Below are 49,801 nucleotides of genomic sequence, written 5' to 3'. Positions count from 1 at the left end.
ATGTGCTGGTAGGGAGTGCGGCCGGCGCGTTGGATGATCCAGCCGGCGACCAGGGGGACAGCCAGCAGCTTGGCGAGCAAGCGCCAGAAGAAATTGAGCACGGGGAATCCTCGGCGCCTGCTGGCGCGGGAAGTAGTTCTGGGAAGTTGCGGAAGGTCAGGCAGCAGCGGCTTGCTTCTGGGCCAGGATGGCGCGCGCAGCGTGGCGGATCATGTAGAGCTCGCGCATCAGGGACTCGGCCGGCGCGGTGGTTCTGATCTCCCACCAGTCAGGCCCGAGGCCCAGCGTCTCGCAGTGCTCGCTCATGAACACGGCGGCGTGGTGCTGGTCGCCAATGTCGGTAGCCTCGGCGAGCAGGTCGTCCCACTCCTCCCATCTCGCAGAGGCATCGTCGTACTTGCGAGCTTCTGCCCGAACGAGGGCTCGGAGGTCTCCCCAGCGGCTGCCATCAGACCAGCGCTTCCTTTCGTCGATCACCCAGGCGGGCAACTCCTCGTAGGCATCGTAGTCAGCCTCCCCGGCGATGCGCTCACAGACGCCATCGATAAGGGCCCGGCGGAAGGCTGTCTCGTCGAAGTCCTTGGTCTTGCACTTCTCGTCGAGCTTCGAATGGATGTAGTAGCCGACGTCGTCGCCGGCCAGGAAGTCGATGCCGTAGCCGAGCCCGACGCTGAAGGTCAGGTTGGCGATGTCACCCACGACCGCGATGCCGAAGCGGGTCATCATGATGTCGAAGGCGTAGGCGGTGGAGCCTGGCTGCTTGCAGCGCCAGACCTTCACGTCGTCATTGTCGACCAGCGCCAGGAACTGGTGATTCTTCAGGATGCTGGCGGCCTGGGCCGCGCGCTCGTCGCGCAGCTGTTCACGGGTATTCATGGGGTGTCCTCGCGCCGCCGCGGCGCAATGGCATGGAGTGGGGTAGGTCAGGAAGTTGCTTCGAGGTAGGCAGCTACGAACTGCGTCGCCGCTTCAGCATTGATGGCGTTTCCGTAGGCGCGCAGGCGTCCCACTCGGGCGGGAGCCCCATGAGCCAGCGGGAATGTGCCGGGTTCAACTGGCCGCCAGACGCCTCCTCGATCGGCGCAGTAGATCCACTCGGCGTCGGACCATATGCCGCTGACCGCGCCTGCAGGTCCAAATGAGCATTCCCGCCGCCTTTGGTCTTCGTCGTTCGTCCGCCACTCCCGTCGCTTGCTTTCGGCGTTGCCCATGCCGCGAATAGCGCTGCGTCGCAGAGCGTCGTCCCGTCGTGATGCTTGCTGTGAGGATTCGACCGCCCGGACGTCTTGTTTCTTCCGCCTCTGCTGTCGTTGACGGTCGGCGTCGGCCACGAAGTAAAGCCGTCCGCGCCAGTGCGGTGCGCCGTAGCCCGCAGAAGGGGTAATGACCGCCCCGCAGGCGTACGCCAATCCTTCCAGGTCAGCTTGTACAAGGTCGAGCCAGCCAAGGCCGTCACTGCTTTCAACCTGCTCTCCAAAGACGATTGCAGGGCGGCGCTCCTTGATGAGATGGAACCAGTCGGGCCACAGATGCCGCTCATCATCAAACCCAGATTTTTTGCCTGCCGCGGAGAAAGGTTGGCAAGGACAGGAACCGGTCCAAACAGGTCGGTCATCTGGCCAGCCGGCGCGCCGAAGGGCGAGTGACCAGGCGCCGATGCCGGCGAAGAAATGGCACTGGGTGTAGGGCTTGAGGTCATCTGGGTGAACGTCCTCTATAGATCGTTCGTCGACGTCGCCTGGCGCGATGTGGCCGGCGGCGATCAGGTTGCGGAGCCACTGGGCGGCGTAGGGATCAATCTCGTTGTAGTAGGCCGCCATGATTTCTCCAGGTAGAGCGCCGCCGAGCCGCGGTGCAGCGGAGGGCGTGTGGTTGGTTAGCGTTTCCGGAAGGTCTTGGTGATGGCGCCGTTGATCGAGCGCCCTCTGCGCAGAAGCACGTTCGCTAGTGCAGCGCGATCGGATTGGCTGTGAGATGCCTGTCGGAACAGGCCGAAGTAGGAGTTGGCCACTTCCAGAAGGTCGTCTTCTGGCGCTGCGCCGACGCGGCGCAAGGCTTCCTTCACCGTTCGCTTCCGTGTGGTGCGCCGCCAGGGCTTGATGACGTGGCCCACGAAGTCGATTCCGCGGTCTACCGGCTGCAAGATCGTCTTCGACGGGTTGAGCCTGGCGCCAAGGCTAGGCAGGAAGTCCTCGATCGCCTCGCGCCACTCGTTCAGCTGCTGCGGTGACTCGTGCAGCAGCAGGAAATCGTCGACGTAGCGGACGTAGTACCGGGCGCGTAGCTGGTGCTTCACGAACTGGTCCAGATCGTTCAGGTACACGTTCGCGAAGAACTGGCTGCTCAGGTTGCCGATGGGCAGTCCAAGGTGCGCCGGCTGTGAAGTCAGGCGCTTGTGCTGCGACACCTGGTTGAACAGATGGCGAGGGCTGCGGGTCTCGAAGTTCTCGCGCGGGTCGTGCCAGAGGATCTGCAGCGCCAGAGAGCGCCACCAGGGCTCATGGATCAGACGCACCAGCTGGTTGCTGAGCACGCGCTTGTCGATCGAGACGAAGAAGTTCGCCAGGTCCATCTTCAGGTAGTGGGCCGGGCGGCTCCAGTTCTGAGTCGCGCTGCGTACCTTCGCCTCCAGGCGCTCGGCGGCGTATAGAGTGCCGCGGCCTGGAATGCAGGCGCAGCTATCGGCGATGAACTGCGCTTCGATGCCGGCGCCGATGTGGTTGTAGAGAAGGTGGTGGACGATCCGGTCCCGGAAAGCGGCGGCCCAGACTTCCCTGGCCTTCGGTCGGGTGACCACGAAGCAGATGGAGCGACCTGGGCGGTAGGTTCCCGATGCCAGGTCCTCGTGCAGGTTGATGAGATTCCGCTCCAGGTCCATTTCGAAAGCCAGCGCACTGGCGCTGTTGCGCTTGGTGCGCCGGCAGTCGTAGTAGGCCTGGACAAGATCGCGGAACGGGTAGGGCGCAACAGTTGAATCTGCGGACTGGGCGGACGCGGAGCTCGTTGTTCTTGTCGTTGTTGTTCTGGTTGCCATCGTTGAAGTTCATGTTGAAGGCGTTGTTGGCGGAGCGCTGCGACCAATCGTGCTATCTACGTCGCCCGGCCGATTGCTCAGCAGGGAAACTGCGCGGGACCTGCTCGACCGTTCCGTCGATGGTTTCCCTGATGCGCATGGCGGTGGCCCGAAGGCCAGCGGCACGACCAGATACAAATCGCACAGACCTGATCGCCGTGACGGTCAGGTAGCGGGCGCGGTTGCGGTGTTGCGTTTCCAGGCGTTGGCTTGTTTGCCGATGGATGCGGTGAGCTGAATCGCCTGGGCGTGCTGCGAGACGCTGATGAAGCGTTTCTCCTTGAACAACCGGAGCAGGAACTCGATCACCTGAACGCGCTCAACAAGCGTTCCCAGGTGCTGCTGTTTGTCCCTCGCCGCATTGGCCCTGGCGATCAGCACCATCACTTCAATGCACTCATCCCTGACCTTGGCGCCAAGCCCTGCCTTGAAGTCGCGCGGGATGTTCCGCGTAATGTCAGTGGCTAGGCTGAGCAGGTCAAAGGCGACCTTGTGGATCGGCAAATCCGTGTGCATGGCCATCGGTAAAGCTTCCTGAAATCACCGGCCGCAAGCGGCCGGATTAAATGAACGAATCAATCAATTAGCTGGCTGCGGACTGGGCGGACGCGGAGCTCGGTGAGCTTGCCGTAGCCGTCCTGGCCGCCACCGTAGAAGACCATGGTGAAGGCGTAGCCGGCGGAGCGCTGCGTGCTCGACCAGTACGCACGCGGCTGGAAGGCTTCCGCGCCGCCAGCCTTGAAGGCCTCGACGGAGGTCTGCGCCGGGGATTCCTCGCTGTACAGCTCCCCGGGCGGGATGCTGGAGTTGTTCTCGCCATCGCGGCCCCAGCAGTAGTTCTCGTCGGTGGTCGGCTTGAGGTTGCGGTACTGCTGCTCCTGAACGTCGCGAGCGGGGATCGCCCAGTCGGCGTGCCCACCGATCTTCAGCGCGAGAACCTGCTGCGCCAGTTCGCTGCCAGCGGCGGCCATGGCCTCGGTGTTCGCACGGCTGTCGGTCAAGCTGTCCGCGCCTTCGATCTTGACGCCGTACTCGCCCCACTCGCCGACCAGCTCGTGCTCGGCGCCGGATGTGATCGACACGTGACGCTTGCCGTCCTGCATGTAGTAGCCGGAGACGAATCCGCCGCCGTAGGGCTGGCCGATTTCCGGGATGGTGGTTGCTGCCTGTGCTGCTGCTTGCATGGGTGATTCCTCTTTTTCGGGCAACAAAAAGGCGCTTCTGCGCCCTGGGAAGGTGATGGCCTGGCGACCAAATGAATTACTGAAGGATCAAATGAATACTCTGCGGACTGGGCGGACGCGGAGCTCGAGGATCTTGTCGTTGAGGCTCTGGTAGCCACCGTTGAAGACCACGCAGAAGGCGAAGTCGGCGGAGCGCTGCGAGCTGGACCAGTAGTAGCAGTCCTTCGCGAACAGGTCGGGGACGTTCAACCAGCCCTGGTACAGCTCAGCGGCGGCCGGCAGGTAGAAGTCACCGTGCCCATCTGCCTGATATTCGGCGCAGGCCTTCGCAGCTGGATGACCGCCGTCGTTGAGCAGGCATTCAGTGTTGGCCAACCCATCGGTCTTGCTTGTCGCTCCGGACTCTTCGCCACGGCCTCCCCATTGGTGGCTGCCAACGTCCTTAGCGGCGAATACCAAGTAGTGGGCGGGAACTCCGTCGCGGGCCGGCACGAAGCCGCCGTTGTGGCCACCTTGCCCGGGCCAGTATTCGCCGAGTGCAGGGATGGCCAGGTCGCTGGCGAGCACTTCGTTGGAAGCCGGCATCGGAGGCGTTTGCGGGAGTCCGACATGGGCCAGCGCCGCAGCGATGAAGGTGGTGGCAACAACATGCGCCGGGACCTTTACAACCCAGCCTTCCGGTGCCTTCACGGTGATCATTTCTTGTTTCATGGGGGTTCCTTGATCCTGGGGGAGTGGTGGTTCAGGCGGCTTTCTGCTGATTCCAGGCGCCGACGGAATCGAACACCCGGGCGGCCTGGTCTTCATCGAGCGAGACGTCGGTTGGTATGGCGATCCAGCCGGAGCCGATCAGGTGGTTGGGGTTGCACTCGCCGCGGAGCGATGTGTAGGTCGATTCGATGGCGTCGGTCAGGTGCTCGGCCAAGTAGATGCCTTGCGGAGCGATCTCCACGGCCTTGATGTAGCGCTTGCCGAACTGGTCGGTGCACAGGGCGCCGAGGTAGATCGTCCAGTGGTGCGGGATGTCGCAAACCGCATCAACCAACTGCTGGCCGGATCGGATCGGCTTGCAGCTCTTCCAGTTGACTAGGGACTGCCAGCCGCTCGGGTCGATGTTCACCACGGCGACGTAGTTGGTCCGGAGTAGGGCGCGGCAGGATCGCTCCAAGCGTGCCCGGGCGTTGTTCGGCTTGCGCTTCTTCACAGGGCCTCCGCGAGCTTCCGCAGCAGCCGGCGCTCGGCCTGGGTGATGCCGGGCCGCTTGCGCCAGAGGATGGTGGATGGGTCGATGCGCTTGGAGCGTGGTGGCATTGGCTTCACGTCGGTGAAACCGGTCACCTGCTGGGGCTGGATGCCGGAAGCCTCGACCAGGGCGGCCAGGTGCGCAGCATCCTCCGCTCGGCGCGAGGGGGTGATCTTGCATTCCATGGGGACGGCTCGTGGTACTGGGCGCCATTGCGGCGCCCGTGTTGAGGGTCAGGCGGAGGCCTGGTGCTCGTGCTCGGCGATGTGACCGGCTTCGATCCAGACCGCCTGCAGCCATTCCGGCGTCTTCGCCATCGGCTCTTTCATGGTGCCGGCGACGATCACCGAATCGACATCCCGGTCGAAGGTCACGGTGCGCATCAGCACCATGGCTTGGCTGCGGCTCGGCAGATCGAGCACGTCGAGGCGATCCAGCAGCGCCACGCGCATCCCCGAGATCGTCGCGATGGCAATGGCCAGCGTGGCGTCGCACCGCCAGCGTTCCGACTCGGACAGCAGGCCATAGAGCCGGCCACCAAAGGTCACGTCGATGTCGGCGCTGATCTGCACCGGCGACCAGCCGGCGGTGCCGGACAGGCGCTTCAGGGTGTCGTTCACCGGGCCGATGGCATCGGCGAGGATTTCTGCCGGGATGCCGGTCGGCGACAGGGCGTCGGCCATGCCGGACCACGCCACCACTTCCTGGTGCGCGGCCCGCGCTTTCGCGGTAGACACCTCGCGCTGGGTGGCGGCTTCCAGGGCTTCCTGAAGGGCCGCCAGCTTGGCGCGGCTCGCGTCGCGGGTCTGGCGCAGCTCGTTGATGGCCTGCTCGCCGTTGGCGATCGCTTCGGCGCTCGGCGTGCTGGCGGACTCGGCTTCCAAGGCCTTGATCTGCTCGGCGGCGCCCAGGCTCTCGTCCAGGTCGCGCTGGCTGTTTGCCACGGCACGCTGGGCGCTGGCCAGATACTCGCGGTACTCCGGAAGGCGGCGGGCGGCCTCTGCGTCGGAAACCTGCTCGGGCGGCTGGTGGATCACCAGGGCGCCGGCCTGCAAGTCCACCGCGCCTTGGCAGTGGGGGCAGGTCAGCGGCTGATGCGGCACGCTGCCGGCCGAGGCAAGCTCGGCGGCCATGACCTTCTCGGACCACTCGTCCTGATTCTGCTCGTCCGTGGTCAGCTTGTTGCGGCGGCGTGGCTCCAGTTCGGCGAGTTCGCGCAGCTTGACGATGCGCTGGGCACGGTCGTCTGCCGACTGGCGGGCCTGCTTGCTGGCGCCGAGGGCCTGTTGCGCCTCGGACAGGTCGTTCTCCAGCAGCTGCAGGGCGTCGCGGGCTTCGGCGACCTGGTCGTCGGTCACTACGGTAGCCGCCAGTTCCGGCGCCCAGTCGATGGCCTTCTCGCTGCCGTAGTTCTCGCCGGTGATCGCCTTCCAGGCGCCTCGGGCCTCGCTGGCGTAGGCCTTGGCCTGGTCGACCGCCGCAGGGAAGCCGGAACGGAGGAGAGGCTTCACCTTCTCGAACAGCTTCAGGTCCAGGCCTTTGCCCTCCACGCGCTTGGCGACTTCCGCCGGGCTGGCGCTGGCGCCGCTGAGGTCGAACAGCACCCGGCGGCGGTCCTTGGCGTCCAGGCCGGCGAAGCGACTGGCGTCGAGCACGTAGGGCAGGAACGGCGAGTCGCCGAGAGGAGCGTTCTTCCCGGTGGGCAGCATCACCCAGGCGGCCTGCTCATCGCCGCCGGCATCGATGTAGGTGACGTGGGCCTCACCCTTCTTGGCGCCCTCGGTGACCAGCTTGTCGATCTCCTTCTTCAGTGAGACGCGGCGCGGTTGGCCGTTGAAGGCCATGGCGATGGCGTCCAGCAGGGAGCTCTTGCCGGCGCCGTTGTGGCCGGCCACCAGAAGCACCGGCGCAGAAACATCAAGGGCCGCATGATGCAGCCCTTGGAAGTTGGTGATTTCGAGTTTCGTGATGCGCATGGCTCACTCCAGGTCGAGGGCGATGTCCCCCGGCTTCTTGATGACGCGATAGGTGTTCAGCTCGCGGGATTCCTCGTTCTCCTGTTCCAGCTCGATGACGCCCTGGTCCAGCAGCTGGAGAACGACGCGCTCGGCTTCCTCAGTGGTGAGGGCGAAACGCGATTGCAGCCACGCGGCGTCGAAGATGTCCTTCTTGGTGGCAACGCCGATGGCGATCTCGCCGAGGGTATGGCCGGCGAAGCGCTCGACGGTGAGCTTCGGCAGGTCCTCGAACTGGGCGTCTTCTGCATCTTCGTGCTCACCGTCGCCCCAGGCGCCCGGGTCTTCCATGTCGTGGTCACCGCCATTGAGGTCGAGCGGTGCCTGGTCGGGATCGGCTTGGACGTCCTTCATGCCGCCCAAGAACTCCGCGGCGCCGCCGATGATCAGCAGGCAGTCCTCGTTCACGGCATCCAGCAGGTCGTGCTTGTTCGGGCTGGAGTGGTTCACCACGATCACGGCCTTCATCTTGTCCTTGGCCGCGATGGATTCGAGCTTGCCGTAGACCGTTTCGCGCTCGGCGCCGGCGATGGTGTGCACCGCGATGGTGGCGGCGTTGCGTACCTGCTGCTCCAGGCGGTTGATCACGTCGGTCTGCTTGGCTTCGGAGAGCTTCTGCCAAACGTCGGGCATGATCCGGATTTCCTGAATCAGTCCCTGCAGCAGGCTCTTGCCGAGCGTGTCGGCGGTCATTTGGAGAAAGGCGGCGTTGTTCTGGCTCATGGGCTGGCATTCCTACTGGTTGGCGATGCGGTCGAGGATTTCGTGCTGGGAGTCGCTGAGGAACATGCGCGCGCCGTAGCGCTGGAAGTTGGCGCGCATGTCGGCGGCGAACTGCTCTTCCCAGTCATTTCGGGTGTTGAGCTCAGCAGCACCGAGGAGCGTGGTGAACTCCTCGATGCGGTCGAATTGCTCTTCGAGGGTTTGGCTGGGCATGGCCGGTTACTCGAAGTTGAGGCCTTCGTCGTCACCTGCGGGCTGCTGCTTGGTGGCGGGCTCCCGCTCGGCGGCTTTCTTGATCTCGCCGCTGACGGTGTCGATTACCTCAGTCGGTTCATGCTCTAGCGCGGCCTGCGCGGGAGGGTCGCCGGCCTCTTGCTCTTGCTGCCGGCGCAGGGCGTCGAGATCAACCGAGAAAGAGCCGTCGACGTCGCGCCGGGCGTCGATGACGTCCTGCAGCTCCTCGGAGGTTTGCAGGCCCATGCCCAGGTCCGGCGCGTAGGCGCGCTGCCAGAAGGCGGCGGATCGGTAGATGAACATCTGGTCTTCCATGGTCTTCCACTTACTGCCGGCCTTGGAGGCCCAGCCTTCGGCGTTGACCATCTTCCAGGTGACCCAGACGCCGTCGAGGCGCTCGCCCGTGGCCTTCTCGATCGCCCAGGCCCGGCAGCCGTAGTCCGGCTCCCCCGGCTTGCCCTTCCACTCGTAGCGGAGCGAGGTGTAGCGGCCGCAGGTGTTCACCGTGGCGATCAGGAACTTGCTCGACCAGCCCGGCGTGCCGTGCACGACGTACAGGTTCTGCATGACCATCAGCGGGTTGGCGCCGATGCGCTGGGCCATGTCGAGCGCGATCATGCAGTTCGGCAGGTTGCCCTGATACTGCTTGGGCACCAGGTCGGACTGGCTGAAGGCCTTGGCGATGCGCTGCATCAGCTCGAAGCCCTCCATGTTGAAGAAGGACATGGCGACGGGCGCCTGTTCGCGCTGGCGCGGCGCCGCGGCGCTGGTCTGCAGCTTGTCGAGGGTGGTGGTCTGGCTCATGGTTTCCTCATTCGTGGTAGGGGCACGTCCGCCAGCGGGGGCAGTACTTCGCGCTGCAGAGCGGGCTTTGGGGGTTCGGGGGGAAAAGGCCGGTGCGGAACATGTCCGCCGCGAAATCGATCAGACCGCGGTGCTCAGCAGTTCCGACCATCACGTCGCGAGCGCCGACGATCTCGCCGACGGCCGCCTCGGGCTTGCCCTTGGTCTTCAGGCCGATGATCTCGGCCGGTGCGGTGATGGGGTCGCCGATGGTGTGCTCGTAGAGCAGCTCGTAGGTGCCGATCTGCGGCTTGTGGCCCTTGGTCTTGGCCACGCCCTGGCTCACCGCCGCGCCGCCGGTCTTCACGTCGGCGATGCCGATGCCGTGGGAGTCGCGCTTGATGCGGGCCCGGTCGAGCTGTCCGGTCAGGCGCACGATGATTCCGCCGCCGCAGTCGATCTCTAGCGGCTTGGTCGTCAGCTCGACGGCCACGAAGTCGTAATGCGGGCTGATGTCGTTGCAGTACTTCGTGTGCAGGGCCAGGCCGGTGGCTTCGGCCTCCCGCATGGAGAGATCGGCGCCGCGCCAGTCCACCTCGAACTCCGGCTGCTGCAGCGTGTGCACCAGCAATTCCGAGGCATCGTAGGCACTGATCGGCTCGCCATTCACCCGGGCGGCGTCGAAGGCGGCCGTGCTGGCGTGGATTGCGGTACCCAGCAGCGCGCGGGGCGAGGAAGGGCTGCGGATGTCCAGCAGGTGAATGCCCTGCCACTTGAAGGCGCAGTCGAAAAGGGCGCCCCAGGACGAGGCGCGCACCGTGGTGACGGAGGTCATGGGGCCTCACTTGGCGGCTACGGCCGCCGCGCGGGAGCCATTGCGCCGGAAGCGCAGCACGCAGAGCTCGCCGCAGATGTTGGTGAAGATGGGGTTGCGGTAGCCATGACGTTCGGCGAGTTCGATGGCCTGGCGGATGCTCCGGCCGGCGAACTCCTCGATCTCGGCGACCTGGTCGTCAATGAGTGACGCGACGGGGCGGGTGGTCATGCTCGACTCCTCCAATGCACTTCTCGATGTTGGCCTGGCGCAGCTCGGCGTGGCGCTGGCGGACGGCATCCGCCCCTTCACGGGTCAGCTGCAGCTCTTGGTCGGTGGTGATGTCGCCTTGGGCGTAGGCCATCTGGATCATTCCGATGAGCACTTCATCGTTCGGGTAGATCGACCTCGACTGCCGGTCTATCTCGTGCCTGATCAGCTTCCAGGCGCGCTCCGTCCTGCTCGTCATCGCTGCAGTCCTCGTCGTCGTGGTCGGGGCCGCCCCAGAGAGGGTCGGTGGCGTTGTCCCAGGCGGCCTGGGCGTTGGCGAACGCCCGGCGGTTCCGGCGTTCGCGATGGTTCGTGAACATGGCTGGTCCTCGGTGTCGCCGGCATGCGGCAGCACACGGCCGCCACGGGTGTCTGCCGGTGGGCGCCGTGGGCATGTGCTGTCGGATGCGGGCGGAAAAAGAACCCGGGCGAAGCCGGGCGAAGGATGGGGGTCTGATGCTTTCGCATCCCGCTGCCGCCTAGACGAAGCGGCAGAAGTGATGCTTTGAAATGAATGAATTACTGAATAAGCACTCTGCGGACTGGGCGGACGCGGAGCTCGAGGATCTTGACGCCGCTGAGCTGGTTGCCATCGGTGAAGTACACGAGGAAGGCGAGGTCGGCGGAGCGCTGCGTGCTGGTCCAATACCACTCGCTTTCGTCCAGGTCGGTCAGGTAGTCCTGCTGCTTGGCGAACATCATCTGGTGCGATTCGAGCGCGGAGGGGATGAAGGCATCCAGCGCCAGAACCTTGGCAGCCAGTTCGCCGCCCGCTTCAGCCATGGCGCGAGTGTTCGCCTCGCCGTCGCCGTGGTTGGTCTCGATGCTCTTTCCGTACTTGCCCCATTCGCCTTCGATTTCCGCATCGGCGCCGAGAGCTACCAGGGCGTATTCGGAATCGCCGTACCACTGACGGGCGAAGAAGGTGCCGCCGGCCAGAGGTTGGCCGATGGCCGGGAGGTCGGCGGCGAGGATGGTTTGTTGGGCGTTGCTCATGATCGGTGCTCCGGTGTGGGGTGACTTCCCAATGCGCCCTGTCGCCAAGGCGCATCAGTGAAATCGGTGTTGCTCCGCGTTCGCCTACTGGGCTTCTACAACCCGCGGGTGGTGCGTCTGGTGTCGGCGCCGGGTTACTCGCCACCCGGCCGGGCATTCCTGCTCACTGTTCCTGCTGTGCCGGTGGAGCACCTTCGTCTCAGGCAATCCGGCAGGGAGCGTTGCAGCGCGCCTCGGTGGTTGCTGGCTCCAGTCGCACCAGCAGGTCGAGACGGCCCGGTATCCAGAGCCAGGCGTGGGCGGGTTCTCCCGCGATAGCAGTCGGTTTTGCCTCCGTCGCTCAGGCCGGTGTCGACGCCTGTCGGGACTGCGGAGGGATCGGCGTTGTTAAAGAGCGCGGCTCGGTGGCCTGGCCAGCGGTGTGTTGCTCGGCGTAATTCAAAAATACAAAACGTATTCGTCATGGTCAATACGAATCGTATTTTATTTTTCTGCAAGCATGAAAAAGCCCGCTCAAGGCGGGCTCTGTTTGTTGAGGTGTGGCTACCAGTCGGCGCTGTGGTGGGGCCAGGTGAGCTCAATGGTTCCGTCAGGCAGCTTGACGATCGTCAGCGTGGACTCCGACTCCAGGTCATCGAGGAGCTGCCGCCAGGCGTCTTCGGATTCCTCGGGGAGACGCTCAATGACTGCCCGGCGCTCGAGCTGGACGCGCGGACTCTGCATCTGCCGCTGGATGCGGCGAGCCAGGATTTCGTAGGGAGTGGTGACGGGGACGGACTGCGATTTGCGGGCCATACGGCTCTCCTTTGCTGTATGGATATACAGTATTTCGAGAGCTGGCCATTTGCAAGCGGGCAAAGAAAAGCCCGGCGCTTGGCCGGGCTTCATGGGCGTCTCATCTGCGTCTAGAGCACGCCGCGCGGCGCCTTCGAGTCGATGACGCGCCCGATCACGTCCCAGGCTTCATCCATCTCCACCTGGCGGAAGTCCTTGTTCAGCGGTACTAGGTACTCGCGGCCGCCGTCGTAGATGTACTGCTTGAAGGTGGTCTCGCCGTCTCGGTGACGGGCGATGTAGAACTTGCCGCTGACCAGGTCGAAGCCCTCGGGCCTTATCAGGATCGGTGTTCCTTCTGGGAAGCTCGGCGACGTGGTCGACGTCATGGACGGGCCTTTCACGATCAGCCAGTAACCGTGCGGGCCGGCGTTCTCTGTCGACGGCAGCCATTCCTCTGCAACACCAGGCACGAAGTTGTCGGGTGAGTCGGCGCGCTCGCCGGCTGCTACCCAGCTGATCACCGGGTAGGTCATCGGCGCGCGGGAGGGCTGCAGCGCCATCTCAACGTTTTGCAGGCGCTCGGACTGTGCCTGTATTCCCATCTCAGAAAGCCCAACTGCGACGAGCATTGAGTTGATCTCGTCTAAGCCTGGTTTTCGCCTTCCGTTTAGCCAATGAGCTATGGCGCCTTGGGTAACCCCAATGCGCTCACCTAGTTGTGCCTGCGAAAGGCCCTGCTGCGCCATGGCACTGCGCACGGCCTGAATCCAATCCGTCATGGGCGAAATCGTACAGCCCGTATTAATCCGCGCAACGCACGCCATGTATTAATCCTTGCAAGCTTCAAATACGAAATGTATTTTTAAAAAAGACATCAACCGGAGGACCGCCATGAGCGCCTTGAAAGCCATCCGCAAGCAGGCGGGTGTAACCCAGACCCAGCTCGCCGAGCGCGTTGGCCTGACTCAGGCCGCAATCGGCCATTACGAGACAGGCCGCCGCAAGCCAGGCTTGAGCGAATGCCGTCGAATCGTGGCAGCGCTGAACGACCTTGGCGCCAAATGCACATTGGCTGAGGCGTTTCCCGAACCTGAAACACTGCAGGCGACCATGCCTGTTCAGCTGGCGTCCTGATCATGTCCACGACTCAATTGGACCAGGACCAGACGGTAAGAGCCCGCAAGAACTTCGCCGTTTTCATGCAGCGCCTTGCTTCGGTCGGCAACGCCCCGGTCGCAGTTGCGGTCGGTTGCGACGAGGCCACGATCAGCCGGATGAAGCCGGAGAAGTTCCAGCAGCTGTGCGAAATCCTCGCCGTGCTGGATCTGAAGGTTGTGCCCAAGGGCATGCGGTGCTTCGACGAACGCGACATCGAGGCGATTCTCTACCAGGCCAAGCGCTGGATGGATCACGTCCAGGGTGTTGACCAGCTCGTGGCCGACTGACGAATGCCGTCGTTCCTGATCTGCGACGCCGAGTGGGAGGCGCTCTTCGATGAGCCGCATCACCTGCTGAAGGTGTACTGCGCGATCCGCATGCACATGGACTACCGCACCGCCATTGCCGGCGAAGAGCGGCGCCTGAGCGAGCAGATGCTGATCGAGGTTCTGAGCATCCCGGCATCACCCGGGAGACCAGCACACAAGGCCACCCGCAAGGAAATCCGCTACGCCGTCGACGCCCTGGTGCGCCGCGGTCTCCTTGAGCCGATGGGCAGCATCGGCCCCTTCGTTTTCCACCTTCCGAAGGCAGAACGGGATAGCTCCGTCTCGGGGAGGTGGGGCCAGAGGTTCGTCCTAGGTGGGGCCAGACCTGGGGCCTTAGGTGGGGCCAACGAATTTCAGCCTGAAGCCGCGCAAATTCAGGCTTTCAGCGATGAAGGTGGCGTAGCTGTGGCCTTAGGTGGGGCCGGAGGTGTTCCCGAGGTGGGGCCAGAGGTGGGGCCTACATCCGGACTTCCTACCAAAGAACTTCCTACTCCTCTCCCGCGTGCGAGCCATGACCCGCCCGGACGCTTCCCGATGCACGACGGTTGGGTGCCGAGCCCCAGAGGCTGGCCGACGGCCCTCGCCAGGATCGGGATCGCGGACTACCGGCTGCAGAACGACGACCTACTCGAGTTCCGCAGTTACTGGGTCAACCGACCCGACAAAGCACAGTCGCAGGGCCAGTGGGAGCACCAGCTGGCCATGACCCTCAAGAAGAACCAACTCCGCGCAGCAGCAGGGAGAAGCCATGGAAACCAATCAGCCGAATACCCCCAAGGTGCCAGCGAGCGCCGGCGACCTGGCCAGCGTTCACTTTCTGCATGCGACCTCGTCGAACAAGCCATCGATGACCAGCGAGCAGAGCTCGCCACAGCCTGTCCAGCCCCTGGCTCTTCCGCTGCTGGAGAGCCTCTGGCGGACGATGGTGCAGACCTACGGCCACCGCTGGACGGCGAATTTTGGCGCAGTACCGAAGCCTGACCACGCTTGGGCGAAGCACCTAACCGGGCTGAACAGTCGTCAGCTGGCCAACGGCCTGGCGCTGCTGAGCACCCTGGAGAACGATGGTTGGCCACCGTCTGCGCCGGAGTTCCGATCGCTGTGCCTGCAGGTCCCCGGCCTGCCCAGCGACGACGAAGCCTGGGAGCAGGCCCTGCGGGGCAGCTACGCCCATGAGGCGGTCCGCATCGCCGCCAAGGCCACCGGAACCTGGGACCTGAAGCACGGCAAGCTGGGCGACAAGGCGCTGCGCAAGGTCTTCTCCCGGAACTACGCCATCGTGAAGGCCCGCGCCGCCATGGGTAAGCCGCTTGACGGGGAGATACCCAAGGCCATCGCCTTCGAGGAGAAGACCCCGATGCAGAGGCAGTTCGCCAAGGCCGACCAGGACGCACGCGATCTGATCGCCGCCCAGGGCCTGCCGACCGATGCCAAGCAGGCGCGCGAGCTGCTGCTGGCCAAGATGGGCCTGCTGCGCCGGAAAGCTCCGGAGGTGAGCCGTGACGCCTGACTTCACCGAAATCCTCGGTCTTGGCAGCCTCGGCCTGTACTTCATCCTGCGCGGCAATCCGTTCGGCGTGAGCCTGTGCCTGGTGCTGGCGGTGTTCCTGGGAGGCATCCATGGCTGATCTGCGCCCGGTGAGCTTCACGGTCCCCGGCGAGCCGGTGGGGAAGGGCAGGCCGAAGACCTCTGCCCGCGTTTCCGGTGGAAAGGTCTTCACGCGCCACTACACGCCGGAGAAGACCGTCAACTACGAGGCCGTCATCGCGCTGCATGCCGGGATGGCCATGGCCAGGCGCGCGCTGCTCGAAGGTCCGGTGCTGGTGGAAATGGACATCGCCCTGAGCATCCCTCAATCCATGTCGAAAAAGCGGAAGACCCAGGCGCTGGCCGGGCAGCTGTACCCCACCAAGAAGCCGGACATGGACAACGTGATCAAGGCGATCTACGACGGCCTGAACGGTGTCGTCTGGAAGGACGACGTCCAAGTCGTGAAGGCGATGGTGGGGAAACGCTACGGCGAAACGCCGGGCGTACGGGTGAAAGTCGTCCCTCTCATCGAGGGCGAGCAGTGACTACGGGAAACTACAGGGGAGGGGCGGTATGAAACTCATCAGCGCACGGCAGGCGTGGCACGACGCGTTCTACGAGAGCCGGAGCTCAGTGCTGGCGGTGGCGGCCGACAAGGCAGCGTTGGGCAAGAAGGGCCGGGTGGCCAACGAGACTCACCCCGACCGTAAGGACACCAACGGCAAGAGCGCCCACATGCTGGCCGCAGGCTTGGTGCAGGCAGCCATCCGCACGCTGGCGAAGCCTCTGCAGCACTTCGGGCACACGTTGTACTCGCCGTTGGCCACTGGCGACGACGTGGCGATCGCTCACGGCCTGGTGTGGATCGGCGCTGGCCTTGGCCAGCTCACGCAGCGCCAGGGCGAGCGCGCCTACTGGATGGCACTGGCGGCGATCAACTCCCACAAGCGGGCCGTGAATGGCCGTGACACGCTGGCGCCGGGTGAGGTCTGCCTGTTCATCGAGGAGCGGCTCGGCTGCCGGGTCGACCCCTGCAACTGGTCGCGCGACTATGCAGCCACCTGGGAGCGGCTGGCGCGGCACGTCGACCGGCTCGATGCCCAGGCGCTGAAGCCTGTCGCCGACGTGGTGGCGAATGAACAGGGCTGGCGCAAGGGGCCGGGCTGGCGCTGGTTGCAGGAGGATCGCGACGTTGTCGCCGAGCAGCGCGCCGAGCTGTATGCCCAGCGCCGCGACCAGTTGCAGGAGCGCCTGGCCGAGCGCCTGCGCGGGATGTCCAATCAGCAGCTGGCGGCCTGGGCTGCACGGATGAAGCGCTACGGCGACGCTTATCGTGCCGAGTGGGCCGACGACGTTTACGAGCAACCGGACGTGCACCAGCGCTACCACGACCGGGTGGCGGCCTACTGGAGCCAGAAGGAGCGTCTGAAACAGGTTGCTTGACGATTTGAAGAGCAATCCGATACTGTTTCGCCATCGTGCACAACTACACCCCGCACGAAACAATCATCGAAACCCGGCCATCGCGCCGGGTTTTTTGTTTTCAGCCGGAGGACCAGATGGAACCCACGACCTCCATCGGTATTGGCGCGCTGTTTGCCAAGTACAGCGTGACCATCGCCGGGTTCTGGGGCTCCATCCTCTCGCTCGGCTTTCTGAAGGACCTGACCCGTCTGCAGGCCGCCCTGGCGGTTTTCACTGGCCTCGGGTGCTCGACCTACTGGACCCAGCCTGTCGCTGGCTGGCTCTCCCGGACCTACGTCATCCCCCTGGATGACTCCTTCCTCGCCGGCGTCGCGTTCACCATCGGCCTGCTGGCCATGAACGTGATTCCCGGCATGAAAGCCTTTGCGGAGCGCTTCCTGACGCCCCGAGGTGCCTGACCATGATGAACTCGATCCTCATGGGCTTGGACGCCGTGCTGTGCATTCTGGTGGTACTGGCCGCGCTGGAGTTCCTGCGCTCGGTCCACCTGTTCGAGCATCCAATCCTGAGCCTGTCGTTCTACCTGGTCGCCATCGGGGCGTTCGGCTTGCTGCTGGAGCTGGCAAAAGGCTACTGGGGCAGCCCTTGGGCTGTGGTGCTTCACCTGGGCGTCGTCACCTACGCCTGGTCGCGCCGGAAGCAGATATTCCGGCAGGACTGGCGATGGGATGGCGTCGACCGGCGCCACCAGCACCGATAAGAGAGATTCCCCATGGCGCTCACCAACAAGCAGCGCCGCTTCGTCGAGGAGTACCTCGTCGACCTCAACGCGACGCAAGCAGCGATCCGCGCAGGGTACAGCGAGCGGCGCGCCTCCGAGATTGGCTCGCAGAACTTGCGCAAGCCTGAAATCGCTGCCGCTATCCAGGAGGCGATGCAAGCGCGTGCAAGCCGTACCGAGATCGACGCGGACTACGTGCTGCGCCGGATGGTCGAGATCGACCAGATGGACGTTCTGGACATCATGTCGGACGAGATGCAGCTGAAGCCCGTCAGCCAGTGGCCCAAGGTCTGGCGCCAGTACCTGAGCGGCTTCGACCTGGCTGAGATGTTCGAGGGCCGCGGCGACGACCGCGAAATGGTCGGTCTGCTGAAGAAGATCAAGTGGCCGGACAAGGTGAAGAACCTGGAACTGCTGGGCCGGCACTTCGGCATGTTCACGGATAACGTGGCGGTAAGCGGCAAGGGCGGCGGCCCCATCCAAACAGTGACCACGGTCACCGATCCGCAGGAGGCCGCGAAGATCTACCAGCAGCTGATGAGTTCCTGATGCCTATCCCGTTCCCCTTCGACTTCCGCCAGCCGGACTACGTCGAGGTGTTCGAGTGGAGGGCGGAGCGTCTGCTGCGGATTCGGCGCGACCCCAGCGTATTGCCGGCGCTGAAGCTGTTCTATCGGGACAACCCAGCCCAGTTCATCATCGACTGGGGCATGACCTTCGATCCGCGCAACGTCGAGCGCGGGCTGCCGGCGATGATCCCCTTCCTGCTGTTCCCCAAGCAGGAGGAGTGGGTCGAATGGTTCATGGCGCGCTGGAAGGCGCAGGAGCCAGGGATCACCGAGAAGACCCGTGACATGGGCATGTCCTGGCTCACCGTCGGCCTGGCCGATACGGTTTGCCTGTTTCACCACGGCGTGGTGGTCGGCTTCGGCTCCCGCAAAGAGGAATACGTCGACAAGATCGGCTCACCCAAGAGCCTGTTCTGGAAGGCGCGCGAGTTCATGCGCCTGCTGCCGACGGAGTTCCGCGGGGGCTGGGAAGCCGGCAAGCACGCCCCTCACATGCGCATCATGTTCCCGGGTACCGACTCGGTAATCACCGGCGAGTCCGGCGACGGCATCGGCCGGGGCGACCGCTCAAGCTTCTACATCGTGGACGAGTCGGCATTCCTTGAACGCCCGCAGCTCGTCGACGCATCGCTGTCGGCCACCACCAACTGCCGGCAGGACATCTCCACGCCGAACGGCATGGGCAACTCCTTCGCCCAGCGCCGGCACAGCGGCAAGATCAAGGTCTTCACGTTCCACTGGCGGGATGACCCGCGCAAGGACGAGGCCTGGTACGCCAAGCAGGTGAACGACCTGGACCCCGTCGTCGTGGCCCAGGAGATCGACATCAACTACTCGGCGTCTGTCGAGGGTGTCGTGATCCCTTCCGCCTGGGTACAGGCAGCTATCGGCGCCCACATCAAGCTCGGCGTAGAGCCGACCGGCATGCGTCGGGGCGCCATGGACGTCGCGGACGAGGGCGCGGACAAGAACGCCTTCGCTGGACGCCACGGGTTCCTGCTGGACTTCCTCGAATCGTGGTCCGGCAAGGGCGGGGACATCTACGGCTCGGTGGTTCGTGGCTTCGCTATCTGCGAGGCGCGGGACTACGAGGGCTTCGACTACGACGCCGACGGCCTTGGCGCCGGCGTGCGCGGCGATGCCAGGGTGATCAACGAAGCCCGGCACGAGGAAGGCAAGCGCCGCATCGACGACTCGCCCTTCCGCGGCTCCGGCCCCGTCTTCGACCCAGAGGGCGAGATGGTGAAGGAGCGGAAGAACAAGGACTTCTTCGCGAACGCCAAGGCCCAGGCCTGGTGGGCGCTCCGCATGCGGTTCCAGGCGACCTATCGAGCCGTGGTCGAGGGCATGGACTTCGACCCCGACGACATCATCAGTATCGATCCGGACCTGTCGGAGCTGGCGCCGCTGACGATGGAGCTCTCCCAGCCGACCTACACGATCAACCAGGTGGGCAAGATCGTGATCGACAAGGCCCCCGAGGGCACGAAATCGCCGAACCTCGCTGACGCAGTGATGATCTGCTACCAGCCGGCAACCCGAGCATTGGACATCTGGAACAGGCTGGCAGGCTGATGAGCAAGAAGAACGCACGGCAACAGCAGCGCCTGGCAGCCAGGGTGACCCACGACACCGACCGGGCGCGCAAGTCGTTCATCACCCGCGACAGCTTCGAGAACTTCGCCGCGCGCGTGGGCTTACAGGCCAACAACCAGAACGCCGCCGCTCACTACACCTTCGACCTGGTCAGCCGCAACCGCGTGCAGATGGAGGCGGTCTACCGCTCCAGCTGGATCGCCGGTATGGCGGTCGACCTGGTGGCGCAGGACATGACCAGATCCGGCATTGAGCTGGTGTCGGACATGGAGCCAGAGGACAAGGACAAGCTGAACCAGGCACTGGAGCGCCAGCAGGTCTGGAACCAGCTGTGTGACAACGTGAAGTGGTCGCGCCTCTACGGTGGCTCGATCGCCGTGATGCTGATCGACGGCCAGGATGTCAGCACCCCGTTGAGGCTGGATACCATCAGCAAAGGCCAGTTCAAGGGCCTGCTGGTGCTCGATCGCTGGCTGGTGCAGCCATCGCTGGAGAACCTGGTCACTGAGTTTGGCCCAAACCTGGGCAAGCCGAAGTTCTACACCGTCGTGGCAGACGCCCAGGCGCTGATCAATCAGCGCATCCACTACAGTCGCGTGATCCGCCTGGAAGGCGTGCAGCTCCCGTACTGGCAGCGCATCGCCGAGAACGGCTGGGGCCAGTCAGTGCTGGAGCGGCTGTGGGATCGCCTGATCGCATTCGACAGCACCAGCTCGGGCGCCGCGCAGCTCGTTTACAAGGCGCACCTGCGCACCTACAAGGTCGAGAAGCTCCGCGAGATCATCGCGATGGGTGGCAAGACCTTCGAGGCCTTCGTCAAGCAGATGGAGATGATCCGTCTGTACCAGTCGAATGAGGGGCTCACCCTCATGGATGCGTCGGACGAGTTCGAGGCGCACCAGTACAGCTTCTCCGGCCTGGCCGAGCTGATGCTCAGCTTCGGCGAGCAGATATCCGGCGCGCTGCAGATTCCGCTGGTTCGCCTTTTCGGCCAGTCCCCTGGCGGCCTGAACAGCTCGGGCGACAGCGACCTCCGCACCTACTACGACAACGTGGCGGCCTGGCAGGACCGAGACCTTCGCCCGGGCGTCACCACGCTGCTGCAGGTGATCTCGCTGTCGGTGCTCGGCAAGCCAATGCCTGACGGCTGGGATTTCCAGTTCCGCCCGCTCTGGCAGCTCACCGACACAGAGAAGGCTGACATCGGCAGCAAGGACACCTCGTCGATCGTCGAGGCCTACGACGCGGGGATCATCAGCCGAGCGACAGCGCTGAAGGAAATGCGCCAGTCCAGCCAGACCACCGGCCTCTGGTCGAACATCACCGACGAGGACATCAAGGAGGCGGAGAACGACCCGCCACCTGGTGCCGAAGACCTGGACCCTCCCGATGCGAACGATCGACCGGAAGAAAAACCGGAACCCGGTCAGGGCCAGCCGGGCGGAGCGTGAGTACCAGCGCAGCCTGACTCAGGTGGCCCGGCAGGTCGGCGCGATCATCAATGGCTTCCCGCCGGGTGATCCCGCCGCCGATCCGACCATCAGCCAGATCCTGCGCCGGTACGCGGACACGCTGAACGACTGGGCCATCGCCACGGGCGGCCGGATGATCGCCGACGTGAACCAGCAGGATCGCAAGGCCTGGGCTGCGCGCACCGAGGAGATGGCCAAGGCGCTGCGGGACGAGATTCTCAATGCTGACACCGGAGCCACCATGCGCGGGCTTCTCGCCGAACAGGTCACGCTGATCAAGAGCATCCCGCTCGACGCCGCCAAGCGAGTGCACGAGCTGACCGTGCAGGGGATCGAGGACGCCACCAGGGCGAACGAGATCGCCAAGGAGATTCAGCGCTCCGGAGAGGTGGCCACGAGCCGCGCGCAGCTGATCGCCCGCACCGAGGTGTCGCGCACCGCCGCGACGCTAACTGAGGCTCGGGCCAAGGCGACCGGTAGCGAGGGCTACATCTGGCGCACCGCCCACGACGGCACGGTGCGCAGCTCGCACAAGGACATGGAAGGGAAGTTCGTGCCCTGGTCCACGCCGCCGAACCTGGACAAGCTCACCGGCCACGCCGGATGCCTGCCGAACTGCAGGTGTTGGCCGGAGCCCGTAATCCCCGAATGACAGCCGCCACCTGGCGGCTTTTTTGTGAGTGCACGCCATGCAGGTAAGGACGCAAGACGATGCCGGCCGCTGGTTCACGCCCGAGACCCTGAGTGCTCGCCAGCGGATGACGCCGGAAGGGTTTCTGCTTTGCGAGGCGGTTCCCATCGCCCGCACTGGCACGCTGATCTACGACGAGAGCGAAATCCCCGTCGAGGGCGGACCGGGCGGCCTGGTGACCATTGAGCGCAACGCCGACGAGGTGTTCCGGCCCGAGACGATGGCCAGCTTCGAGGGGAAGCCGGTCACGCTCTCGCACCCCGACGACTTCGTGACCCCCTCGAACTGGCGGCAACTCAGTGTTGGCATCGTCCAGAACGTTCGGCGCGGTACCGACATTGAGTCGGACCTGATGCTGGCGGACCTGCTCATCACGGATGCAGCGGCTATCGCAGAAGTACGCGGTGGCTTGCGGCAAGTGTCCTGCGGCTACGACGCGGACTACGAACAGCTGGCCCCCGGTCGAGGGCGTCAGACCAATATCGTGGGTAACCACACAGCCCTTGTACCGCGTGGCCGTTGTGGCCCGCGCTGCGCAATCGGAGACTCCGACACCATGAGCAAGACCAAGAAACGCAGCTTCGCCGATCGCCTGCGCGCGGCCTTCATGTCCAAGGACGCCGAGGCAGCCGAAGAGCTGGCCCAGGAAGCCGAAACCGCCGACGAGGAAGAGGAGGAAGAGGGCAAAGAGAAGGCCAAGACCGGCGACTCCGCGACCCTCGACGCCATCCTCAAGGAAGTGCGCGCGCTCTCCGGCCGTGTTGGCGACATGGAAGCCCAGCTTGAAGAGCAGACCAACGACGAGGATGAAGAGGAGTCCGAAGAGACCACCGACGACGTCCTCGAAGCCGAGAAGGCCAAGGAAAACCCCGAAGCCGGTGGCGAAACCTACACCGGCGACAGCGCCGTGCTGACCGATCTGCGCTCCCGCGCGGAAATCCTCGTGCCGGGCATCACCTTCGGAACCCGCGACAGCAAGGTGAAGGTCGCCGACCACATCTGCAGTTGCCAGCGCCAGGCGCTGACCAAGGCCATGGCTACTGACGCCGGCAGGGCCGTGGTCGAGCCGTTCCTGTTCGGCCGCGCCCTGGACAAGCTCACCGCCGACCAGGTGGGCGCCGCCTTCAATGGCGCGAGCGAGCTGGCCAAGGTCCGCAACAACGACAAGGGCCTGCGCAGCGCCTCCGCTACCCGTGACTTCGGCAGGACCACCTCGATCGCCGAGATCAACGCCGCAAACCGCAAGCACTGGCAAGGCCAGGGCAACAACTGAGGACCACCCGATGAGCAACGCATTCCTGTACCGCATGCCGGCGGGCATTCCGGGTGATGTCACCCGTGCCAGCCAATCCACCATCGAGCCGGTATTCCTGAACCCGTCGCTGCCGTTCGCCGGCTTCGGCCTGTTCGGCAAGATCGCCAGCGAGAAGTTCGTGCCGTTCGGCTCGGGCGACGTTGCCGGAGCCGAGTACGGCCTGCTGGTTCGTCCCTATCCGATCACCGGCGGCTCCGGTTCCGACCCGCTCGGCACCTCTACTCCGCCCACCAAGGGCATCGCCGATGTTCTGCGCCGCGGTTACATGACCGTGAAGCTGAACGCCGGCACCGCCGCGAAAGACGGTCAGGTCTACGTTCGCGTCGCCGCCGCTGCGGCCGGCAAGCCGATCGGTGGCATCGAGGCCGCGGCCGACTCGACCAACACCGTGGCGATCACCACCGCCACCTTCATGGGCCCGGCGGATGCCTCCGGCAACGTCGAAATCGCCTACAACATCTGACGGAGATAGCTCGATGAGCAACCTGATCCTGCCGCGCGCTATCAAACGCGCTGCCACCCGCGATGGCCTGATGACTTTCGATGCGGCCACCATCGACTCGACCGGCGTGTTCCTGATCGGCGAACTGGAGCGACTGGACCAGACCCTGCACGGCCCGCTGGCGTCCGTGACCTGGTCGCGCGACATCATGTTGCGCGAGGACGTTTCCATCGCCGACGAGCTGTCCAGCTTCACCAACAGCACCTTCGCCGCTGTGGGCGGTACCAGCCCCAACGGCAAGGCCTGGATCGGCAAGGACTCCAGCGCGATCGCCAGCCTGGCGCTGGACATCGGCAAGACCGCCAAGCCGCTGCCGCTCTGGGGCATGGAGCTGTCCTGGACCCTCCCGGAACTGGCTTCCGCCCAGCAGCTGGGCCGCCCGGTCGACTCCCAGAAGTACTCCGGCATGCAGCTGAAGTACAACATGGACATCGACGAGCAGGTCTACATCGGCGACACCGACCTCGGCGAGACCGGCCTGGTGAACAACGCTTCCGTGGTCAACGTCAGCAACGCCGTTACCGGCAACTGGGCAACCGCCACTCCGGCGCAAATCCTGGCCGACGTGAACGACCTGCTGAACAGCGTGTGGGCCGCCTCGGGCTTCGCCATCTGCCCTGGCGAGCTGCGCCTCGACCCGGTCAACTACAGCCGCCTGGTGAGCCGCATCGTCTCCGATGCCGGCAACATCTCGGTGCTGGAGTTCCTGCGCGTCAACAGCCTGTCGAACTCCATCAACGGCCGGCCGCTGAACATCCAGCCGCTGAAGTGGCTGACCAATCGCGGCACCAGCAACACCAACCGCATGATGGCGTACACCAACGAGCAGGACCGCGTCCGCTTCCCGCTGGTACCGCTGCAACGCACCCCGCTCGAGTACCGCGGTATCCGCCAGATCACCACCTACTACGGCCGCCTTGGCGTGGTAGAAGTGGTCTACCCGGAAACCATCGGCTACCGCGACGGCATCTGAGGAGCACGCACCATGGCATGGTTGAATGTTCTGAAAGGGTTCAAGCTGAACCTCGCTGATGGCGTCAAGGAGTTCGAGGCAGGCCTGCAGGAGATCGAGGACGAGCTGGCGAAGCACTGGTTTGTGCAGGCGCACAGTGAGACCCTGACTGCCAAGCAGGCCAAGGCTCTGCAGGCTGCTTCTACCGCTGAACAGCATGCTCCGGAGACGGAACCTGCTGCTGAACCTGAAACCCCGGCCGCGCCGGCGACCGAAGCCCCCGCCGAGAGCTGATCCATGGATGCTGCCAAGTTCCGCCAGGACTTCCCCGAGTTCGCCGATGTCGCGAAATACCCCGACTATGCGGTGAATCTCTGGCTGGACTTGGCCAGCAAGACGCTTCCAGCTGACCGCTGGTGCGATTACCTGGACATCGGCATGGAGTTGTTCGCGGCTCACAACCTGGCGCTTGCCGCCGGCAACCAGGCTACGGCCGCGGTTGGCGGTGCGCCCGGGCAGGTGAAGGGGCCTCTGACCAACAAGGCAGTCGACAAGGTCAGCGCCGGCTACGACAGCGGCGCAGCGGCCCTCGAGGACGGCGGCTTCTTCAACCTAACCACCTACGGCATCCAGTTCCTGCAGCTCGCCCGCATGATCGGCTCTGGAGGAATCCAGCTGTGACGATGAAGGTGACGAAGGACAACGTCGGCGAAGTGCTGGCTGCTATCCAGCGCCTTGTCGGACAGGAAGTCTTGGTCGGCATCCCAGCCAACCAGGCAGAGCGCAGCGATGAAGAGCCGAGCCCCATGAACAACGCCCAGTTGGGCTACGTTCACGAAAACGGGTCGCCGGCGCAGAACATCCCGGCGCGACCATTTCTCATCCCTGGAGTGGAAGACACCCAGGAGAGCATCACGAGCCACCTGCAGAAGGCGGCCAGCGCGGCCATGAATGGCGACAACACCAAGGTGCAGGCGGAGCTGAACGCCGCCGGCCTGATTGCCTCATCTGGCGCGCGCAACAAGATCACCACCGGCGAATTCGAACCACTTGCGCCTGCAACCGTCCGCAATCGGCGGAAAAGCCGCAGCACGAAGTCGATGCGCGCAGCCGAGAAGAAGTACCTGGAGCTGATTGCCAATGGCGCCACGCCAGAGCAGGCCCAGGCAGAGGCCGGAATCCGGCCGCTGATCAACACCGGTCAGTTGCGTAACTCGCTCACCTACGTCATCCGCAAGAAGGAATAGCTCAATGGCCCAGCTCGACGTCACTGAAATCCTGCTCGATCCGGATTTCATGGACACGGGGCTGGTTTGTAAACGCTCCACCCAGACGATCGGCGACAACGGCCGCGCGACAAATGTCGTGACCTCAACGCCATTCTCTGGCGTGGTCACCAGCGACAAGGGCGACATCCTGGAGCGGATCGCAGGCGGCGAGCGCAAGAAGGGCTCCATCACCATCCACACGATGTTCCGGCTCACCGCCGGCAGTGGCGAGGACAGCATCTCCGACGTCGTCACCTGGCAGGGACGCGACTACACCGTCGCCAACGTCAACGACTATAGCCACTTCGGCCGCGGCTTCGTGGCCGCCTCCTGCGATCTCCTACCCCTGGCGGGATAACCCATGGCAAACACCTCAGCAACCGGCGGGTACCTGACGCCGGCGGGCACCCCTACGCCCGCAGATGAGGCACTGGAGGACATCCTGCAACCGATGGTCGCCGGCATCACAGGGCTCCCAGGCAAGATGGTCCGTCCGCGCTGGCAGCCGGGGAACCCGAAGCAGCCGGAGCCCAGCGTCGACTGGTGCGCTATCGGCGTGATGCACACCAAGCAGGACGCCAACCCTGCGATCGAGCACGACAGCGCCGGAGACGGTGCCGATCAGTACCAGCGCCACCAGGACGTGATCCTGTTGGCCACCTTCTATGGGCCCAATTCCCAGGCATACGGCCAGATGCTGAGCGATGGCATGTACGTCCCGCAGAACAGCGAGGCCCTGCGCGCGCAGAACCTGGCATTCGTTGAGGCCGGCGACCTGATCGCCGCACCCGACTTGCTCAACCAACAGTGGGTCCGTCGCTACGACCTGCGCATCCGGCTGCGCCGGAAGATCGAACGCACCTACCCGGTGCTCAACATCCTGTCCGCTGATACCCCCGTCATCACCGGCTGACTCCATCGGAGAACTCAATGCAAACTCTCGCCGTTTCGGACGTGGTGAGCGTCCAGATCGTCATGTCTCCCACGGCGGCTGCCACCCGAGACTTCGGCGCGCTGCTGATCCTGGGCTCTTCGCCGGTGATCGACGTCACCGAACGCATCCGGCAGTACTCGAACCTGGATGGCGTCGTGTCCGACTTCGGCACTACCGCTCCCGAATACCTGGCTGCGAACCTCTACTACAGCCAGTCACCGCAACCGGAAGCGCTGTTCGTGGGCCGCTGGGCCAAGACCGCCACGTCAGCGCTGCTGAAAGGCGGAGCACTGTCGGAGGCTCAGCAGGCGCTGGCGAACTTCACCGCAGTCACCGCCGGCGGCATGAAGATCACCATCGATGGGACCCTCAAGTCGCTTACCGCGATCGACCTGTCGGCGGTGACCAACCTGAACGGCGTGGCTTCGGCGGTGACCGCCAAGTTGGGTGCCTCGGGCGTCTGCGTCTGGAACGCGTCCTTCGATCGCTTCGAGATCACCAGCAGCACGACCGGCGCGACCTCGACCATCACCTATGCCGAGGCGCCTACCTCTGGCACCGACATCTCCGCGCTGCTCGGCCTGGTCACCGGCGTGGCCTCGGCGCCGGTCAATGGCGTTGCCGCCGAGTCCTTGGTCGACGCCGTTGCAGACATCGCCGGCATGTCCAACGCCTGGTACGGCCTGATGGTCGCCGATTCCACCCTCAGCGAGAGCGATGTGCTGTCCGTAGCATCCTTCATCGAGGGCACCGGCCAGTCGCGCATCTTCGGCTACACCACCCAGAACCCGCTGGCTCTGGATGGCACCAGCACCACCGACATCGTGGCGAAGCTCAAGGCGGCGAACTACAAGCGCACCTTCGATCAGTTCTCCAGCAGCAGCCCGTATGCCGCGGCCTCGATCTTCGGCCGTGCGTTCTCGGTGAACTTCCAGGGCAACAACACGACCATCACCCTGAAGTTCAAGCAGGAGCCCGGCGTTACCGCCGAGGGCCTGAACGAGACCCAGGCCGCCGCGCTGAAGTCGAAGAACTGCAACGTCTTCGTCAACTACAGCAACGACACCGCCATCATCCAGGAAGGCGTGATGGCCAACGGGTACTTCTTCGACGAGGTGCACGGCCTCGACTGGCTGCAGGATGACCTGCAGACCGCCGTCTTCAACCTGCTCTACACCAGCACCACCAAGATTCCGCAGACCGACCAGGGCATCAACCGGATCGTCACCACGATCTGCCAGCGCCTGGACCAAGCCGTCGCGAACGGCCTGGTGGCGCCCGGTCAATGGAACGGTCCGGAGTTCGGCGCGCTGAAGACCGGGCAGTACCTCAGCACCGGCTACTACGTCTATGCGTCGCCTGTGTCCTCGCAATCCCAGGCAGACCGCGAGGCCCGCAAGGCCCCGGTAATTCAGGTAGCCGTCAAGTTGGCCGGCGCCGTCCACTTCGTCGACGTCATCGTCAACGTCAACCGCTGATCGGAGCGTCCTGAATGAGTACCTACAGCTTCCTCGATGTGAACGCGACCCTGGTCGGCGCCGGTGCTGTAATCGACCTGGGCGCCGGCGCGGCGACGGCCGAAGAGGGCATCTCGATCGCCGCCGCAGGCGACAAGAACACCATGATGATCGGCTCGGACGGCGAGGGCATGCACTCGCTGCATGCCGACAAGTCGGGCCAGGTCACCGTGCGCCTGCTCAAGACCTCCCCGAAGAACGCCCAGCTGATGGCGCTGTACGACGCCCAGTCGCTCAGCTCGTCGGCCTGGGGAAACAACGTCATCACCGTGACCCACTCGGTCAGCGGTGACGCCACCGTCGCCCGCTCCTGCGCCTTCAAGAAGCGCCCGGACCTGAACTACCGCAAGGACGGCGACATCGTCGAGTGGGTCTTCGACTCCACGAAAATTGACGGACTGTTGGGGACCTACTGATGGCTGAGTTCAACGTAGCGGGCCAGACCTACCGAACCGCCAAGATCGACGCGATGCGCCAGTTCCACCTGTCGCGCAAGATCGCGCCGGTGATTCCGGCGCTGATCCCGGTCTTCGCCAAGCTGGCCGAGAGTCAGAAGGCGGCCGGCGTGAAGCCGCTGAGCGGCGACCTGGCCGGAATGGCCGCGATGTTCGAGCCGTTCGCCGAGGCGATCGCCGCCATGTCGGACGAGTCGGCGGAGTACGTGATGGGCACGTGCCTGTCCGTGGTCCAGCGGCAGCAGGGCACCACCTGGGCGCCGGTCTGGAACGAGCGGCAGAAGGTGCTGATGTTCGACGACATCGACAGCGGCGTGATGCTGCAACTGGCAGCTTTCGTCGTCCGTGAGTCCCTTGGCCCTTTTTTGGCCGGACTCCTGTCGACCTCGGCGCAGGGGTAGGCACGGCGGTCGAACTGGCCAAGCTGCCAGACGGCCTGGACTGGCTCCTGCTGCCAGTCGCCGAGGGGATGTGCAAATACGAATCCCTGCTCGACGGGACGCTGGACCTCGCGGACGTCGCGCTGATGAATGACTGCCTGCTGGTGCGCGCAGAGAACAAGGCGCGCCTGCGCGCGGCAATGGAGCCCAAGTAAATGGCCGAATCCTCCGTCATCAAGGAGTTCTTGGTCGGCCTGGGCTTCAAGGTCGACGAGAAGGGCTTGAAGACCTTCACCGGAACCATCGACGGCGCCACCACCGCGGTAACCCGCCTGGTGACCACGCTGGCCGGTGCTTCGCTGACCATCGCCGCCGGTGTTTCGGCCTTCGCTTCCAACCTGGAGAGCCTGTACTTCGCTTCCCAGCGCATCGGCGCGTCGGCCAACAGCATCAAGGCGGCGGAGTATGCTGCGCGGGACTTCGGCACCACCGCCGGAGAACTGCGCGGATCGCTGGAGGGCATAGCCCGCTTCCTGCGCGACAACCCAGGCGGCGAGGGCTTCCTGCAAAGCCTGGGCGTCGAGACCCGTGACGTCTACGGCAACATCAAGGACACCGCCGACCTGCTGACCGGTCTCGGTCAGCGGCTGCGGAACATGCCGTGGTACCAGGCGCGTCAGTACGCCTCGGTGCTCGGCGTCGACGAGAACACCCTGCGCGCCATTATCAATGGCGACTTCGCCCGCAAGGTCGAGCAGAACCGCCAGACGCTGTCGCGATCCGGCCTCGACCAGGCCACGAAAGACGCGCACCAGTTCATGGAGAGCCTGCGCGGTATCGGCCTGCAGTTCGAGACGCTCTCGGTACAGGTCCAGGCGCAGCTGATGCACCGGCTGGGGCCTGATCTGGAGCGCTTCTCCGACTGGTTCGAGAAGAACGGCCCGATGATCGCCTCGCGCATCGTCGACGTCACTGAAAAGCTGATCCAACTGGCGCAGGACTCCGGCCCCTACCTGCAGAGCATCTACGAGTTCTTCGTGAAGCTCGACGAGGCCACCGATGGCTGGAGCACCAAGATCATCGTCTTGCTCGGCCTGATGAAGGCCCTGGGCCTGACCTCTGTGGTCAGCGGCATCCTTAACCTCGCGGCGGCGTTCGTTCGACTCGGGACTGGCATCACTGGGGCTTCGGCTGCAGCGGCCGGCGCCGGTGCGCTGTCGACCCTGGCTGTAGGCCTTGGGGCTGCGGTGTATTCGTCATCGCTCAACGAGGGCGAGGACGAAGAGGTGCGCCGCATCCGCCGCGAGCGCGGCATGCCGGAGCAGGAACAGGCGACCCCACAACTCGACGCGGCAGCCAATGCCTGGCGCATCTTGCAGGGGGTGGACAAGGACAAGTCCACCTTCGCCATGGACTTCTTCAAGGCGCAGGGCTGGACCGATGCGCAGGCCGCCGGCCTGGTGGCAAACCTCTCCGCCGAGAGCAACCTCGATCCGAGCGCCACGGGCGACTGGGGAAGAGCCAAGGGCATCGGCCAGTGGCACTGGGATCGGCAGCAGGCATTCAAGGACTGGGCAGGGTTCAGCATCCATGACCAGCGCGCCGACCTGACGAAGCAGCTGGAGTTTGTTCAGCATGAGCTGACGCAGGGGGCCGAGCAGAAGGCCGGAAGGCTGCTCCAGGCCTCCCAGAACGCCAGCGACGCCGGCGCCGTTGTGTCGCGCTACTACGAGCGCCCGGCGGCAGCCGATGCCGAAGCAGCAAAGCGCGGAGCCATGGCCATGCAGCTGGACCAGAAGACCGAAATCCATGTGCATGGCAGCGGCGATGCCAACTCGACAGCCCAGGCCGTCGCCGGCGCCCAGGGCCGGGTGAACCAGGAGCTCGTCCGCAACATGACCTCAGCGGTGAACTGAAATGCCCAACTTCGCAGGCCTGATCTCGATCGACCCGAAGCGCTCCATCGGGCCCATCACCGCGATGGTCACCCTCGAGGAGATGGGAACCGACAACCTGCAGATCACCGAGCACCCAGTAGAGCTCGGCGCCAACATCAACGACCACGCCTTCAAGCAGCCGGCCGAGGTGGTCATCCGGTGCGGCTGGAGCAACTCCAGCCTGAGCAGTCTGATTTCCGGAGTGCGCCAGGCGGTGGCCTCCATTTTCGGAGACTCCGCCTTCGGCTCGGACTACGTTTCGGGCGTGTATAACCAGCTGCTGGCCTTGCAGGAATCCCGCATTCCGTTCGACGTTTCGACCGGGAAACGTACCTACCAGAACATGCTGATGCGCAGCCTGGCGCTCACCACCGATCCGCGAACCGAGTACGCACTGATGTGCACGGTGGTCTGCCGCCAGGTGATCATCGTGCAGACTCAGGCGACAACGCTGCCGCCGAAGGACAGCCAGGCGAACCCGCAGGCCACCGGTGAGGTGGCCAACATGGGAACGAAGCAGACCGCCCAGGCTTTTCCGGCCCCGGGCGGCTGGCAGCCTCCGAACGGGACGGGGTGATCGATGGCCAACTTCGAGATTCCACTGACGCCGGCAGGGCAGCGTTTCTCCATTACCCTGAGCGGCGTCGAGTACCAGTTGAGGGTGCAGTGGCGCAACGCCGTGGATGGTGGGTGGGTGCTGGATATCGCCGACTCGGGGGGCAGCGCCATCATCAACGGCATTCCCCTGGTCACGGGCTGCAACCTCCTGGCGGCCTACGCGCACCTCGGCTTCACCGCTGCGCTGTGGGTGCAAACGACCGCCGACCCTGACGCCGCGCCCACGTTCGATAACCTGGGCGTCGGCTCGCACCTGTACTGGTGGACTGAGGGCTAGAAGAACACCTTCACGACTAGGTAGCAGACGAAAATGATGAAGGCGAGCTTCAGCAGAACGATTATCGACTGGAATAATCCGGCCACAAATGAGACCGGAGATACCTTTCGCTGCTGGGGAGAACCTCCCGAAATCTTCGCTCGGTAGGAAAGCCCCGTTCCAGGTATTCCGGCATTCGTGTGCACGCCTTTTTTGCCGACGTTCACCGATGCGCCGCGCTTCCCGACGGTTGTGCTGACGCCTCCCTTGGAGATGTTCAGCTTTATGCCTGGGGCGACCTTGATGCTCTTCCTGAATCTGAAACCCATCAAAATTCCCTCTTTTGTGGTGGAAGTCGATGAGCGTACCCCAATACCTCCGGCAGATCAGCCTGAAGATCGGTAATGACCAGACCGCCTTGGACCTGTCCAACCTACGCATCAGGTTCTCGGTGCGCCGCGGTGACCTGAAGACGCCGAACTCTGCGGACATCCGTGTCTACAACGTCAGCGACCAGACTGCCCAGCGCGCACAGAAAGAGTTCGAGCGCATCGTCCTCCAGGCCGGCTACGCCGGGAACTTCGGGGTGATCTTCGACGGCACCATCAAGCAGGTGCGGCGCGGGCGCGAGAGCCAGACCGACACCTATATCGACATCACCGCCGCCGACGGCGACAGCGCCTACAACTTCGCGGTGATGAATACCTCTCTGGCCGCCGGATCGACACCGGACGACCACCTGCAGGCGGCCCTGAAGTCGATGGAGTCGCGCGGGATAACGATGGGCGAAGGTGCCACGCTGTCAGCCAACAAGCTACCGCGCGGCAAGGTCATGTTCGGCATGGCCCGCGACTACCTGGATACCCTGGGAAAGACCCAGGACCTGAGCTGGAGCTTCCAGGATGGCAAGCTGACGCTGATCCCGAATACCGCCTACCTTCCCGGCGAGGCGGTGGTGGTGAATTCGGCAACTGGGATGGTCGGCCTACCGGAGCAGACCCAGAACGGTATCACCGTGAAGATGCTGCTGAATCCCAGCGTGAAGGTGGGGCGCCGGCTGCAGATCAACAATGCAAGCATCCAGCAGATGCGCTACGGGCTGGCGATCGGTGATCAGCCAGCCAACGCCATGGCGCAGGTCTCTGTTCATCTGGATGCCGACGGCTTCTACCGCTCCATCGTGGTCAACCACAGCGGCGACAGCCGTGGAAACGAGTGGTACACCGATGTGATCTGCCTGGCGATCGACGCTACGATCCCACTCAGCCTGCGCGATCGGCCGGAGACGCCAGGTAGCGTCGGGCCTGTGGGGCCGGTGAAGCCTTACGGCTAGTTGGCCTTGGTGATCACCGCGGAGCCATCTCCCCGCAGCTCAGCTGCGCGGTATACCGACATTGGGACCGCTTGAGGGGATTCGCCCAGGTCGTCAACTACCACGACGTCACTTCGCAGGGTCAGGCCCCAGCAGAGCTTATGGATACCGTCTCCATAGCGCACCGTACCGCCCCGCATGTCCTTAGCGTGAACAATCGGAAGACCGCAGGGACGCTCCTTGTAGAGCACGTAGCTCATATCGGCCAGATTCACCTGGTCTCCAGCCTTGCGCTGTGCCTGGTCCATCAGCAGGACCTGCTCACCAGCGGCGGACATGCCAGAGAACAGCAGGGCGCCGATCAACAACACTTTCTTCATGGTGGTCTCCTTGGACAAACGCGAGCGGATGCTCGATCCGATCGAGTGGGTTTCCATAGCCCTGGGCGGCTTGCAGTCCAAATTGTGGACCGCGCTGCCGGGGATAATCCAGAGCTTCGATGCCGGTGCCATGACCTGCACGGTCCAGCCGGCGATCCAGGCCCTGGTGCGGGATGAGGCTGGCAGCCTGGCCTCGGTGGATCTGCCGCTGCTGCTGGACTGCCCGGTACAGTTCCCGGCTGGCGGCGGATGCACGCTCACCTTCCCGGTGAAGCCCGGCGACGAGTGCCTTGTGGTGTTCGCCTCGCGCTGCATCGACTCCTGGTGGCAATCGGGCGGCATCCAGGCGCAGGCCGAACTCCGAATGCACGACCTGTCCGATGGGTTCGCGCTGCTGGGCTTTCGGTCGCAGCCGCGAGTGATTAGCGCGGTCAGCACCAGCGCCACCCAGTTGCGCAGTGATGACGGGATCGCTTTTGTCGAGGTCAACCCTGCCACGCACGCGGTCAACGCCACTACGACGGGCCCGATGGCGCTCACCGCGCCTCTCGTGACCATCAACGGGGACTTGAAGGTGAACGGCCGCGTCGACACAACGGGCGACGTGAAGGCCGGGACCATCAGCCTCCAGACCCACAAACAAACCGGTGTCACGCCTGGAAGCGGCACGAGCGGAGTTCCGACGCCATGAGGTACCGAAAGCTCGATGCCAGCGGCGATTACACCTTCGGCGGCGGCCGCGCCGACTTCCTCGTCGATTCGCCAGAGGCCGTTGGCCAGGCCGTGCTGACCAGCCTGCAGCTTTTCAAGGGCGAGTGGTTCGTCGACACCACCGATGGCACCCCCTGGCAAACGGAGGTTCTTGGCGAGCACACCCGGGCGACCTACGACATGGCCATCCGCAATCGAATCCTGGGGACCCAGGGCGTGGAGCAGATCGACAGCTACGACAGCGTATTCGAACCGAACGGTCGGAAGCTGACGATAACCTGCACCATCACCACGGCCTACGGCCAGACCACCATCAGCGAGACGCTCTGAATGGCCTCTTCGACCGCACCGATCATCGACGCCAGCGGCATCACGGCGCCCAGCTATGCCGAGGTGCTGGACTACCTGCAGCAGCAGTTCCGCTCTATCTACGGGGCGGATGTCTACCTGGGGAACGACAGCCAGGACGGGCAGTTCCTCGGCGTGCTCGCTCTCGCCATCAGCGATGCCAACGCCGCTACCATCGCCGCCTACAACTCCTTCTCGCCGCTGACTGGGCAGGGGAATGGTTTGTCGAGCAACGTGAAGATCAATGGCATCTCCCGCGCGGTGGCCACGAACTCGCAGGTCGACCTCAAGATCGTGGGCCAGGCCGGTACCGGGATCACCCAAGGCATCGCCCGGGATGTAAACGGGAACACCTGGGCACTGCCGGCCACAGTCACCATCCCGCCGGCCGGCGAAATCACCGTCACCGCCACCTGCACCGAAATGGGCGAGATCACCGCCGACGTCGGCCAGGTCAACGTGATCGCCACGCCGACCCGCGGCTGGCAGTCGGTTACCAACCTATCGGCGGCGGACCCGGGGGCACCGGTGGAGACGGACTCGGCACTTCGCCAGCGGCAGCAGGTTTCGGTTGCGCTTCCCTCCCGCACGGTTCTGGAAGGAACCACTGGCGCGGTGGCGAATATCGTGGGTGTAACCCGCGTGGCCACCTACGAGAACGACACCAACTCGACCGACGCCAACGGCATCCCAGCTCACTCCATCTCGCTGGTAGTCGAGGGGGGCGACGCGGCGGCCATTGCGCAGGCGATCGCCGACAAGAAAACCCCGGGAACCGGGACATATGGCACTACTTCGCAGACGGTCACCGACGTATACGGGCGGCCGCTGACCATCCGCTTCTACCGGCCTACCTACCAGGCGCTGACTGTCGCTGTGACGCTGAAAGCTCTGGCGGGGTACAACTCGGTAACGGGCGCTGCGGTCCAGCAGGCCGTCTCCGACTACATCAACGCGGTTGATATCGGTGGGGGCCTGAGCAAGTCCGTTGAGTGGGCCGATGCCATCACCGCGGCGAACAGCGTGCCGAACAACACCACCTTCAAGATCACCGGCTTGACGCTGACCGGCCCGGGCGGAGCAGGGACGCCAGACGTTCCGCTTGCATTCAACCAGGCCGCGCAGTGCACGCCGGCTTCTGTGACGCTCACGGTGACCTGACCATGGCCGAGACTTCCGACTACCTCGCGCTGATCACCACCGAGCACTCGAGCCGGCCGAAGTTCATGGCAATGGTCGAGGCGGTGGTGCAGCCGATGATCGATGCCCTGAACGCGTCGCAAGGTCTCCCCGCAGACTTCGACCTGAACCAGGCCGCCGGAGTGCAACTCGACATCGTCGGGCTGTGGGTAGGTATCAGCCGGCGTGTAAACACCCCGCTAGTGGGCGTCTATTTCGCCCTCGATACCTCCGGCGTGGGGCTTGACCAAGGCGTCTGGAAAGGGCCATTTGATCCTGACAGCGGCGTGGTAGAGCTTGACGATGACACCTACCGCGTTCTGATCAGGGCGAAGATCGGCGCGAATCGCTGGGACGGCACGTTGAGCGGGTCAAAGGAGATCCTTGACCTGGTTTTCAGCGGTGCCACGCACGTCTTCCTGCAAGACAACCAGGACATGTCGATGACGATCGGCGTTTCTGGAGAGCCTCCATCCGCTATTTCACTGGCGCTGCTCACCGGCGGGTACATCCCGATCAAGCCGGAAGGCGTCAGAGTCGACTACTACATCGTCACCACTTCCGATTCGCCGATCTTCGGATTCGACGTATCCAACGAATACATCTCCGGCTTCGACCAGGGAAGCTGGGGAGCTGTCTACTCCTGACGGGAGCTCCATATGGCGAATAACGATTTCCTGCCGTTTGCCGGCGGGGTGGGTTCGAACGTCCTGACGCAAGCGGCTTACGCGGCGCTGGCAACCAGAACCTCTGGGTTTTCTTCGGGGCTCGCGAAGTCCGCAGAGCTCAACAAGGTCTGGCGGCAATCTTCGATCATTGCTGCAGTGATTGGGCAACTGATAGCCAACCGCTCTGGATCGGATGCTGTAGACGACGGCAGTACTGCTGCTCTGCTGACCAGCTTGGAGGCTGCAATCGGCGCAGTTGGGAGGCTCGGCGGAGCTTCGTATGTTGTCGATACTGGCTCCGCAAACACCTACGTGGCTGCTTATACGCCGGCAGTCACCACGCTTGTTGACGGCATGATCCTGCGCTTCAAGGCAGCCACCGCAAACACTGGCGCCAGCACCTTCAATCCGAACGGCCTGGGCGCTAAACCCATCGTCGGCGGCGCCCACGCCGCGCTGCAGGGCGGCGAGATTGTCGTCAACAGTGACGTCTGGCTGCAGTACAACAGCAGCATCGGCAGCGGGTCGTGGATCCTGATCGACAGTACGGGAGGGGCAATCCAGACCCCGCCCGCTACGCAGAGCCAGCAGGCTGTCAATCTCGGGCAGTTCCTTGCGACGCTGACTGTCAGTGGATACCAGAAGCTACCCAGCGGCCTGATCATCCAGTGGGGATCGGTCACCAACAGCGCCACCACAGGCTCTCCGACTGCGGTCACGCTCCCTATCGCGTTCCCCACTGCTGCCCGCAGTGTGCTCATAACATCCACCGTCTCGTCGACGACTCCGGCCTATGCATGGGTCGACTCCGTCACTGCCTCGGGCTTCAACTCGCGCAGCAACACCGCCAACAGCGGCGCGTACTACATCGCAATCGGGTACTGAGGACTCAGCCATGTTCTATTCGAAATCTACTGGTGGCTTCTACGTCACCGACATCCATGGCTCGGCCATCCCGTCAGACGCTGTCGAAATCAGCCAGGAGGACTACGACGCCCTGATGCAGGGCCAGGCCGAAGGCAAGGTCATTGCCTCAACCGCTGATGGCAGGCCAGAGTTGGTGGCCCCGGCCGTAGATGTTGCGGCGCTGATCGCCGCTCGCCGCTACCAGGCCGAAACTGCTGGCATCGTCGTCAACGGCACCCATGTTCCCACTGACCGTGACAGCCAGGCCCTGGTGACCGGAGCCGCGCTCGCCGCGGTGATCGGCACCGCATACACCTGCCAGTGGAAGACAGCCGAGGGCTTTGTCACCCTCGACGCCACGTCGATCATCGCCATGGCAACAGCGATGCGCGCCCATGTGCAAGCGTGCTTCGATCGCGAGGCTTCTTTGCTGGCGGAGCTGAAGGATGGCGCCTACACCGATGAACAGCTCGAACAGGGCTGGCCGGCATGAGCCGTTTCCTGACGACGCTGCAGACCGAGCAGCAAGGCAAATGGCAGCACCGCCTGCTCGCCGACCTGGTGCTTGAAGACGAGCGCGGAACCTTCATCGCGCCGGCGGGATTCATCACGAACTTCGCGAGCTTGCAGGTGCTGCACAACGCAGTGCTCTTCGTACTGTTCGCGCTGGTGGCCGGCTACGGCAACCTCGCCGCAACCATCCACGATCAGCTGTACACCGAGGGCCGCCTGCCGCGCCGAGACTGCGACGCCGTGTTCTACCGTGCCCTTCGTGCGGAGGGGGTGGCACGGTGGCGAGCCTGGATCATGTGGGCCGGGGTGAGACTCGGCGGAGCATCGCACTACAACAAGACCCGGCCCAGCGCCGGGTCTTCTGTTTCTGGAGGCCAGTGATGCCACTCACCGAAGCGCAGCTCCTGCGCATCTACCCCAACGCCAGCCAGAGAGCTGGCGTTTTTGTTCCTGCGCTCAACCGAGCGATGCTGCGGTACCAGATCAACACGCCTGCGCGCCAGGCTGCGTTTCTGGCCCAGATTGGCCATGAGTCCGGGCAGCTGCGTTATGTGCGCGAGATCTGGGGGCCAACGCCGGCGCAGTCGCGGTACGAAGGCCGCAAGGACCTGGGCAACACCCAGCCGGGCGACGGAAAGCGCTTCATGGGGCGAGGCCTGATCCAGATTACTGGGCGGGAGAACTACCGGAAGACAGGCGCCGCTCTGGGCGTGCCGCTGCTCGACAACCCTGAACTGCTGGAGCAGCCGGAATGGGCGGCTTCCTCGGCGGCCTGGTGGTGGTCGAACCATGGCCTGAATGAGCTGGCCGATGCCGGCAAGTTCGAGCAGATCACCAAGACCATCAATGGCGGCCTGAACGGGCAGGCTGACCGCCTGGCGCTCTGGGCGAAGGCGCAGGAAGTGTTCGCATGACCTGGCTGCTCAGCTACTGGAAGCCGCTTGTCCTGGCGCTGATCCTCGGCTCCGTCGGCGCGCTCTGCTGGCAGCAAGGTTCCGCGCGCACCGATGCGGCTTGGCAGGCGAAGTGGGACCAGCACCTGGCCGCCGATGCCACAGCAACCGCCAAGGCGCAGGCCGAACAGCGCGCGATCGAGCAAACCCGCCAGCAGTTCATCAACAAGGTGACGACCGATGCCCAACGTGAAATCGACCGTGCTGCGGCTGATGCTTCCGCCGCTCGTGCTTCTGCTGGCAGCCTGCGCGACGCCGCCGACCAGCTCGCAGCCAGACTGGCAGCAAGTGAAGCCGGCCGCGATACCTGCACTGCCGGAGCAGGCAAGGCAGCTGCCGCTTCCGCCAAGCTGCTCGCCGACGTGCTCAAGCGCGCTGACGAAAGAGCGGGAATCTTGGCAGAAGCTGCTGACCAGTCCCGCGCCCGGGGGCTAGCGTGCGAGGCGGCTTATGATGCTGCGAGGGGAGGGGGATAGAGGTTAGCTCAGTCCCAGGGAGTGATGCTGTCCGCCCACTCTTGCATCATGCCGCGCCGCTGCTCCAGGTAGGTGGCGTGGTTGTAGGTCTCACGGATGAGGCTTGGATCAGTATGGGCCAGTTGCTTTTCGATCCAGTCCCGGTTGTAGCCACGGTGGTTCATCTCCGTAGAGAACATGTGCCGGAATCCGTGCGGTGACTGCTGGCCGCGATATCCGCAGGCGTCCATGGTCTCGGTGGCGTAGTTCATGCCCATCGGCCGGCTGATGTCGTTCCGGTTCGGGAAGACGTATCGAAGTCCCCTGGAGAAGGGCTGCATGGACTCCAGCAGCGGGATAGCCTGATGCGGCAGCGGAATGATGTGGTCACGGCGCGCCTTCATCCGTGCGGCAGGTATAGTCCAGGTCGCCGACTCAAGGTCGATCTCTGCCCACTCGGCATAGCGCACTTCGCCAGGGCGGCAGGCGGTGTAGATCATCAGCAGCGTGGCCGTGATGTACATGTGGCCTGTCTCGCATTCGCGGATGGCCTTCATGATTCGCGGCATCTCATCGAAGTCGACGAATGGCCGGTGCTTGTAGACGTCGATTTTCTCCGTAACCGTATGCATCTCGGCTGTCGGGTTGGACTCAGCAAATCCGGTGGCGATGGCGTACTTGAACACCTGGCCAATCCACTGCCGAGTCTTCACTGCTGAGGTGATGGCGCCCCTGGCCTCGATCTTCCTGATCAGCGCGATGATATCGGCTCGACTGATGGACTTGATCTGGCGCTTGCCGAAGGCCGGAAGCACATCGTTGTCCATGGCGATCCTGATTCCCTTCCTAGTTCCCTCCGCAATAGCCCCCTCCCTGAACTTGAACCACTCCTCGTAGACCTTCTTGAAGGTCTGTCCATGGGCCTCGATCTGGCCAGCCTTCGCATCCTTTCTCGACTCGCGCGGGTCAACCCCGTTCGCGACATCCTCGCGTGCCTCTTCCCGGCGCGCTCGTGCCTCCTTCAATCCAATTTCAGGGTAAGTCCCCAGTGATATGCGGACCTGCTTGCCCAGCCAGGTGAAGCGGAAGTGCCAGCTTTTCACGCCGCTGGCGGCGACATAGAGAGTGAGCCCGAGAGAGTCGGCAAGCGTGTAAGCCTTTTCCTTTGGCTTGGCCTGCCGAACGGCGGTGTCCGTGAGCGCCACTAGTACATTCTCCAGTCCGGTTCAGTTTGGTGTACTGGAGGATGTACTAAATGGCGTGGGCTGGGAAGGTTCTGCGTGATACTCGGTGACACTGCGAATCCGGCCGAAGAAGCGCTTTTGCTGGTTTCGTGGTGCTCGCCGGTTTTTGGTGGGAAGGAAACGTGGAACCCTTGAACAGTTCCAAGAGGTGGCCTTCAGATCATCAGTGGGCAATTGCAACCGCGTATTGTACCCACTTTGCCGGACGGCGGGGCGGCGCTCCGCCGACAGGTCAGCGGGTCAGCTCGACCTCCACCACTTCGCCCTGGCGCAGGCTCAGCGGCGCCACGATAAAGGCGCCGGCGCGGGTCGGGCCATTGGTGCCCGGCACTTCCCAGCTCACATCGCAGGTCAGGTAGTAGCGCCCCGCCGGCACCCGGTCGAAGCTGAAGCGGCCCTCTGCGTCGGCGCGCGCCAGGCGTGTGTAGATCTTCGCCCGTGGGTCGGGGGAGCCGATCGGCCGTTGCTGCTGGTAGGCCTGGTACATCGGCTCCATGTAGCGGGTCGCCGGGATCAGCGCGACGTCCTGGCCGGCCGCCGTACGGGTGGCGCCGGAGCGGGTCTTGAGGAAGGCGCGGCCGGCGATCCTGCCGTCGCCGCTGACCGGCAGCGCCTGGTACTCGGCGGCGGGGAACTCGCCGTAGCTCAGCGGCCGGCCCTGGTAGGGCGAGACGCAGCCGGACAGGGCGAGCGCCGCCAGGACGCAGAGCAGGTGGCGCATGGGCTTTCTCCTCGGAAGTGGGCCGCGTCAGCAAAGATAGCTGACGCCCGCCTCACTTGAGGTCCAGGCGCCGCGCCAGGCGGTTCAGGTTGGCCCGGTCCACGCCCAGCTCGCGGGCCACCGCCGCCCAGTTGTCGGCGTGGCGTTGCAGGCTGGCGGCGATCAGCTGGCGCTGGAAGGCGTCCAGCGCGCCGCGCAGGTCCAGGCCGGCGGAGGGCACGCCGGCGGCGCTCGACGCGTCCGCGCTGGCGGGGGCCTGCGGATGTTCCTCCAGCCCCAGGTCGGCGACCTCCAGGCTGAGGATGCGCGGGCGCTCGGGGCTGGCCGCCAGGGCCTTGAGCGAGGCGCGGCCGATCAGGTGTTCCAGCTCGCGCACGTTGCCCGGCCAGGGGTAGCCGAGCAGCGCGGCCTGGGCCTCGGCGCTCAGGCGCAGGCTGCGCAGGCCCAGGCGCGGGCGGTTCTGTTCGAGGAAGTAGCCGGCCAGCAGGAGGATGTCGTTGCCACGCTCGCGCAGCGGCGGTACGCGCAGCGGGTAGACGCTGAGGCGGTGGTAGAGATCGGCGCGGAAGCGCCCGGCGCGCACTTCCGCGGCCAGGTCGCGGTTGGTCGCGGCGATCAGGCGCACGTCGACATGGTGCTCGCGGTCCGAGCCCAGGCGTTGCAACTGGCCGCTCTGCAGCACGCGCAGCAGCTTGGCCTGGATCGCCAGGGGCAGCTCGCCGACCTCGTCGAGGAACAGGGTGCCGCCGTCGGCCAGCTCGAACTTGCCGCGGCGCTCGCCGACGGCGCCGGAGAAGGCCCCGCGCACGTGGCCGAAGAGCTCGCTTTCCACCAGGGTTTCCGGCAGCGCCGCGCAGTTCAGGCTGACCAGCGGCTTGGCGTGGCGCAGCGACTGGGCGTGGATGGCCTGGGCCACCAGTTCCTTGCCCACCCCGGTCTCGCCGGTGACCAGCACGTTGAGGTCGCTGGCGGCCACCAGCTTGATCTCGTCGAGCAACTGGCGATGCACCGGGCTCTGCCCGATCAGCTCGCGCGGCGCCTCGCCGGCGGCGCGCTGGTAGGCGTCGGCGCGCTGCTGCTCCTGCTCGGCGCGCAGGGTCAGGTCGAGCATGCGCCGGCTGGCCTTCACCGTGGCGGCGGCCAGGCTGGCGAAGGCCTGCAGGTTGTCCAGGTCGGCGCTGGAGAAGCGCCCGGCGTCGAGCGCGTCGAGGGTCAGCAGGCCCCAGGGTTGCTCGTCCAGGTACAACGGGCAGCCCATGCAGTCGTGGACTTCCAGGTGCACGCCCTCGACCAGGCCGTCGTAAGGGTCGGGCAGGCCGCAGTCGGAGGGGAACAGCGTCGGCCCGGGGTTCTCCAGCAGGGCCTGGAGGCGCGGGTGCTCGGCGATCTTGAAGCGCCGGCCGAGGGTGTCCGGGCTCAGGCCGTCCACCGCCAGCGGCACCAGTTGCTCGCCTTCCAGGCGCAGCAGGGCGCTGGCGTCGCACGGCAGCAGCCCACGCAGGGCTTCCAGCAGGCGGCGGTAGCGCTCCTCGTCGGGCAGCTCGCGGGACAGGTCGTCCACCAGCGGCAGCAGGGTGGCGAGCAGCGGATTGCTGGTCATTTTGACCTCTGGCTAGTCGTTATGACTCGTAATGGTGTGGGTCATTATGACTCATGGTGGCCTGAAAGTCGCGTAATCGCTGGGCCGTCCGGCTGGCACGCTTCCTGAAACGCTCCAGGCAGACCCCACCCGTCTTGCGTTCCAAGGAGATTCACAATGCTGTCGAACGAACACCGCACCCTGATCAAGGCCACCGTCCCGCTGCTGGAAACCGGCGGCGAGGCCCTGACCCGGCACTTCTACCAGATGATGCTGAGCGAGTACCCCGAGGTGCGCCCGCTGTTCAACCAGGCCCACCAGGCCTCCGGCGCCCAGCAACGCGCCCTGGCCAACGGTGTGCTGATGTACGCCCGGCACATCGACGAGCTGGAGCAGCTCGGCCCGCTGGTGGCGCAGATCGTCAACAAGCATGTGTCGTTGCAGATTCTCCCGGAGCATTACCCGATCGTCGGCGCCTGCCTGCTGCGCGCCATCCGCGAAGTGCTCGGCGCGGAAATCGCCACCGACGACGTGCTCGCCGCCTGGGGCGCCGCCTACCAGCAACTGGCGGATATCCTGATTGGCGCCGAGGAGTCGGCCTACGCTCGCAATGCCACCCAGATCGGTGGCTGGCGCGGCGCGCGGCGCTTCCGCGTGGCGCGCAAGGTCGCCGAGAGCGACGAGATCACCTCCTTCTACCTGCGACCGGTGGACGGTGGCGCGCTGCTGGACTTCCAGCCCGGCCAGTACATCGGCCTGCGCCTGCAACTGGACGGCGAGGAAGTGCGCCGCAACTACTCGCTGTCGGCCCCGGCCAATGGCCGCGAGTACCGCATCAGCGTCAAGCGCGAAGCCCAGGGCCGGGTCTCCAGCTACCTGCACGAACAACTGGGCGAGGGCGACGAGATCGACCTGTTCCCGCCGGCGGGCGAGTTCGTCCTGCGCGAAGGCGACAAGCCGGTGGCGCTGATCACCGCCGGGGTCGGCATCACGCCCTCGCTGTCGATGCTGCAGCAGGCGCTGGCCGCCGGCCGCACCGTGCATTTCATCCACTGCGCGCGCAATGGCGCCGTGCACGCCTTCCGCGAGTTCATCGAGGCGCAGGCGAGCAAGCACCCGCAGCTGCTGCACTTCTTCTGCTACAGCGAGCCGGGCGAGGACGACCAGGCCCACGCCGAGGGCCTGCTCAGCGAGGAACTGCTGGGTGGCTGGCTGCCGGCGCAGCGCGACCTGGACGCCTATTTCCTCGGGCCCAAGCCGTTCATGGCCCAGGTGCAACGCCACTTGCGCGCCCTCGGCGTGCCCGAGCGGCAGTGCCATTACGAGTTCTTCGGCCCGGCCAGCGCGCTGGAGGCCTGAGGCTAGACCGGCCGGCCCACCCGGGCCGGCCACCCAAGCAACCGGAGGTGTGTGATGAAAGGCTTCTTCTCCTGTCCGCAACGCAATCTCGGCCACTCCAGCGCCCTGCTCAGTGCGGGTGTCGCGATGCTGCTGGGAGGCATCTACGGCGCCTACTTCATCGATCAGCTGCTGGCCCTGCCGCTGCTGGTGGCCGCCCACGCCCTGACCATCCTCGGCCCGACCGCCATCAAGCTGGGCTACGTGCTGCGGCTGATCGCCCAGCACCAGATGCGCCGGGACGGATGGGAGGCCTGCTGTGTTGCTGCTTGATCGCAAGGTACTGCTGGCGATCCCACCGCTGTGGCGGCTGGGTTTTCGCCCCTTCTTCCTCGGCGGCGCGCTGTTCGCGGCGCTCGCCATCGTTCTCTGGCTGGCCGCGCTGCTCGGCTGGCTGCCGGCCTGGCAGCCGCTGGGCGGCTGGCTGGGTTGGCATCGCCACGAGATGCTGTTCGGCTTCGCCCTGGCGATCATCGCCGGTTTCCTGCTCACCGCGGTGCAGAACTGGACCGGCCGTCCCGGCGTGAGCGGCGCGCCGCTGCGCAACCTGGCGCTGCTCTGGCTGGCGGCGCGGCTGGCCTGGCTGCTGGGCGCGCCCTGGTGGCTCGCCGCGGCGCTGGAGCTGGCCTTCCCGCCGGCGCTGGCCTGGTTCATCGGCCGCAGCCTCTGGCAGGTGCGGCAGACGCGCAACTACCCGGTGCTGGCGGTGTTGCTGCTGCTGACCCTGGCCGACGCCCAGGTGATGGCCGGGCTGGCCAGCGGCAACGAAACCTGGCAGCGCGGCGGGGTGATGGCCGCGCTGTGGCTGGTGGTGGCGCTGATGAGCCTGATCGGCGGGCGGGTGATTCCGTTCTTCACCCAGCGCGGCCTCGGCCGGACCGTCCAGGTACCGGCCTGGCCCTCGCTGGACTGGGCGCTGCTGCTGGGCAGTGCCGCGCTGGCGGTGCTGAGCGCCACCGGCCCGGCGTTGCAGGCGGGGCCGCCGTTCGCCGTGCTCTATGGGCTGCTTGGCCTGGGCCATCTGGTGCGCCTGTGGCGCTGGTACGACCGCGACCTGTGGCGCGTGCCGCTGCTCTGGTCACTGCACCTGGCCTACGCCTGGACGACCCTGGCGCTGCTTGGCCTGGCGGCGTCCGCCGGCGGCGCCGCGCTGCCGCCGAGCCTGCCGCTGCACGCGCTGACGGTGGGGGGGGTCGGTGGCCTGATCCTGGCGATGATCGCCCGTGTCAGCCTCGGCCACACCGGCCGTTCATTGCAGCCGCCCAAGGCGATGGCTTGGGGCTTCGCGCTGCTCAACCTGGGCGTGGCGGCGCGGGCGCTGCTGGTGCTGTGGCTGCCGCTGGGCGGGTTGATCCTGGCGGCGCTGTGCTGGTCGCTGGCCTTCCTGATCTTCGCCGGCCACTACGGCCCGATGCTCTGGCGCGCCCGGCTGGACGGGCAGCCCGGCTAGCGCCGGCCGGGAGCGTCCCCCGGAACTGTACGGCGTACAACCGTTCGCGGTTATCCGCCGTTGGCCAGGGCGCCGGTGCCTGATGGCAATGGCGGATAACGCCGGAGGCGTTATGCGCCCTACGATTGGGTCTACCACGTTCGCGGGCGTGACGGTACGGGAGGGGCTTTGCAGGAGCGGACTCCGTCCGCGAGGGGCCTTGCGGCGCGATCATCGCGGGCATGGCCCGCTCCTGCGATCGAACCGTTACAGGGGTTGCAGGCGTTCGCCGAGGCGGCCGCTGTCGGCCAGTTCGAGGAACTCGTCGCCCATCCGCCGGCTTTCGTCCATCGCCTTGTTCCAGTAGCGCTCGCGGCCGGCGTCGTCGCCCAGGTAGCGCTTGAAATCCTTGCGGTCCGGCAGCTTGTTGTGCGGCAGGCGCGCCAGGTACTCGGCGGAAGGCGCGAGCAGCAGCACGTCCTGCAGGCGGGTGGCGTCGCCGCGGCGCCAGGGCAGGCCCTTGTCGAACCAGCCGGGGATGACCTTGTCGGTGAAATGCGGGTAGAGCACCACGCCGTCGGTGGCGTAGGGCAGGTCGAGGTGGTAGTCGAGCAGGCCGCCGTCGCGGTAGGTGCCCGGCCCCGCGCCGGGAATGTCGCGCACGCCTTGCATGACCATGGGGATGGAGCCGGAGGCGAGCAGCGCGTGGCGCAGGTTGCCGATCTCCAGCGGCAGGCAGCGCGAGGGGAAGTCCTGCAACGGCGCCAGCGGCGGGGCCAGGCGCGCGTCGTGGAGGATCACCCGTTCGAAGTGGCGGTGCAGGTGGTGGCGGCCGAGCAGGTTGTCGCGGATCACTGTGCCCAGCCCCAGGCCGAGGGTGCGTTTGCCGTCGTCGGCCAGGCGCCCGTGGCTCTTCACCACCACTACGTTGAGTCGGTAGTGCGGGTTGGTGAGCACGCTGGCGTCTTCGTCGGCGAGCAAGTCGTCGAGCATGCGCGTGCAGCTGGCGGAGACCTCGGCGATGTCGGCGTTGCGCGAGAAACGCTGCTGGGTATACAGCTCGCCCAGGCGGCGGATGCCGGCGGCCGCGTCCGGCAGGCAGGCGCTGGCGAAGCGCCAGGAGCCGATGGAGGCGCCGATCAGCGAGCGCTCGCGCGGCGCGCGCGGCAGCCATTCGCCGAACAGCGCCAGGTCCAGCCCCTGGATGCCCAGCGCCTTCGGCCCGCCGGCGGCGCCGGGGAGGATGCCGACGTCGGCGGGGCTCAGGCCACGCTCGCGGATGCGCCGCAGGGCACGGGCGCCGGCCTTGAGGGTGAGGGCGGGGGACTTGATGTGGATCGCGGTCATGGGGGCACTCTCTGGCGAGGCGGGGATTATAAGCGCTGTACTTCGTACGGCGGCATCCTTCATCCGGTGAATGATTCGTCCGTATTCCGTTCAGCTTGAATTAATGGCCCTTCGATAGCCTGCGAACATTGGCAATTCGTAGGAGCCCCACCCATGCACATGCTGACCCGCCTCATCGCCGCCGCCGGCCTGCTCGGCGCCTCGACCCTGGTCCTGGCCCACGACATCGGCCCCGACGAGGCGCTGCGGCTGCGCGATGCCGGCACCATCCAGGACTTCCAGCGCCTCAACGAAGCCGCGCTGGGCAAGCACGCCGGCGGAACCGTGTACGATAGCGAGCTTGAGCTGGAACACGGCCGCTACCTGTACAAGGTCGACGTCAAGGACGCCCAGGGCGTGAAATGGGACGTCGAGCTGGACGCGGTGAGTGGCGAAGTGCTCAAGGACCGCCAGGATCACTGATGACCTATTCTCTGCGTTACGCGTTGCTCGTCGCCCTGGGCGTCTCGCTGCCGGCGCTGGCCCACGACCTCAGCCAGGACGAGGCCCTGCGCCTGACCCGCGAAGGGGTGATCCGCCCCTTCGAATCGATCCTGCCCGGCGCGCTGCAGCGCTACCCCGGCTCGCGCCTGCTCGAGGCCGAGCTGGAGAAGGAACACGACGCCTACATCTACGAGATCGAGCTGCTCACCGCCGCCGGGGTGGTCCGCGAACTGGAACTGGACGCCCGCGACGGGCGCATCCTCAAGGATAAGGAAGACGACTGAATGCGCCTGCTGCTGGTGGAAGACCACGTCCCCCTCGCCGATGAACTGCTCGCCGGCCTGACCCGCCAGGGCTACGCGGTGGACTGGCTGGCCGACGGCCGCGATGCGGCGGTGCAGGGCGCCAGCGAGCCCTACGATCTGGTCATCCTCGACCTCGGCCTGCCCGGCCGCCCCGGCCTGGAGGTGCTGCGCGAGTGGCGCGCGCTGGGCGTCGCCACCCCGGTGCTGATCCTCACCGCGCGCGGCTCCTGGGCCGAGCGCATCGACGGGCTGAAGGCTGGCGCCGACGACTACCTGACCAAGCCGTTCCACCCCGAAGAGTTGTTCCTGCGCATCCAGGCGCTGCTGCGCCGCGCCCACGGGGTGGCCAACCAGGCCCAGCTGGAAGCCGGTGGCCTGCGCCTGGACGAGGCGCGCCAGTGCGTGCAGCAGGACGGCCGGGAGATCGACCTGACTTCCGCCGAGTTCCGCCTGCTGCGCTATTTCATGCTGCACCCCGGCCAGTTGCTGTCGAAGTCGCACCTGGCCGAGCACCTCTACGACGGCGAGACCGAGCGCGACTCCAACGTCATCGAAGTGCACATCAACCACCTGCGCCGCAAGCTTGGCCGCGAGATCGTCGAGACCCGCCGCGGCCAGGGCTACCGCTTCGCCGGCAGCGCGGGGGGCGCGGCTTGATTTCCATCCAGCGGCGCCTGGGCTTCGGCCTCGCCGCTGTATTGCTGGTGATCGGCCTGGTGCTGGCCCAGGCCGGGCTCTGGCTGTTCGACCAGGGCCTGCGCCGCTACCTGGCCAGCGGCCTGCAGGACGAGGCGGAAAGCCTGCTGGTGGCGATCATCCGCGGCCCGGCCGGCCTGCAGCTGGACCCGCAGCGCATCGACGGCGCCTACGAGCGGCTGTTCTCCGGGCGCTATTTCCAGATCCACTTCGAGCAGACCGAATGGCGCTCGCGCTCGCTCTGGGACCACGAACTCAAGGTGCCGGACCACCCCGGACTGCGCGCAGGCCTGTTCAAGGGCCCCGAGGGCCAGCGCCTGCTGGTCTACCGCGGCGACTACCGACGCTTCGGCCGCGACCTGCAGATCAGCGTGGCGCAGGACTACACGCCGATCCTCAAGAGCTTCAACCGTCTGCGCAACATCGGCCTGGGCGCCGGGGTGGCGGCGCTGCTGCTGATCCTGTTCTTCCAGCGCCTGGCGGTGCGCCGCGCGCTGCGTCCGCTGGAGCGGGTGCGCCAGCAGATCGCGCAGTTGCAGGAAGGCCAGCGCAGCCAGCTCGACACCCAGGTGCCGCAGGAACTGGAGCCGCTGGTGGAGCAGGTCAACCACCTGCTGCTGCACACCGAGGACACCCTGCGTCGCTCGCGCAACGCCCTGGGCAACCTTGGCCACGCGCTGAAGACGCCGCTGGCGGTACTGATCAGCCTGGCCGAGCGCGAGGAATTGCGCGGGCATCCCGAACTCAAGCGGGTGCTGCAGGAACAGTTGGAGCAGATCGACCAGCGTCTGGCCCGCGAGCTGGGCCGCGCGCGCCTGGTCGGCGAGGCGCTGCCGGGCTCGCACTTCGACTGCGACGCCGAGCTGCCGAGCCTGCGCGAGATGCTCCAGCTGATCCACGGCGAGCACCTGCGCCTCAGCTGCGAGGCGGAGCCCGGCCTGCGCCTGCCGTTCGACCGCGAGGACCTGCTGGAACTGCTCGGCAACCTGCTGGACAACGCCTGCAAATGGGCCGCCGGCGAAGTGCGGCTGCGCGTGACCCGGCGCGATGGCGACTACCTGCTGCAGGTCGACGACGACGGGCCGGGGATCGCCGAAGAGCTGCGCGACAGTGTGTTGGAGCGCGGCACGCGCCTGGACGAGCAGGTGGCCGGCCACGGCCTGGGCCTGGGCATCGCCCGCGACATCGCCGAAGCCTGCGGCGGCAGCCTGACGCTGGAAGGCGGCGAACTGGGCGGATTGTGCGTGCGGGTTTCGCTGCCGCGCCGGGTGCTTGCGTAGGCGCGGGCATGGCCCGCGATTCGCGCATAGGGCGGGGTACACGTAGGGTGCATAACGCCTAGGGTGTTATCCGCCAGCGCATCCGGCATCGGCGCA

69 protein-coding genes and 1 pseudogene are annotated in these 49,801 nt (G+C 65.4%); 45 read left to right on the top strand and 25 right to left on the bottom strand.

Going from position 1 to position 49,801, the window contains the following annotated elements:
• Window positions 1-156: 156 nt before the first annotated feature.
• The 19 genes from P3W75_RS29080 to P3W75_RS28990 all read right to left on the bottom strand — a co-directional run bounded on the left by P3W75_RS29080 (window position 157) and on the right by P3W75_RS28990 (window position 12,891).
• A complete protein-coding gene (locus tag P3W75_RS29080; RefSeq protein WP_276230784.1) occupies window positions 157-876 on the bottom strand; it encodes a hypothetical protein in 720 nt (239 codons plus the stop codon).
• 47 nt (window positions 877-923) lie between these two features.
• Complete coding sequence (locus tag P3W75_RS29075; protein ID WP_276230783.1) at window positions 924-1,820, bottom strand: DNA cytosine methyltransferase; 897 nt, start codon at window positions 1,818-1,820, stop codon at window positions 924-926.
• A gap of 56 nt (window positions 1,821-1,876) precedes the next feature.
• Entirely contained in the window at window positions 1,877-3,034 is a 1,158-nt protein-coding gene (locus tag P3W75_RS29070) for an RNA-directed DNA polymerase (RefSeq protein ID WP_276230782.1), read from the bottom strand.
• A 204-nt stretch (window positions 3,035-3,238) separates the two neighbouring features.
• The gene (locus P3W75_RS29065) at window positions 3,239-3,595 is read right to left on the bottom strand and encodes a four helix bundle protein (protein WP_276230781.1); all 357 of its coding nucleotides are present in this window, start codon (window positions 3,593-3,595) and stop codon (window positions 3,239-3,241) included.
• A 53-nt stretch (window positions 3,596-3,648) separates the two neighbouring features.
• Window positions 3,649-4,257 (bottom strand): DUF1566 domain-containing protein, encoded by a 609-nt coding sequence (locus tag P3W75_RS29060; protein WP_276230780.1) that lies wholly within the window; start codon window positions 4,255-4,257, stop codon window positions 3,649-3,651.
• A gap of 87 nt (window positions 4,258-4,344) precedes the next feature.
• Window positions 4,345-4,968, bottom strand: a complete 624-nt coding sequence (locus tag P3W75_RS29055; RefSeq protein WP_276230779.1) for a DUF1566 domain-containing protein — start codon at window positions 4,966-4,968, stop codon at window positions 4,345-4,347.
• Window positions 4,969-4,999: 31 nt separating this feature from the next.
• The gene (locus P3W75_RS29050; protein WP_276230778.1) at window positions 5,000-5,461 is read right to left on the bottom strand and encodes a hypothetical protein; all 462 of its coding nucleotides are present in this window, start codon (window positions 5,459-5,461) and stop codon (window positions 5,000-5,002) included.
• The gene (locus tag P3W75_RS29045) at window positions 5,458-5,685 is read right to left on the bottom strand and encodes a hypothetical protein (protein WP_276230777.1); all 228 of its coding nucleotides are present in this window, start codon (window positions 5,683-5,685) and stop codon (window positions 5,458-5,460) included. The genes P3W75_RS29050 and P3W75_RS29045 overlap by 4 nt, the downstream gene beginning before the upstream one ends.
• A gap of 48 nt (window positions 5,686-5,733) precedes the next feature.
• Window positions 5,734-7,476 (bottom strand): AAA family ATPase, encoded by a 1,743-nt coding sequence (locus tag P3W75_RS29040; RefSeq protein WP_276230776.1) that lies wholly within the window; start codon window positions 7,474-7,476, stop codon window positions 5,734-5,736.
• A gap of 3 nt (window positions 7,477-7,479) precedes the next feature.
• Window positions 7,480-8,238 (bottom strand): cell division protein FtsK, encoded by a 759-nt coding sequence (locus P3W75_RS29035; RefSeq protein WP_276230775.1) that lies wholly within the window; start codon window positions 8,236-8,238, stop codon window positions 7,480-7,482.
• 12 nt (window positions 8,239-8,250) lie between these two features.
• Window positions 8,251-8,451 carry a hypothetical protein gene (locus P3W75_RS29030; protein ID WP_276230774.1) on the bottom strand — a complete coding sequence of 67 codons (201 nt, stop codon included), beginning with the start codon at window positions 8,449-8,451 and terminating at the stop codon, window positions 8,251-8,253.
• 6 nt (window positions 8,452-8,457) lie between these two features.
• Window positions 8,458-9,276 (bottom strand): hypothetical protein, encoded by an 819-nt coding sequence (locus P3W75_RS29025; protein ID WP_276230773.1) that lies wholly within the window; start codon window positions 9,274-9,276, stop codon window positions 8,458-8,460.
• A gap of 7 nt (window positions 9,277-9,283) precedes the next feature.
• Entirely contained in the window at window positions 9,284-10,090 is an 807-nt protein-coding gene (locus tag P3W75_RS29020; protein WP_276230772.1) for a RecB family exonuclease, read from the bottom strand.
• A gap of 6 nt (window positions 10,091-10,096) precedes the next feature.
• Entirely contained in the window at window positions 10,097-10,300 is a 204-nt protein-coding gene (locus tag P3W75_RS29015; RefSeq protein WP_276230771.1) for a hypothetical protein, read from the bottom strand.
• Window positions 10,269-10,433: a hypothetical protein gene (locus P3W75_RS29010; protein WP_276230770.1), complete on the bottom strand. Its 165-nt coding sequence runs from the start codon at window positions 10,431-10,433 to the stop codon at window positions 10,269-10,271. Before P3W75_RS29010 ends, P3W75_RS29015 begins: the two co-directional genes overlap by 32 nt.
• Window positions 10,434-10,455: 22 nt before the next feature.
• A complete protein-coding gene (locus P3W75_RS29005; RefSeq protein ID WP_276230769.1) occupies window positions 10,456-10,659 on the bottom strand; it encodes a hypothetical protein in 204 nt (67 codons plus the stop codon).
• Window positions 10,660-10,858: 199 nt separating this feature from the next.
• Window positions 10,859-11,335 (bottom strand): hypothetical protein, encoded by a 477-nt coding sequence (locus tag P3W75_RS29000; RefSeq protein ID WP_276230768.1) that lies wholly within the window; start codon window positions 11,333-11,335, stop codon window positions 10,859-10,861.
• Between the two features lie 543 nt (window positions 11,336-11,878).
• Window positions 11,879-12,130 carry a DUF1654 domain-containing protein gene (locus P3W75_RS28995; protein ID WP_276230767.1) on the bottom strand — a complete coding sequence of 84 codons (252 nt, stop codon included), beginning with the start codon at window positions 12,128-12,130 and terminating at the stop codon, window positions 11,879-11,881.
• Between the two features lie 110 nt (window positions 12,131-12,240).
• Entirely contained in the window at window positions 12,241-12,891 is a 651-nt protein-coding gene (locus tag P3W75_RS28990) for a LexA family protein (protein WP_276230766.1), read from the bottom strand.
• 112 nt (window positions 12,892-13,003) lie between these two features.
• Between P3W75_RS28990 and P3W75_RS28985 the strand changes: the two genes are divergently transcribed.
• The 28 genes and pseudogenes from P3W75_RS28985 to P3W75_RS28850 all read left to right on the top strand — a co-directional run bounded on the left by P3W75_RS28985 (window position 13,004) and on the right by P3W75_RS28850 (window position 31,819).
• Complete coding sequence (locus P3W75_RS28985; protein WP_276230765.1) at window positions 13,004-13,246, top strand: helix-turn-helix transcriptional regulator; 243 nt, start codon at window positions 13,004-13,006, stop codon at window positions 13,244-13,246.
• A gap of 2 nt (window positions 13,247-13,248) precedes the next feature.
• Complete coding sequence (locus tag P3W75_RS28980; RefSeq protein ID WP_276230764.1) at window positions 13,249-13,557, top strand: CII family transcriptional regulator; 309 nt, start codon at window positions 13,249-13,251, stop codon at window positions 13,555-13,557.
• A 3-nt stretch (window positions 13,558-13,560) separates the two neighbouring features.
• Window positions 13,561-14,316: pseudogene (locus P3W75_RS31845) on the top strand (DnaT-like ssDNA-binding domain-containing protein); the annotation flags it as partial.
• A gap of 31 nt (window positions 14,317-14,347) precedes the next feature.
• Window positions 14,348-15,109: a hypothetical protein gene (locus P3W75_RS28970; protein ID WP_276230786.1), complete on the top strand. Its 762-nt coding sequence runs from the start codon at window positions 14,348-14,350 to the stop codon at window positions 15,107-15,109.
• Window positions 15,099-15,227 (top strand): hypothetical protein, encoded by a 129-nt coding sequence (locus P3W75_RS28965; protein WP_276230763.1) that lies wholly within the window; start codon window positions 15,099-15,101, stop codon window positions 15,225-15,227. Before P3W75_RS28970 ends, P3W75_RS28965 begins: the two co-directional genes overlap by 11 nt.
• Complete coding sequence (locus tag P3W75_RS28960) at window positions 15,220-15,675, top strand: RusA family crossover junction endodeoxyribonuclease (RefSeq protein WP_276230762.1); 456 nt, start codon at window positions 15,220-15,222, stop codon at window positions 15,673-15,675. The genes P3W75_RS28965 and P3W75_RS28960 overlap by 8 nt, the downstream gene beginning before the upstream one ends.
• 28 nt (window positions 15,676-15,703) lie before the next feature.
• On the top strand, window positions 15,704-16,573 hold the full coding sequence (locus P3W75_RS28955) for a hypothetical protein (RefSeq protein ID WP_276230761.1): 870 nt from the start codon (window positions 15,704-15,706) through the stop codon (window positions 16,571-16,573).
• 116 nt (window positions 16,574-16,689) lie between these two features.
• Window positions 16,690-17,013, top strand: a complete 324-nt coding sequence (locus tag P3W75_RS28950; protein WP_276230760.1) for a peptidase M48, Ste24p — start codon at window positions 16,690-16,692, stop codon at window positions 17,011-17,013.
• Window positions 17,014-17,015: 2 nt separating this feature from the next.
• The gene (locus P3W75_RS28945; RefSeq protein ID WP_276230759.1) at window positions 17,016-17,315 is read left to right on the top strand and encodes a hypothetical protein; all 300 of its coding nucleotides are present in this window, start codon (window positions 17,016-17,018) and stop codon (window positions 17,313-17,315) included.
• A 12-nt stretch (window positions 17,316-17,327) separates the two neighbouring features.
• Window positions 17,328-17,885, top strand: a complete 558-nt coding sequence (locus P3W75_RS28940; RefSeq protein WP_276230758.1) for a terminase small subunit — start codon at window positions 17,328-17,330, stop codon at window positions 17,883-17,885.
• Window positions 17,885-19,480 carry a hypothetical protein gene (locus P3W75_RS28935; protein WP_276230757.1) on the top strand — a complete coding sequence of 532 codons (1,596 nt, stop codon included), beginning with the start codon at window positions 17,885-17,887 and terminating at the stop codon, window positions 19,478-19,480. The genes P3W75_RS28940 and P3W75_RS28935 overlap by 1 nt, the downstream gene beginning before the upstream one ends.
• Window positions 19,480-20,952, top strand: coding sequence for a DUF1073 domain-containing protein (locus P3W75_RS28930; protein ID WP_276230756.1), 1,473 nt, complete (start codon window positions 19,480-19,482; stop codon window positions 20,950-20,952). The genes P3W75_RS28935 and P3W75_RS28930 overlap by 1 nt, the downstream gene beginning before the upstream one ends.
• The gene (locus P3W75_RS28925; RefSeq protein WP_276230755.1) at window positions 20,891-21,625 is read left to right on the top strand and encodes a phage minor head protein; all 735 of its coding nucleotides are present in this window, start codon (window positions 20,891-20,893) and stop codon (window positions 21,623-21,625) included. The genes P3W75_RS28930 and P3W75_RS28925 overlap by 62 nt, the downstream gene beginning before the upstream one ends.
• A gap of 37 nt (window positions 21,626-21,662) precedes the next feature.
• On the top strand, window positions 21,663-22,937 hold the full coding sequence (locus tag P3W75_RS28920; RefSeq protein WP_276230785.1) for a DUF2213 domain-containing protein: 1,275 nt from the start codon (window positions 21,663-21,665) through the stop codon (window positions 22,935-22,937).
• Window positions 22,938-22,947: 10 nt separating this feature from the next.
• Window positions 22,948-23,442 carry a structural cement protein Gp24 gene (locus tag P3W75_RS28915; protein WP_276230754.1) on the top strand — a complete coding sequence of 165 codons (495 nt, stop codon included), beginning with the start codon at window positions 22,948-22,950 and terminating at the stop codon, window positions 23,440-23,442.
• Window positions 23,443-23,455: 13 nt separating this feature from the next.
• Window positions 23,456-24,454 (top strand): DUF2184 domain-containing protein, encoded by a 999-nt coding sequence (locus tag P3W75_RS28910; RefSeq protein WP_276230753.1) that lies wholly within the window; start codon window positions 23,456-23,458, stop codon window positions 24,452-24,454.
• A 12-nt stretch (window positions 24,455-24,466) separates the two neighbouring features.
• Window positions 24,467-24,727, top strand: coding sequence for an STY1053 family phage-associated protein (locus P3W75_RS28905; protein WP_276230752.1), 261 nt, complete (start codon window positions 24,467-24,469; stop codon window positions 24,725-24,727).
• A 3-nt stretch (window positions 24,728-24,730) separates the two neighbouring features.
• Window positions 24,731-25,114, top strand: coding sequence for a DUF4054 domain-containing protein (locus tag P3W75_RS28900; protein ID WP_276230751.1), 384 nt, complete (start codon window positions 24,731-24,733; stop codon window positions 25,112-25,114).
• Window positions 25,111-25,680, top strand: a complete 570-nt coding sequence (locus tag P3W75_RS28895; RefSeq protein WP_276230750.1) for a hypothetical protein — start codon at window positions 25,111-25,113, stop codon at window positions 25,678-25,680. Before P3W75_RS28900 ends, P3W75_RS28895 begins: the two co-directional genes overlap by 4 nt.
• A 4-nt stretch (window positions 25,681-25,684) precedes the next feature.
• Complete coding sequence (locus P3W75_RS28890; protein ID WP_276230749.1) at window positions 25,685-26,059, top strand: hypothetical protein; 375 nt, start codon at window positions 25,685-25,687, stop codon at window positions 26,057-26,059.
• 3 nt (window positions 26,060-26,062) lie between these two features.
• Complete coding sequence (locus P3W75_RS28885; RefSeq protein ID WP_276230748.1) at window positions 26,063-26,614, top strand: phage neck terminator protein; 552 nt, start codon at window positions 26,063-26,065, stop codon at window positions 26,612-26,614.
• A gap of 17 nt (window positions 26,615-26,631) precedes the next feature.
• Window positions 26,632-28,113 carry a DUF3383 domain-containing protein gene (locus P3W75_RS28880; protein ID WP_276230747.1) on the top strand — a complete coding sequence of 494 codons (1,482 nt, stop codon included), beginning with the start codon at window positions 26,632-26,634 and terminating at the stop codon, window positions 28,111-28,113.
• A gap of 14 nt (window positions 28,114-28,127) precedes the next feature.
• Window positions 28,128-28,568 carry a phage structural protein gene (locus P3W75_RS28875; protein ID WP_276230746.1) on the top strand — a complete coding sequence of 147 codons (441 nt, stop codon included), beginning with the start codon at window positions 28,128-28,130 and terminating at the stop codon, window positions 28,566-28,568.
• Complete coding sequence (locus P3W75_RS28870; protein ID WP_276230745.1) at window positions 28,568-29,008, top strand: phage tail assembly chaperone; 441 nt, start codon at window positions 28,568-28,570, stop codon at window positions 29,006-29,008. Before P3W75_RS28875 ends, P3W75_RS28870 begins: the two co-directional genes overlap by 1 nt.
• Window positions 29,009-29,076: 68 nt before the next feature.
• Window positions 29,077-29,202: a DUF6889 family protein gene (locus P3W75_RS28865; protein ID WP_267462687.1), complete on the top strand. Its 126-nt coding sequence runs from the start codon at window positions 29,077-29,079 to the stop codon at window positions 29,200-29,202.
• On the top strand, window positions 29,203-30,903 hold the full coding sequence (locus P3W75_RS28860) for a phage tail tip lysozyme (protein ID WP_276230744.1): 1,701 nt from the start codon (window positions 29,203-29,205) through the stop codon (window positions 30,901-30,903).
• A gap of 1 nt (window position 30,904) precedes the next feature.
• On the top strand, window positions 30,905-31,501 hold the full coding sequence (locus P3W75_RS28855; protein ID WP_276230743.1) for a phage baseplate protein: 597 nt from the start codon (window positions 30,905-30,907) through the stop codon (window positions 31,499-31,501).
• A 3-nt stretch (window positions 31,502-31,504) separates the two neighbouring features.
• Window positions 31,505-31,819, top strand: coding sequence for a phage baseplate plug family protein (locus tag P3W75_RS28850; RefSeq protein WP_276230742.1), 315 nt, complete (start codon window positions 31,505-31,507; stop codon window positions 31,817-31,819).
• On the opposite strand, the gene P3W75_RS28845 is transcribed toward P3W75_RS28850, so the two are convergent.
• Complete coding sequence (locus P3W75_RS28845; RefSeq protein WP_276230741.1) at window positions 31,816-32,127, bottom strand: DUF4236 domain-containing protein; 312 nt, start codon at window positions 32,125-32,127, stop codon at window positions 31,816-31,818. The genes P3W75_RS28850 and P3W75_RS28845 overlap by 4 nt on opposite strands.
• Window positions 32,128-32,156: 29 nt before the next feature.
• On the opposite strand from P3W75_RS28845, the gene P3W75_RS28840 reads away from it, so the two are divergent.
• Complete coding sequence (locus P3W75_RS28840) at window positions 32,157-33,131, top strand: phage protein (RefSeq protein WP_276230740.1); 975 nt, start codon at window positions 32,157-32,159, stop codon at window positions 33,129-33,131.
• On the opposite strand, the gene P3W75_RS28835 is transcribed toward P3W75_RS28840, so the two are convergent.
• The gene (locus tag P3W75_RS28835; protein WP_276230739.1) at window positions 33,128-33,490 is read right to left on the bottom strand and encodes a hypothetical protein; all 363 of its coding nucleotides are present in this window, start codon (window positions 33,488-33,490) and stop codon (window positions 33,128-33,130) included. The two genes, P3W75_RS28840 and P3W75_RS28835, sit on opposite strands and share 4 nt — an antisense overlap.
• Before the next feature lie 10 nt (window positions 33,491-33,500).
• Here P3W75_RS28835 and P3W75_RS28830 point away from each other — a divergent pair, with 10 nt between their 5' ends.
• Genes P3W75_RS28830 through P3W75_RS28790 form a run of 9 tightly spaced genes read left to right on the top strand, consistent with a single transcriptional unit; the run spans window position 33,501 to window position 39,244 of the window.
• Entirely contained in the window at window positions 33,501-34,181 is a 681-nt protein-coding gene (locus P3W75_RS28830; RefSeq protein WP_276230738.1) for a Gp138 family membrane-puncturing spike protein, read from the top strand.
• Window positions 34,178-34,531, top strand: a complete 354-nt coding sequence (locus tag P3W75_RS28825; RefSeq protein WP_276230737.1) for a hypothetical protein — start codon at window positions 34,178-34,180, stop codon at window positions 34,529-34,531. Before P3W75_RS28830 ends, P3W75_RS28825 begins: the two co-directional genes overlap by 4 nt.
• A complete protein-coding gene (locus tag P3W75_RS28820) occupies window positions 34,532-35,710 on the top strand; it encodes a baseplate J/gp47 family protein (protein ID WP_276230736.1) in 1,179 nt (392 codons plus the stop codon).
• Window positions 35,711-35,712: 2 nt separating this feature from the next.
• Window positions 35,713-36,375 (top strand): DUF2612 domain-containing protein, encoded by a 663-nt coding sequence (locus P3W75_RS28815; protein ID WP_276230735.1) that lies wholly within the window; start codon window positions 35,713-35,715, stop codon window positions 36,373-36,375.
• A 12-nt stretch (window positions 36,376-36,387) separates the two neighbouring features.
• Complete coding sequence (locus tag P3W75_RS28810) at window positions 36,388-37,281, top strand: gp53-like domain-containing protein (protein WP_276230734.1); 894 nt, start codon at window positions 36,388-36,390, stop codon at window positions 37,279-37,281.
• A 10-nt stretch (window positions 37,282-37,291) separates the two neighbouring features.
• A complete protein-coding gene (locus P3W75_RS28805; RefSeq protein WP_276230733.1) occupies window positions 37,292-37,795 on the top strand; it encodes a DUF4376 domain-containing protein in 504 nt (167 codons plus the stop codon).
• Complete coding sequence (locus P3W75_RS28800) at window positions 37,792-38,196, top strand: DUF1353 domain-containing protein (RefSeq protein WP_276230732.1); 405 nt, start codon at window positions 37,792-37,794, stop codon at window positions 38,194-38,196. Before P3W75_RS28805 ends, P3W75_RS28800 begins: the two co-directional genes overlap by 4 nt.
• Window positions 38,196-38,729: a glycoside hydrolase family 19 protein gene (locus P3W75_RS28795; RefSeq protein ID WP_276230731.1), complete on the top strand. Its 534-nt coding sequence runs from the start codon at window positions 38,196-38,198 to the stop codon at window positions 38,727-38,729. Before P3W75_RS28800 ends, P3W75_RS28795 begins: the two co-directional genes overlap by 1 nt.
• The gene (locus P3W75_RS28790) at window positions 38,726-39,244 is read left to right on the top strand and encodes a DUF2514 family protein (protein ID WP_276230730.1); all 519 of its coding nucleotides are present in this window, start codon (window positions 38,726-38,728) and stop codon (window positions 39,242-39,244) included. The genes P3W75_RS28795 and P3W75_RS28790 overlap by 4 nt, the downstream gene beginning before the upstream one ends.
• Window positions 39,245-39,252: 8 nt before the next feature.
• Here the strand turns inward: P3W75_RS28790 and P3W75_RS28785 are convergent, their stop codons facing one another.
• From P3W75_RS28785 to norR, 3 genes are all read right to left on the bottom strand, one after another.
• A complete protein-coding gene (locus P3W75_RS28785) occupies window positions 39,253-40,428 on the bottom strand; it encodes a tyrosine-type recombinase/integrase (RefSeq protein ID WP_276230729.1) in 1,176 nt (391 codons plus the stop codon).
• 271 nt (window positions 40,429-40,699) lie between these two features.
• On the bottom strand, window positions 40,700-41,188 hold the full coding sequence (locus tag P3W75_RS28780) for a hypothetical protein (RefSeq protein WP_276230728.1): 489 nt from the start codon (window positions 41,186-41,188) through the stop codon (window positions 40,700-40,702).
• 52 nt (window positions 41,189-41,240) lie between these two features.
• Window positions 41,241-42,788 (bottom strand): nitric oxide reductase transcriptional regulator NorR, encoded by a 1,548-nt coding sequence (gene norR, locus P3W75_RS28775; RefSeq protein ID WP_276230727.1) that lies wholly within the window; start codon window positions 42,786-42,788, stop codon window positions 41,241-41,243.
• Between the two features lie 156 nt (window positions 42,789-42,944).
• Between norR and hmpA the strand changes: the two genes are divergently transcribed.
• The 3 genes from hmpA to P3W75_RS28760 are packed head-to-tail and all read left to right on the top strand — an operon-like array spanning window position 42,945 to window position 45,615.
• A complete protein-coding gene (gene hmpA, locus P3W75_RS28770; protein WP_276230726.1) occupies window positions 42,945-44,126 on the top strand; it encodes an NO-inducible flavohemoprotein in 1,182 nt (393 codons plus the stop codon).
• Window positions 44,127-44,180: 54 nt separating this feature from the next.
• Window positions 44,181-44,438 carry a transmembrane sensor/regulator PpyR gene (locus P3W75_RS28765; RefSeq protein WP_276230725.1) on the top strand — a complete coding sequence of 86 codons (258 nt, stop codon included), beginning with the start codon at window positions 44,181-44,183 and terminating at the stop codon, window positions 44,436-44,438.
• The gene (locus P3W75_RS28760) at window positions 44,425-45,615 is read left to right on the top strand and encodes an NnrS family protein (RefSeq protein WP_276230724.1); all 1,191 of its coding nucleotides are present in this window, start codon (window positions 44,425-44,427) and stop codon (window positions 45,613-45,615) included. Before P3W75_RS28765 ends, P3W75_RS28760 begins: the two co-directional genes overlap by 14 nt.
• A gap of 246 nt (window positions 45,616-45,861) precedes the next feature.
• On the opposite strand, the gene P3W75_RS28755 is transcribed toward P3W75_RS28760, so the two are convergent.
• Window positions 45,862-46,941: a patatin-like phospholipase family protein gene (locus P3W75_RS28755; protein WP_276230723.1), complete on the bottom strand. Its 1,080-nt coding sequence runs from the start codon at window positions 46,939-46,941 to the stop codon at window positions 45,862-45,864.
• A 153-nt stretch (window positions 46,942-47,094) separates the two neighbouring features.
• On the opposite strand from P3W75_RS28755, the gene P3W75_RS28750 reads away from it, so the two are divergent.
• From P3W75_RS28750 to P3W75_RS28735, 4 genes are read left to right on the top strand one after another with little or no spacing between them, the layout of a single operon-like run.
• Window positions 47,095-47,403: a PepSY domain-containing protein gene (locus tag P3W75_RS28750; RefSeq protein WP_276230722.1), complete on the top strand. Its 309-nt coding sequence runs from the start codon at window positions 47,095-47,097 to the stop codon at window positions 47,401-47,403.
• The gene (locus P3W75_RS28745) at window positions 47,403-47,708 is read left to right on the top strand and encodes a PepSY domain-containing protein (protein WP_276230721.1); all 306 of its coding nucleotides are present in this window, start codon (window positions 47,403-47,405) and stop codon (window positions 47,706-47,708) included. The genes P3W75_RS28750 and P3W75_RS28745 overlap by 1 nt, the downstream gene beginning before the upstream one ends.
• A complete protein-coding gene (locus P3W75_RS28740; RefSeq protein WP_276230720.1) occupies window positions 47,709-48,386 on the top strand; it encodes a response regulator transcription factor in 678 nt (225 codons plus the stop codon).
• Window positions 48,383-49,705, top strand: a complete 1,323-nt coding sequence (locus P3W75_RS28735) for a sensor histidine kinase (RefSeq protein WP_276230719.1) — start codon at window positions 48,383-48,385, stop codon at window positions 49,703-49,705. The genes P3W75_RS28740 and P3W75_RS28735 overlap by 4 nt, the downstream gene beginning before the upstream one ends.
• Window positions 49,706-49,801 lie beyond the last annotated feature (96 nt).

Source organism: Pseudomonas citronellolis (genome assembly GCF_029335315.1).
Lineage (GTDB): Bacteria > Pseudomonadota > Gammaproteobacteria > Pseudomonadales > Pseudomonadaceae > Pseudomonas > Pseudomonas citronellolis_A.
Note: the sequence above shows the minus strand (reverse complement) of the source record. Positions and strands in the feature narration are given on the sequence as shown.

Excerpts from the sequence above, each read along its gene's own strand:
- P3W75_RS29080 (WP_276230784.1), bottom strand. The coding sequence starts at position 876 with ATGAATACCCGTGAACAGCTGCGCGACGAGCGCGCGGCCCAGGCCGCC.
- P3W75_RS29075 (WP_276230783.1), bottom strand. The coding sequence starts at position 1,820 with ATGGCGGCCTACTACAACGAGATTGATCCCTACGCCGCCCAGTGGCTC.
- P3W75_RS29070 (WP_276230782.1), bottom strand. The coding sequence starts at position 3,034 with ATGGCAACCAGAACAACAACGACAAGAACAACGAGCTCCGCGTCCGCC.
- P3W75_RS29065 (WP_276230781.1), bottom strand. The coding sequence starts at position 3,595 with ATGGCCATGCACACGGATTTGCCGATCCACAAGGTCGCCTTTGACCTG.
- P3W75_RS29060 (WP_276230780.1), bottom strand. The coding sequence starts at position 4,257 with ATGCAAGCAGCAGCACAGGCAGCAACCACCATCCCGGAAATCGGCCAG.
- P3W75_RS29055 (WP_276230779.1), bottom strand. The coding sequence starts at position 4,968 with ATGAAACAAGAAATGATCACCGTGAAGGCACCGGAAGGCTGGGTTGTA.
- P3W75_RS29045 (WP_276230777.1), bottom strand. The coding sequence starts at position 5,685 with ATGGAATGCAAGATCACCCCCTCGCGCCGAGCGGAGGATGCTGCGCAC.
- P3W75_RS29040 (WP_276230776.1), bottom strand. The coding sequence starts at position 7,476 with ATGCGCATCACGAAACTCGAAATCACCAACTTCCAAGGGCTGCATCAT.
- P3W75_RS29035 (WP_276230775.1), bottom strand. The coding sequence starts at position 8,238 with ATGAGCCAGAACAACGCCGCCTTTCTCCAAATGACCGCCGACACGCTC.
- P3W75_RS29030 (WP_276230774.1), bottom strand. The coding sequence starts at position 8,451 with ATGCCCAGCCAAACCCTCGAAGAGCAATTCGACCGCATCGAGGAGTTC.
- P3W75_RS29025 (WP_276230773.1), bottom strand. The coding sequence starts at position 9,276 with ATGAGCCAGACCACCACCCTCGACAAGCTGCAGACCAGCGCCGCGGCG.
- P3W75_RS29020 (WP_276230772.1), bottom strand. The coding sequence starts at position 10,090 with ATGACCTCCGTCACCACGGTGCGCGCCTCGTCCTGGGGCGCCCTTTTC.
- P3W75_RS29015 (WP_276230771.1), bottom strand. The coding sequence starts at position 10,300 with ATGACCACCCGCCCCGTCGCGTCACTCATTGACGACCAGGTCGCCGAG.
- P3W75_RS29010 (WP_276230770.1), bottom strand. The coding sequence starts at position 10,433 with ATGGCCTACGCCCAAGGCGACATCACCACCGACCAAGAGCTGCAGCTG.
- P3W75_RS29005 (WP_276230769.1), bottom strand. The coding sequence starts at position 10,659 with ATGTTCACGAACCATCGCGAACGCCGGAACCGCCGGGCGTTCGCCAAC.
- P3W75_RS29000 (WP_276230768.1), bottom strand. The coding sequence starts at position 11,335 with ATGAGCAACGCCCAACAAACCATCCTCGCCGCCGACCTCCCGGCCATC.
- P3W75_RS28995 (WP_276230767.1), bottom strand. The coding sequence starts at position 12,130 with ATGGCCCGCAAATCGCAGTCCGTCCCCGTCACCACTCCCTACGAAATC.
- P3W75_RS28990 (WP_276230766.1), bottom strand. The coding sequence starts at position 12,891 with ATGACGGATTGGATTCAGGCCGTGCGCAGTGCCATGGCGCAGCAGGGC.
- P3W75_RS28985 (WP_276230765.1), top strand. The coding sequence starts at position 13,004 with ATGAGCGCCTTGAAAGCCATCCGCAAGCAGGCGGGTGTAACCCAGACC.
- P3W75_RS28980 (WP_276230764.1), top strand. The coding sequence starts at position 13,249 with ATGTCCACGACTCAATTGGACCAGGACCAGACGGTAAGAGCCCGCAAG.
- P3W75_RS28970 (WP_276230786.1), top strand. The coding sequence starts at position 14,348 with ATGGAAACCAATCAGCCGAATACCCCCAAGGTGCCAGCGAGCGCCGGC.
- P3W75_RS28960 (WP_276230762.1), top strand. The coding sequence starts at position 15,220 with ATGGCTGATCTGCGCCCGGTGAGCTTCACGGTCCCCGGCGAGCCGGTG.
- P3W75_RS28955 (WP_276230761.1), top strand. The coding sequence starts at position 15,704 with ATGAAACTCATCAGCGCACGGCAGGCGTGGCACGACGCGTTCTACGAG.
- P3W75_RS28950 (WP_276230760.1), top strand. The coding sequence starts at position 16,690 with ATGGAACCCACGACCTCCATCGGTATTGGCGCGCTGTTTGCCAAGTAC.
- P3W75_RS28945 (WP_276230759.1), top strand. The coding sequence starts at position 17,016 with ATGATGAACTCGATCCTCATGGGCTTGGACGCCGTGCTGTGCATTCTG.
- P3W75_RS28940 (WP_276230758.1), top strand. The coding sequence starts at position 17,328 with ATGGCGCTCACCAACAAGCAGCGCCGCTTCGTCGAGGAGTACCTCGTC.
- P3W75_RS28935 (WP_276230757.1), top strand. The coding sequence starts at position 17,885 with ATGCCTATCCCGTTCCCCTTCGACTTCCGCCAGCCGGACTACGTCGAG.
- P3W75_RS28930 (WP_276230756.1), top strand. The coding sequence starts at position 19,480 with ATGAGCAAGAAGAACGCACGGCAACAGCAGCGCCTGGCAGCCAGGGTG.
- P3W75_RS28925 (WP_276230755.1), top strand. The coding sequence starts at position 20,891 with ATGCGAACGATCGACCGGAAGAAAAACCGGAACCCGGTCAGGGCCAGC.
- P3W75_RS28920 (WP_276230785.1), top strand. The coding sequence starts at position 21,663 with ATGCAGGTAAGGACGCAAGACGATGCCGGCCGCTGGTTCACGCCCGAG.
- P3W75_RS28915 (WP_276230754.1), top strand. The coding sequence starts at position 22,948 with ATGAGCAACGCATTCCTGTACCGCATGCCGGCGGGCATTCCGGGTGAT.
- P3W75_RS28910 (WP_276230753.1), top strand. The coding sequence starts at position 23,456 with ATGAGCAACCTGATCCTGCCGCGCGCTATCAAACGCGCTGCCACCCGC.
- P3W75_RS28905 (WP_276230752.1), top strand. The coding sequence starts at position 24,467 with ATGGCATGGTTGAATGTTCTGAAAGGGTTCAAGCTGAACCTCGCTGAT.
- P3W75_RS28900 (WP_276230751.1), top strand. The coding sequence starts at position 24,731 with ATGGATGCTGCCAAGTTCCGCCAGGACTTCCCCGAGTTCGCCGATGTC.
- P3W75_RS28890 (WP_276230749.1), top strand. The coding sequence starts at position 25,685 with ATGGCCCAGCTCGACGTCACTGAAATCCTGCTCGATCCGGATTTCATG.
- P3W75_RS28885 (WP_276230748.1), top strand. The coding sequence starts at position 26,063 with ATGGCAAACACCTCAGCAACCGGCGGGTACCTGACGCCGGCGGGCACC.
- P3W75_RS28880 (WP_276230747.1), top strand. The coding sequence starts at position 26,632 with ATGCAAACTCTCGCCGTTTCGGACGTGGTGAGCGTCCAGATCGTCATG.
- P3W75_RS28875 (WP_276230746.1), top strand. The coding sequence starts at position 28,128 with ATGAGTACCTACAGCTTCCTCGATGTGAACGCGACCCTGGTCGGCGCC.
- P3W75_RS28870 (WP_276230745.1), top strand. The coding sequence starts at position 28,568 with ATGGCTGAGTTCAACGTAGCGGGCCAGACCTACCGAACCGCCAAGATC.
- P3W75_RS28865 (WP_267462687.1), top strand. The coding sequence starts at position 29,077 with ATGTGCAAATACGAATCCCTGCTCGACGGGACGCTGGACCTCGCGGAC.
- P3W75_RS28860 (WP_276230744.1), top strand. The coding sequence starts at position 29,203 with ATGGCCGAATCCTCCGTCATCAAGGAGTTCTTGGTCGGCCTGGGCTTC.
- P3W75_RS28855 (WP_276230743.1), top strand. The coding sequence starts at position 30,905 with ATGCCCAACTTCGCAGGCCTGATCTCGATCGACCCGAAGCGCTCCATC.
- P3W75_RS28850 (WP_276230742.1), top strand. The coding sequence starts at position 31,505 with ATGGCCAACTTCGAGATTCCACTGACGCCGGCAGGGCAGCGTTTCTCC.
- P3W75_RS28845 (WP_276230741.1), bottom strand. The coding sequence starts at position 32,127 with ATGGGTTTCAGATTCAGGAAGAGCATCAAGGTCGCCCCAGGCATAAAG.
- P3W75_RS28840 (WP_276230740.1), top strand. The coding sequence starts at position 32,157 with ATGAGCGTACCCCAATACCTCCGGCAGATCAGCCTGAAGATCGGTAAT.
- P3W75_RS28835 (WP_276230739.1), bottom strand. The coding sequence starts at position 33,490 with ATGAAGAAAGTGTTGTTGATCGGCGCCCTGCTGTTCTCTGGCATGTCC.
- P3W75_RS28825 (WP_276230737.1), top strand. The coding sequence starts at position 34,178 with ATGAGGTACCGAAAGCTCGATGCCAGCGGCGATTACACCTTCGGCGGC.
- P3W75_RS28820 (WP_276230736.1), top strand. The coding sequence starts at position 34,532 with ATGGCCTCTTCGACCGCACCGATCATCGACGCCAGCGGCATCACGGCG.
- P3W75_RS28815 (WP_276230735.1), top strand. The coding sequence starts at position 35,713 with ATGGCCGAGACTTCCGACTACCTCGCGCTGATCACCACCGAGCACTCG.
- P3W75_RS28810 (WP_276230734.1), top strand. The coding sequence starts at position 36,388 with ATGGCGAATAACGATTTCCTGCCGTTTGCCGGCGGGGTGGGTTCGAAC.
- P3W75_RS28805 (WP_276230733.1), top strand. The coding sequence starts at position 37,292 with ATGTTCTATTCGAAATCTACTGGTGGCTTCTACGTCACCGACATCCAT.
- P3W75_RS28800 (WP_276230732.1), top strand. The coding sequence starts at position 37,792 with ATGAGCCGTTTCCTGACGACGCTGCAGACCGAGCAGCAAGGCAAATGG.
- P3W75_RS28795 (WP_276230731.1), top strand. The coding sequence starts at position 38,196 with ATGCCACTCACCGAAGCGCAGCTCCTGCGCATCTACCCCAACGCCAGC.
- P3W75_RS28790 (WP_276230730.1), top strand. The coding sequence starts at position 38,726 with ATGACCTGGCTGCTCAGCTACTGGAAGCCGCTTGTCCTGGCGCTGATC.
- P3W75_RS28780 (WP_276230728.1), bottom strand. The coding sequence starts at position 41,188 with ATGCGCCACCTGCTCTGCGTCCTGGCGGCGCTCGCCCTGTCCGGCTGC.
- norR (WP_276230727.1), bottom strand. The coding sequence starts at position 42,788 with ATGACCAGCAATCCGCTGCTCGCCACCCTGCTGCCGCTGGTGGACGAC.
- hmpA (WP_276230726.1), top strand. The coding sequence starts at position 42,945 with ATGCTGTCGAACGAACACCGCACCCTGATCAAGGCCACCGTCCCGCTG.
- P3W75_RS28765 (WP_276230725.1), top strand. The coding sequence starts at position 44,181 with ATGAAAGGCTTCTTCTCCTGTCCGCAACGCAATCTCGGCCACTCCAGC.
- P3W75_RS28755 (WP_276230723.1), bottom strand. The coding sequence starts at position 46,941 with ATGACCGCGATCCACATCAAGTCCCCCGCCCTCACCCTCAAGGCCGGC.
- P3W75_RS28750 (WP_276230722.1), top strand. The coding sequence starts at position 47,095 with ATGCACATGCTGACCCGCCTCATCGCCGCCGCCGGCCTGCTCGGCGCC.
- P3W75_RS28745 (WP_276230721.1), top strand. The coding sequence starts at position 47,403 with ATGACCTATTCTCTGCGTTACGCGTTGCTCGTCGCCCTGGGCGTCTCG.
- P3W75_RS28740 (WP_276230720.1), top strand. The coding sequence starts at position 47,709 with ATGCGCCTGCTGCTGGTGGAAGACCACGTCCCCCTCGCCGATGAACTG.